Annotated in this window: 54 protein-coding genes and 3 pseudogenes (1 of these 57 running past the window's edge); 28 read left to right on the forward strand and 29 right to left on the reverse strand. The window is 64.5% G+C overall.

From position 1 onward, the window contains the following. From X741_RS140625 to X741_RS140610, 4 genes are all read right to left on the reverse strand, one after another. A partial coding sequence (locus X741_RS140625) for a sigma-70 family RNA polymerase sigma factor (RefSeq protein WP_032928327.1) occupies positions 1–397 on the reverse strand: 397 nt, incomplete at its 3' end. A 52-nt stretch (positions 398–449) separates the two neighbouring features. After that, positions 450–1,196, reverse strand: a complete 747-nt coding sequence (locus X741_RS140620; RefSeq protein WP_023780209.1) for an SDR family NAD(P)-dependent oxidoreductase — start codon at positions 1,194–1,196, stop codon at positions 450–452. A 313-nt stretch (positions 1,197–1,509) separates the two neighbouring features. Further along, entirely contained in the window at positions 1,510–2,289 is a 780-nt protein-coding gene (locus X741_RS140615; RefSeq protein WP_031250548.1) for a pseudouridine synthase, read from the reverse strand. Between the two features lie 79 nt (positions 2,290–2,368). Then, entirely contained in the window at positions 2,369–3,250 is an 882-nt protein-coding gene (locus X741_RS140610; RefSeq protein ID WP_023780211.1) for an aldo/keto reductase family oxidoreductase, read from the reverse strand. A 93-nt stretch (positions 3,251–3,343) separates the two neighbouring features. On the opposite strand from X741_RS140610, the pseudogene X741_RS01000000167215 reads away from it, so the two are divergent. The 3 genes and pseudogenes from X741_RS01000000167215 (at position 3,344) to X741_RS140600 (ending at position 7,483) form a co-directional block, all read left to right on the forward strand. Continuing rightward, positions 3,344–4,326, forward strand: a pseudogene (locus tag X741_RS01000000167215) (LysR family transcriptional regulator). Positions 4,327–4,635: 309 nt separating this feature from the next. Beyond that, positions 4,636–5,241 carry a hypothetical protein gene (locus tag X741_RS140605; RefSeq protein WP_023780214.1) on the forward strand — a complete coding sequence of 202 codons (606 nt, stop codon included), beginning with the start codon at positions 4,636–4,638 and terminating at the stop codon, positions 5,239–5,241. 325 nt (positions 5,242–5,566) lie between these two features. Further along, positions 5,567–7,483, forward strand: a complete 1,917-nt coding sequence (locus X741_RS140600; protein WP_023780215.1) for a diguanylate cyclase — start codon at positions 5,567–5,569, stop codon at positions 7,481–7,483. Between the two features lie 13 nt (positions 7,484–7,496). On the opposite strand, the gene X741_RS140595 is transcribed toward X741_RS140600, so the two are convergent. Then, positions 7,497–8,351 carry a helix-turn-helix transcriptional regulator gene (locus tag X741_RS140595; protein WP_023780216.1) on the reverse strand — a complete coding sequence of 285 codons (855 nt, stop codon included), beginning with the start codon at positions 8,349–8,351 and terminating at the stop codon, positions 7,497–7,499. A 97-nt stretch (positions 8,352–8,448) separates the two neighbouring features. On the opposite strand from X741_RS140595, the gene X741_RS140590 reads away from it, so the two are divergent. Continuing rightward, complete coding sequence (locus X741_RS140590; protein WP_023780217.1) at positions 8,449–9,333, forward strand: SDR family oxidoreductase; 885 nt, start codon at positions 8,449–8,451, stop codon at positions 9,331–9,333. Positions 9,334–9,343: 10 nt separating this feature from the next. On the opposite strand, the gene X741_RS140585 is transcribed toward X741_RS140590, so the two are convergent. The 3 genes and pseudogenes from X741_RS140585 to X741_RS1000000170075 form a co-directional block, all read right to left on the reverse strand. Beyond that, the gene (locus X741_RS140585) at positions 9,344–10,042 is read right to left on the reverse strand and encodes a RibD family protein (protein WP_023780218.1); all 699 of its coding nucleotides are present in this window, start codon (positions 10,040–10,042) and stop codon (positions 9,344–9,346) included. Between the two features lie 85 nt (positions 10,043–10,127). Next, on the reverse strand, positions 10,128–10,529 hold the full coding sequence (locus X741_RS140580; protein ID WP_023780219.1) for a type II toxin-antitoxin system HicB family antitoxin: 402 nt from the start codon (positions 10,527–10,529) through the stop codon (positions 10,128–10,130). Between the two features lie 5 nt (positions 10,530–10,534). After that, positions 10,535–10,661: pseudogene (locus X741_RS1000000170075) on the reverse strand (type II toxin-antitoxin system HicA family toxin). 366 nt (positions 10,662–11,027) lie between these two features. Between X741_RS1000000170075 and X741_RS140575 the strand changes: the two are divergent. The 4 genes from X741_RS140575 to X741_RS140560 all read left to right on the forward strand — a co-directional run bounded on the left by X741_RS140575 (position 11,028) and on the right by X741_RS140560 (position 16,255). Further along, complete coding sequence (locus X741_RS140575; RefSeq protein WP_023767148.1) at positions 11,028–11,975, forward strand: substrate-binding domain-containing protein; 948 nt, start codon at positions 11,028–11,030, stop codon at positions 11,973–11,975. 234 nt (positions 11,976–12,209) lie between these two features. Then, complete coding sequence (locus X741_RS140570; protein WP_023780220.1) at positions 12,210–13,799, forward strand: sugar ABC transporter ATP-binding protein; 1,590 nt, start codon at positions 12,210–12,212, stop codon at positions 13,797–13,799. Then, positions 13,796–14,809 (forward strand): ABC transporter permease, encoded by a 1,014-nt coding sequence (locus X741_RS140565; RefSeq protein WP_023780221.1) that lies wholly within the window; start codon positions 13,796–13,798, stop codon positions 14,807–14,809. Before X741_RS140570 ends, X741_RS140565 begins: the two co-directional genes overlap by 4 nt. Before the next feature lie 147 nt (positions 14,810–14,956). Further along, complete coding sequence (locus X741_RS140560; protein WP_023780222.1) at positions 14,957–16,255, forward strand: hypothetical protein; 1,299 nt, start codon at positions 14,957–14,959, stop codon at positions 16,253–16,255. A gap of 206 nt (positions 16,256–16,461) precedes the next feature. Here the strand turns inward: X741_RS140560 and X741_RS140555 are convergent, their stop codons facing one another. The 4 genes from X741_RS140555 to X741_RS140540 all read right to left on the reverse strand — a co-directional run bounded on the left by X741_RS140555 (position 16,462) and on the right by X741_RS140540 (position 18,685). Continuing rightward, complete coding sequence (locus X741_RS140555; protein ID WP_023780223.1) at positions 16,462–17,043, reverse strand: hypothetical protein; 582 nt, start codon at positions 17,041–17,043, stop codon at positions 16,462–16,464. After that, on the reverse strand, positions 17,040–17,630 hold the full coding sequence (locus X741_RS140550) for a hypothetical protein (protein ID WP_023780224.1): 591 nt from the start codon (positions 17,628–17,630) through the stop codon (positions 17,040–17,042). Before X741_RS140550 ends, X741_RS140555 begins: the two co-directional genes overlap by 4 nt. Continuing rightward, the gene (locus X741_RS140545) at positions 17,627–18,223 is read right to left on the reverse strand and encodes a hypothetical protein (RefSeq protein WP_023780225.1); all 597 of its coding nucleotides are present in this window, start codon (positions 18,221–18,223) and stop codon (positions 17,627–17,629) included. The genes X741_RS140550 and X741_RS140545 overlap by 4 nt, the downstream gene beginning before the upstream one ends. 99 nt (positions 18,224–18,322) lie before the next feature. Continuing rightward, on the reverse strand, positions 18,323–18,685 hold the full coding sequence (locus tag X741_RS140540) for a hypothetical protein (protein ID WP_031250551.1): 363 nt from the start codon (positions 18,683–18,685) through the stop codon (positions 18,323–18,325). A 180-nt stretch (positions 18,686–18,865) separates the two neighbouring features. Between X741_RS140540 and X741_RS140535 the strand changes: the two genes are divergently transcribed. Next, the gene (locus tag X741_RS140535) at positions 18,866–19,168 is read left to right on the forward strand and encodes a hypothetical protein (RefSeq protein ID WP_031250553.1); all 303 of its coding nucleotides are present in this window, start codon (positions 18,866–18,868) and stop codon (positions 19,166–19,168) included. A 250-nt stretch (positions 19,169–19,418) separates the two neighbouring features. Here the strand turns inward: X741_RS140535 and X741_RS140530 are convergent, their stop codons facing one another. After that, positions 19,419–20,123, reverse strand: a complete 705-nt coding sequence (locus tag X741_RS140530; RefSeq protein WP_023780227.1) for a helix-turn-helix transcriptional regulator — start codon at positions 20,121–20,123, stop codon at positions 19,419–19,421. A 314-nt stretch (positions 20,124–20,437) separates the two neighbouring features. Here X741_RS140530 and X741_RS1000000171235 point away from each other — a divergent pair, with 314 nt between their 5' ends. Both X741_RS1000000171235 and X741_RS140525 read left to right on the forward strand, forming a co-directional pair. Beyond that, positions 20,438–20,584: a hypothetical protein gene (locus X741_RS1000000171235; protein WP_023780228.1), complete on the forward strand. Its 147-nt coding sequence runs from the start codon at positions 20,438–20,440 to the stop codon at positions 20,582–20,584. A 129-nt stretch (positions 20,585–20,713) separates the two neighbouring features. Further along, positions 20,714–21,382, forward strand: coding sequence for a GcrA family cell cycle regulator (locus tag X741_RS140525; RefSeq protein WP_023780229.1), 669 nt, complete (start codon positions 20,714–20,716; stop codon positions 21,380–21,382). Positions 21,383–21,492: 110 nt separating this feature from the next. On the opposite strand, the gene X741_RS140520 is transcribed toward X741_RS140525, so the two are convergent. Both X741_RS140520 and X741_RS140515 read right to left on the reverse strand, forming a co-directional pair. Further along, positions 21,493–21,849 (reverse strand): DUF982 domain-containing protein, encoded by a 357-nt coding sequence (locus tag X741_RS140520; RefSeq protein ID WP_224731716.1) that lies wholly within the window; start codon positions 21,847–21,849, stop codon positions 21,493–21,495. A gap of 57 nt (positions 21,850–21,906) precedes the next feature. Next, positions 21,907–22,188 (reverse strand): DUF982 domain-containing protein, encoded by a 282-nt coding sequence (locus X741_RS140515; protein WP_023767160.1) that lies wholly within the window; start codon positions 22,186–22,188, stop codon positions 21,907–21,909. 266 nt (positions 22,189–22,454) lie between these two features. Between X741_RS140515 and X741_RS140510 the strand changes: the two genes are divergently transcribed. Then, positions 22,455–23,048 (forward strand): DUF6456 domain-containing protein, encoded by a 594-nt coding sequence (locus tag X741_RS140510; RefSeq protein ID WP_023780230.1) that lies wholly within the window; start codon positions 22,455–22,457, stop codon positions 23,046–23,048. A gap of 65 nt (positions 23,049–23,113) precedes the next feature. Here the strand turns inward: X741_RS140510 and X741_RS140505 are convergent, their stop codons facing one another. From X741_RS140505 to X741_RS140495, 4 genes and pseudogenes are all read right to left on the reverse strand, one after another. After that, complete coding sequence (locus tag X741_RS140505) at positions 23,114–23,425, reverse strand: hypothetical protein (protein WP_023767162.1); 312 nt, start codon at positions 23,423–23,425, stop codon at positions 23,114–23,116. A gap of 393 nt (positions 23,426–23,818) precedes the next feature. Continuing rightward, positions 23,819–25,767: pseudogene (locus X741_RS01000000167220) on the reverse strand (acyltransferase family protein). A gap of 237 nt (positions 25,768–26,004) precedes the next feature. Beyond that, positions 26,005–26,310 (reverse strand): hypothetical protein, encoded by a 306-nt coding sequence (locus tag X741_RS140500; protein ID WP_023767165.1) that lies wholly within the window; start codon positions 26,308–26,310, stop codon positions 26,005–26,007. 223 nt (positions 26,311–26,533) lie between these two features. Next, a complete protein-coding gene (locus tag X741_RS140495; protein WP_023780233.1) occupies positions 26,534–27,121 on the reverse strand; it encodes a TetR/AcrR family transcriptional regulator in 588 nt (195 codons plus the stop codon). A gap of 107 nt (positions 27,122–27,228) precedes the next feature. Here X741_RS140495 and X741_RS140490 point away from each other — a divergent pair, with 107 nt between their 5' ends. Continuing rightward, positions 27,229–28,044, forward strand: a complete 816-nt coding sequence (locus X741_RS140490) for an oxidoreductase (protein ID WP_023780234.1) — start codon at positions 27,229–27,231, stop codon at positions 28,042–28,044. 87 nt (positions 28,045–28,131) lie between these two features. Continuing rightward, entirely contained in the window at positions 28,132–29,133 is a 1,002-nt protein-coding gene (locus X741_RS140485; RefSeq protein WP_031250559.1) for an NADP-dependent oxidoreductase, read from the forward strand. Positions 29,134–29,199: 66 nt separating this feature from the next. On the opposite strand, the gene X741_RS140480 is transcribed toward X741_RS140485, so the two are convergent. The 3 genes from X741_RS140480 to X741_RS140470 all read right to left on the reverse strand — a co-directional run bounded on the left by X741_RS140480 (position 29,200) and on the right by X741_RS140470 (position 32,620). Next, positions 29,200–29,865, reverse strand: a complete 666-nt coding sequence (locus tag X741_RS140480; RefSeq protein WP_023767173.1) for a GntR family transcriptional regulator — start codon at positions 29,863–29,865, stop codon at positions 29,200–29,202. 59 nt (positions 29,866–29,924) lie between these two features. Next, positions 29,925–30,668, reverse strand: coding sequence for a helix-turn-helix transcriptional regulator (locus tag X741_RS140475; protein WP_023780236.1), 744 nt, complete (start codon positions 30,666–30,668; stop codon positions 29,925–29,927). 920 nt (positions 30,669–31,588) lie between these two features. Beyond that, a complete protein-coding gene (locus tag X741_RS140470; protein ID WP_031250560.1) occupies positions 31,589–32,620 on the reverse strand; it encodes a hydroxyacid dehydrogenase in 1,032 nt (343 codons plus the stop codon). 138 nt (positions 32,621–32,758) lie between these two features. On the opposite strand from X741_RS140470, the gene X741_RS140465 reads away from it, so the two are divergent. Together X741_RS140465 and X741_RS140460 are read left to right on the forward strand one after the other, a co-directional pair. Next, the gene (locus X741_RS140465) at positions 32,759–33,796 is read left to right on the forward strand and encodes a LacI family DNA-binding transcriptional regulator (RefSeq protein WP_023780238.1); all 1,038 of its coding nucleotides are present in this window, start codon (positions 32,759–32,761) and stop codon (positions 33,794–33,796) included. 7 nt (positions 33,797–33,803) lie between these two features. Beyond that, complete coding sequence (locus X741_RS140460; RefSeq protein ID WP_023780239.1) at positions 33,804–34,658, forward strand: sugar phosphate isomerase/epimerase family protein; 855 nt, start codon at positions 33,804–33,806, stop codon at positions 34,656–34,658. Positions 34,659–34,735: 77 nt separating this feature from the next. Here the strand turns inward: X741_RS140460 and X741_RS1000000171590 are convergent, their stop codons facing one another. The 3 genes from X741_RS1000000171590 to X741_RS140445 form a co-directional block, all read right to left on the reverse strand. Next, positions 34,736–34,870: a hypothetical protein gene (locus X741_RS1000000171590; protein WP_280940356.1), complete on the reverse strand. Its 135-nt coding sequence runs from the start codon at positions 34,868–34,870 to the stop codon at positions 34,736–34,738. A gap of 152 nt (positions 34,871–35,022) precedes the next feature. Then, entirely contained in the window at positions 35,023–36,231 is a 1,209-nt protein-coding gene (locus X741_RS140450; protein WP_023780241.1) for an NAD(P)/FAD-dependent oxidoreductase, read from the reverse strand. Positions 36,232–36,325: 94 nt separating this feature from the next. Beyond that, positions 36,326–37,828: a formyl transferase gene (locus X741_RS140445; RefSeq protein ID WP_023780242.1), complete on the reverse strand. Its 1,503-nt coding sequence runs from the start codon at positions 37,826–37,828 to the stop codon at positions 36,326–36,328. A 284-nt stretch (positions 37,829–38,112) separates the two neighbouring features. Between X741_RS140445 and X741_RS140440 the strand changes: the two genes are divergently transcribed. Then, positions 38,113–40,242: a Wzz/FepE/Etk N-terminal domain-containing protein gene (locus X741_RS140440; RefSeq protein WP_031250561.1), complete on the forward strand. Its 2,130-nt coding sequence runs from the start codon at positions 38,113–38,115 to the stop codon at positions 40,240–40,242. Between the two features lies 1 nt (position 40,243). Continuing rightward, positions 40,244–41,575 (forward strand): VpsF family polysaccharide biosynthesis protein, encoded by a 1,332-nt coding sequence (locus X741_RS140435; protein ID WP_023780244.1) that lies wholly within the window; start codon positions 40,244–40,246, stop codon positions 41,573–41,575. Between the two features lie 199 nt (positions 41,576–41,774). Here the strand turns inward: X741_RS140435 and X741_RS140430 are convergent, their stop codons facing one another. Then, the gene (locus X741_RS140430; protein WP_023780245.1) at positions 41,775–43,046 is read right to left on the reverse strand and encodes a cellulase family glycosylhydrolase; all 1,272 of its coding nucleotides are present in this window, start codon (positions 43,044–43,046) and stop codon (positions 41,775–41,777) included. Further along, positions 43,043–44,212 carry a DUF1972 domain-containing protein gene (locus X741_RS140425; RefSeq protein WP_023780246.1) on the reverse strand — a complete coding sequence of 390 codons (1,170 nt, stop codon included), beginning with the start codon at positions 44,210–44,212 and terminating at the stop codon, positions 43,043–43,045. The genes X741_RS140430 and X741_RS140425 overlap by 4 nt, the downstream gene beginning before the upstream one ends. Before the next feature lie 315 nt (positions 44,213–44,527). Here X741_RS140425 and X741_RS140420 point away from each other — a divergent pair, with 315 nt between their 5' ends. The 4 genes from X741_RS140420 to X741_RS140405 are packed head-to-tail and all read left to right on the forward strand — an operon-like array spanning position 44,528 to position 49,479. Continuing rightward, positions 44,528–45,697: a glycosyltransferase family 4 protein gene (locus X741_RS140420; RefSeq protein WP_032928332.1), complete on the forward strand. Its 1,170-nt coding sequence runs from the start codon at positions 44,528–44,530 to the stop codon at positions 45,695–45,697. After that, complete coding sequence (locus X741_RS140415; RefSeq protein ID WP_031250563.1) at positions 45,694–46,995, forward strand: hypothetical protein; 1,302 nt, start codon at positions 45,694–45,696, stop codon at positions 46,993–46,995. Before X741_RS140420 ends, X741_RS140415 begins: the two co-directional genes overlap by 4 nt. Before the next feature lie 3 nt (positions 46,996–46,998). After that, positions 46,999–48,243, forward strand: coding sequence for a GNAT family N-acetyltransferase (locus X741_RS140410; protein ID WP_023780249.1), 1,245 nt, complete (start codon positions 46,999–47,001; stop codon positions 48,241–48,243). A gap of 12 nt (positions 48,244–48,255) precedes the next feature. After that, positions 48,256–49,479, forward strand: coding sequence for a GNAT family N-acetyltransferase (locus tag X741_RS140405; protein ID WP_031250564.1), 1,224 nt, complete (start codon positions 48,256–48,258; stop codon positions 49,477–49,479). 7 nt (positions 49,480–49,486) lie between these two features. On the opposite strand, the gene X741_RS140400 is transcribed toward X741_RS140405, so the two are convergent. Beyond that, positions 49,487–49,801: an EthD family reductase gene (locus X741_RS140400; RefSeq protein ID WP_031250565.1), complete on the reverse strand. Its 315-nt coding sequence runs from the start codon at positions 49,799–49,801 to the stop codon at positions 49,487–49,489. Here X741_RS140400 and X741_RS1000000170080 point away from each other — a divergent pair. From X741_RS1000000170080 to ligD, 3 genes are all read left to right on the forward strand, one after another. Further along, positions 49,791–49,997, forward strand: coding sequence for a hypothetical protein (locus X741_RS1000000170080; RefSeq protein ID WP_156937953.1), 207 nt, complete (start codon positions 49,791–49,793; stop codon positions 49,995–49,997). The genes X741_RS140400 and X741_RS1000000170080 overlap by 11 nt on opposite strands. 61 nt (positions 49,998–50,058) lie before the next feature. Next, entirely contained in the window at positions 50,059–50,283 is a 225-nt protein-coding gene (locus tag X741_RS140395) for a hypothetical protein (RefSeq protein ID WP_031250567.1), read from the forward strand. Positions 50,284–50,529: 246 nt separating this feature from the next. Next, positions 50,530–53,031, forward strand: coding sequence for a DNA ligase D (gene ligD, locus X741_RS140390; RefSeq protein ID WP_023780253.1), 2,502 nt, complete (start codon positions 50,530–50,532; stop codon positions 53,029–53,031). Positions 53,032–53,040: 9 nt separating this feature from the next. On the opposite strand, the gene X741_RS1000000171595 is transcribed toward ligD, so the two are convergent. Continuing rightward, complete coding sequence (locus X741_RS1000000171595; protein WP_280940357.1) at positions 53,041–53,175, reverse strand: hypothetical protein; 135 nt, start codon at positions 53,173–53,175, stop codon at positions 53,041–53,043. Positions 53,176–53,449: 274 nt separating this feature from the next. Between X741_RS1000000171595 and X741_RS140385 the strand changes: the two genes are divergently transcribed. The 3 genes from X741_RS140385 to X741_RS140375 form a co-directional block, all read left to right on the forward strand. Continuing rightward, positions 53,450–54,355, forward strand: coding sequence for a Ku protein (locus X741_RS140385; RefSeq protein ID WP_023767194.1), 906 nt, complete (start codon positions 53,450–53,452; stop codon positions 54,353–54,355). Continuing rightward, positions 54,352–55,476, forward strand: coding sequence for a tetratricopeptide repeat protein (locus X741_RS140380; protein WP_023780255.1), 1,125 nt, complete (start codon positions 54,352–54,354; stop codon positions 55,474–55,476). Before X741_RS140385 ends, X741_RS140380 begins: the two co-directional genes overlap by 4 nt. A gap of 87 nt (positions 55,477–55,563) precedes the next feature. Next, positions 55,564–55,577, forward strand: partial view of an alpha/beta fold hydrolase gene (locus X741_RS140375; RefSeq protein WP_023780256.1) — the beginning only. 631 nt of this gene lie beyond the right edge of the window; the window shows 14 of its 645 coding nt (coding positions 1–14); the start codon lies at positions 55,564–55,566; its stop codon lies beyond the right edge, outside the window.

The raw sequence follows: 55,577 nt of genomic DNA on the forward strand, positions 1-55,577 counted from the left end.
GGTCCGGCAGCTCGGCGTCGGGGTAGGGCTCCAGCCAGGAAAGCTCGGCCGCCGGCCCGGCAGCGGCACGCCCCTCGGTCGGCGGCCGTGCGGGCTCTTCGAGAATGCGATGCGCCGTGGCCCGCGCCTTGATGGCATTGAGGCAGGCGTTGGTCGCGATCGTATAGAGCCAGCCGCGCGGCGAGCCGCGCCCGTCGAATTGCGCGCGGCCGCGCCATGCCTTGAGGAACGTCTCCTGGACGAGATCGTCGGCCTCGTGCAGCGAGCCCATCATCCGGTAGCAATGCAGCTTCAGCTCGCGGCGGTGGGCCATGGTCAGGCGCTCGAAGACCGGCCGATCGAGGATCGGCCGGTCTGTCGGGCCCAACGGCTCAAGCGGACCGGGAGCGTCTGTCATGTCGAGCCTGCCGTGCGGAATTTGCGGGAATTCGCTTGGCATCCTGCGCGCGTCATGCCGCCTCTGCAAGGCCGCTGCCGCTCACCGTGAAGGCGGTGCCTTGCCGCTTGCCGCCGGCGAGCGCGACCACGGCGCGTCCGACGTCGGCCGGTGTCTGCATATCGCTCAGGCTGGCCAGGAAATCCGCCGGGCTGATGCCGAGATAGGCCGAGATGCTGGATATTCCGCGCTCGCCGACGCCGGTGCCGGCCATGATGCGCATCGGCGCCAGCGCCATGAAGCGCAGGCCAAGGCCGAGCCGATCCGCTTCCTTCTGGCTGTGCGCGGCCAGGAACATCTGCATGCACTTGGCGCCGGAATAGCCGCCCGAGTTCGGCGGGCCGCCGCTGAATGCGGCGCCGCTGGAGATCAGCACGACGCGGCAGCCCGGCTTCAGCCCGCCCCGCAGCGCTGCCCTGCAGAACAGGAACGATGCCTTGACGTCCGTCTCCCAATTCGCCGAGAAGTCACTCCAGCTCTGGTCCTGGATGGATGCCGACGCAGCGAAGGCACCGGCCGAGATCACCAGCACGTCCGGCTGCATGGCGGCGAACACCGCGTCGGGCGCGGTGTCCTGCGTGGCGTCGGTCGCAAGCGTCTTGACGCCCGACGCTTCCCAGGAGAGTTCCTTCAGGGCGGCCAGCCCGCGGGCGACGGCGAGGACGGTCGCTCCTTCAACGAGCGCAGCTTCCACGATCGAGCGGCCGACACCCCGGCTGCCTCCGACCACGACGACATTTTGACCTTTCAACGATCCCATGGATCACCTCGCTTCTACCGGCCCGGAGGATTCCGGCGCCTGTAGGTGAAGACAGCGCGGAGGGGTGGGAATCATCGGGGGGACGAAATTTTTTCTGAGAATCCGGTACGCGCCGTCGAGCTCTATGGCGCCCCTCTCTGTCCTGCCGGACATCTCCCCCACGAGGGGGGAGATTGGATGTCATCGGGGCCGTCGCTAATCTTCGACGTTGCAGGAGGAGAGCCGGCGATCGAGCTGCCGATCTCCCCCCAAATGGGGGAGATGTCCGGCAGGACAGAGGGGGGCCACAGGGCGTTGCCTCCGGCCCGTTCGCTCACCCACCCAGCAACGCCAACTCCTCCGCCGTCAAATGCCGTGCCGTAGCCTTGGCAAGGTCGCCCAGTGGTAAGCGGCCGATGGCGATGCGGATGAGGCGCAGAACCTCGATGCCGTGGGCGGCGAGCAGGCGGCGGATGTGGCGGTTGCGGCCTTCGTCGAGCACGATCTCCAGCCAGGCGGTGCGGCCGCCGCTGCGCAGAAGGTCGATCGAATTGGCGGTCAGGATCTCGCCGTCGACAGTGGCGCCGGCACGCAACGTCTCCAGCATCGCCGCGTCGGGCACCGTGGCGACCTGCACGTGATAGGTCTTGGGCAGATGCGAGGCCGGGTCCATCAGCCGGTTGGCGAAGCGCGTGTCGTTGGTCATCAACAGCAGCCCCTCGCTCGCCTTGTCGAGGCGGCCGACCGGCGAGACGAAGGGCAGGTCTAGCCCTTCCAGGCAAGCATAGACGGTGTCGCGCTGTTGCGGATCGTCACGGGTGGTGACCAAGCCGCGCGGCTTGTTGAGCATGACGTAGACCTTACGCTCGGCGATCACCTTTTCACCGTCCACGACGATGCTATCGCGATTCAGGTCGACGCGCGCGGAAGTATCGCGCACCACCCTGCCGCCGACGCGCACGCGGCCCTCCGTGATCAGCAGCTCGGCCTGTGTGCGCGAGCACAGGCCGAGTTTTGAAAGCGCACGGTTGAGGCTGACACCCAACGGTTTACCGGTGGGCGGTTTGGGCAGCTTGCCCGGGTTGGTGGGCTGTGGTGGTCGTCGTGAAGCCATGCTGGTGTGGATCGTCCGTTGTGCCGGACAGATGCCACGGGCAGCGGCGGCTTCGCAAGGTGGCGCGGGTCGAACCGCCTCAGGCGGCTGCCTTCTCGCCGGCGATGCCGTTCAGCACGGCAAGCGCGTCGGCCGGCAGCTCCAGTTCGGCGGCCGCGAGGTTCTCGCGGAGATGGCCGACTGAGGACGTGCCGGGGATGAGCAGGATGTTGGGCGCGCGGCGCAGCAGCCAAGCGAGCGCTACCTGCATGGGGGTCGCACCGAATTTCCTGGCGACATTGGCCAGCGTGTCCGACTGCAGCGGGGTGAAGCCGCCCAAGGGGAAGAACGGCACATAGGCGATGCCGGCAGCGGCTAGCTCATCGATCAGCGCATCATCCTCGCGGTGCGCGATGTTGTACTGGTTCTGCACGCAGACGATGTCGATCATGCTGCGTCCCTGTGCGATCTGGGCCGATGTGACGTTGCTCATGCCGATATGGCGTATCAAGCCTTGACGCTGCAGTTCGGCGAGTGTGTTCAGCTGGGGTTCGAGCGACCCTTCCGCCGGTCCGTGAATGCCATGCATGGAGCGCAGGTTCACGACGTCGAGAATTTCCAGCCCGAGATTGCGCAGATTGTCGTGCACGGCCTGCGTCAGCTCCTGCGGTGACATTGCGGGGATCCACGATGCATCGGCGCCGCGCCGGGCACTGACCTTGGTGACGATGGTGAGGTTGGCCGGGTAGGGGTGCAGCGCCTCGCGGATAATCTGGTTGGTGACGTGCGGGCCGTAGAAATCCGATGTATCGATATGGTCGACGCCGCTGGCGATCGCCTCGCGCAGCACGGCGACTGCCGCATCGCGATCCTTCGGCGGGCCGAAGACGCCGGGTCCGGCCAGTTGCATGGCGCCATAGCCGAGGCGCTTCACGGTGCGGTCGCCGAGCTTGAAGGTTCCGGCCTTGCTGATATCGGTCATGGTCTCATCTCCTTTGGATCGGCCCAATGTAGACAGAGCGCACCTGCACGATAATATGGTGCAATCGGCACAGCCTGTACGGAGAAGCGAACAATGGCGGCGGATCTGGGTGATCTCCAGGCGTTCATGGCGGTGGCGCGCGCCGGCGGATTTCGCGAGGCTGCGAGGGTGAGCGGCGTCAGTGCTTCCAGCCTCTCCGAGACGGTGCGGCGGCTGGAGACCGGGCTTGGCGTCCGGCTCCTCAACCGCAGCACGCGCAGCGTCGCCCCCACCGAGGCCGGCGCGCGCCTGCTGGAGCGGCTAGGCCCGGCGCTGGGCGAAGTCGAGGCGGCGCTCGACGTGGTCAACGGATTTCGCGGCCGCCCGGCCGGCACGCTGCGGCTCAACGTGCCGGTCGTCGCGGCGAAACTGGTGCTGCCGCGCCTGTTGCCGCCTTTCCTTGCGGCCTATCCCGACATCCGCATGGAAGTGACCGCCGAGGACAGTTTCGTCGACATACTGGCCAGCGGCTGCGACGCCGGCATCCGCTATGACGAGCGGCTGGAGCAGGACATGATCGCNCCGATCTCGACATACTGGCCAGCGGCTGCGACGCCGGCATCCGCTATGACGAGCGGCTGGAGCAGGACATGATCGCCGTGCCGATTGGCCCGCGCCGGCAGCGCTTCGCCACCGGCGCCGCTTCGACCTATCTCGATCGTCGCGGCCGGCCCGGCCATCCGCGCGACCTGCTCGCCCACGCCTGCCTGCGCGGACGCTTCGCCAGCGGCCTGACGCCGGCCTGGGAGTTCGAACGCGACGGCGAGGTGGTGAGCGTCGAACCGACCGGCCCGCTTTTGGTCAGCACCGGCACGGCAATGGCCCTTGCGCTCGAGGTGGCGGTCGCCGGCGGCGGCATCGTCTCGCTGTTCGAGGACTGGCTGCGGCCCTATTTCGACGACGGCCGGCTGGAGCCGGTGCTGGAGCCCTGGTGGCAGGAATTTTCCGGCCCGTTCCTCTACTATCCCGGCCGCCGCCTGACGCCGGCGCCGCTGCGGGCGTTCATCGACTTTGTCGGAACGATGCGGTGGGGGTGATCTGGGGATGACGCCCAGAGGCTAAGTGACACCGGCCGAGGCGCGCTCAGGTGCATATTGGTCGAACCGGTGGGCATCGCTGACACATTGCATAAAATTAATAGAAATACCGACTGTTCTGAACGCATCAAGTGTCTTGACGGAATTCTATCTTGTAATCTCCATTTTTTCTGTCCAGTATGAAAATACAATTCGTAGTTCAGGCAATTATCTTAGTCTAAATTAGTGTTGTGCGCGGTTTGCGCCGGAACTCGGATTTGGCATGGCGCTCGAAAGGCATGGCGTGCAGGATCAGCCACGGGCCAGCGAATGAAATCATATGCGGCTATCTTCGCGGTCTATGTGCTGGTCGGTGGGATGAGCGGTGTTGTCCTGCCCGGGGCCGCGGCGGCCGAAGATCTTACTTCGACCGCGGGCGCGGTAACCATCGATCACATTTCGTATCTTCTTTTAGATCAAGGCGGGATAGGCGCATATGTAAAGAAGTGCCCAGAATACGACCTGGGGGACGATCGGACCCATTGTCTTGAAATACACCGGGAAATGATAGCGATTCTCGAAAAACTCAGCGTCAGCCGGCAGGTGGACGCTCGTGATTTTGTCCAGAGATACTTCACCGGGTATTTCGATAGACTTCTGTATTGCCTCAAGACGACATGCGACGGGTTCTTTGTCTTGAAAGGGTATGCGGGCGACGACATGGCCCAGAAATGGGCGCGCATGATTGCTTTCCAGGCGTGTGTGCACGCCGCCCCCGCCACCTGGACGGCCACATCGGAAAAAAGCGAAGCCTTCGTCCCGCGATATCGATTCAGGGATGCGTCGAAGGGGCTGATCCCTGATTGCGACGCATCCCTTCTATCGGAAGCGGATTTGGCTATCCTCAGTATGTTCAATCTTAGCGGACAGTATTGATGGCAGATTATGTTATGCCCGAGCGCGGCAAGACACAAAGGGTCGAGCAGGCCGTCACCCAGCTCTCCGAAACCCGCACCTCGCTTGCCACGTGGAGGAGCAAGCCCTCGCGGCTGAAGCCATCCTGCGCCGCACCACAGTGGAATCTCCGTCTCGGCCGATCGGTTGATGGATGAGAAACAGCGCAGCTTGATGTCGGCGTAAAATCGAAAGCGACGATTTGTTCGCAGACCACAGGTCCAATGCCCACCGTAACACTTTGTTGTCATTGAGGGCCTATCGAAGAGGCGGTACGGCGAAAGCCTGGTGACAGGAAAGGCGCGCAATGGGTTCGCCCTGGTCCGAATTGCTGGCCAATCTCGCGATCGTTGCGATGTTCGTTTCGGTCTGGATCCACACGCATGTGTGGCTGGACCGCAGGCCGGCCGCGGCGAAGGCCGCGGCTTTCGGCCTCTTGATGGGCACTGGCACCATCATCCTTATGCTGACTCCCATGCAGCTGCAGCCGGGTATCCTGGTCGATCTCAGGGCGACGATGATTGCCGTTGCCGGCTTTTTCGGCGGTCCTATAGCCGGCATCGTCGCCGGCGTCATGGCCGGTGCGTTCCGGACCTTCGAGGGCGGCATCGGCGCCTTTGCCGGCGCGGTGGGGATCGCGGCCACCATGCTGATCGGCGTTGCCGGCAACCTTGCCCTGAAGGGGCGTTCGCCCGGCATGGCCGATATCATGATCCTGGGTGCCGCGACGGCGTGCGGATCGCTGCTTGGCCTCAGCATGCTGCCGCAGTCCGTCATACAGGCGGTCCTGCCGAAGGTGGTTTTCCCCTCGACCCTTCTCATCTTCGTCTCGGTGGCGTTGTCGGGGCTTACGCTCTACCAGGAGCGGCGTCGCATCGAAGCGCTGCAATCCCGGCGCATCTTCAAGGCCGTGGTCGAGACACTGCCCGATTGCCTCAATGTGAAGGATCTCGACGGACGGTTCATCGTCGCCAATCCGGCAACGGCCGAACTGATGCATGCGACGGACGCCAAGGCGCTGATCGGCAAGACCGATTTCGACTTCTACCCACGCGAGACGGCGCAGGGATTCCGCGAGGACGAGCTTGCCGTCCTGGCCGCGGGCGTCTCGTCCACGATCGAACAGCGCCTTCACCATGAGGACGGCACCGATGGCTGGCTGGCGACCTTGAAAGCGCCGTTTCGCGACAAGGCTGGAGCGATCGTCGGCCTGATCACGCACAACCGCGACATCACCGCGCGCAAGCAGCTCGAGAACGAACTGGCGGCGAGCCAGGCGAGGCTCGGAGACGCCCTGACGCACATGGCCGATGGGCTGGTGATGTTCGATCCGGATGGCAGGCTGCTGCTTTGCAACGCCCGCTACCGCTCCATGTTTCCGAAGACGGCCGACATACGGATGCCCGGTGCCGACTACCGCGATATTTTGCGCGCCTCGGCGGCGCGCGGCGAGGCGATCACGCCGCCGGACGCGGTCGAGGACTGGGTCGCCGCCGTCATGGCCTCGCAGAAGCTGGACAGCCACCGCCAGATCCGGCTCGCCGACGGGCGCTGGCTCGATGTGCGGACCCGGCCGACCGGCGATGGCGGAAGCCTCAGCGTGTTTTCCGACATCACCGAGGCCAAGCAGGTCGAAGCCGCGTTGCTGTCGGCCAACGAGAAGCTGAACCTGCTGGCGCATCGCGACGGCCTGACCGAACTCATGACGCGGCGCGCCTTCGACGAGGCGCTGGCGCGCGAGTTCGCACGCTGCAGGCGCAACGCGACGCCGCTCAGCCTGCTTCTCGTCGACGTCGACTGGTTCAAGCGGTTCAACGACCATTATGGCCATCCGGCCGGTGATGATTGCCTGCGCGCCGTCAGCCGCTGCATCGAAGCGGCGGCGCGGCGGCCGGCCGACGCTGCGGCTCGCTACGGTGGCGAGGAGTTCGCACTCATCCTGCCCGAGACCGACGCGCGAGGCGCCTTCGTCATCGCCGAGAACCTCAGGACCAAGGTGCGCGATCTCGGGCTGGCGCATGCCGGCAGCGAAAAGGGCATCGTTACCGTCAGCATCGGGGTCGGCACCTTCGACGCGGGCAGTGCTTCGATCGAGATCGCCGATCTTGTCAGGCGCGCCGACGAGGCGCTCTATGGCGTCAAGGCCGCGGGACGGGACCGGGTGCATGGCTGGCGCCCGCATCTCAGCCAGCCACGCTCGACCGGTTCCCAGCGCAAAGCGTGAGCCTTCCGCCGCGTCATCGTGGCGGGCGATCGCCCAGCTTTTGCCCCGGGAGGCGCCTCGCCAGGTCGCGGATGCGGTCGGCGACCTTGCTGTCGATCGGGTTGTAGACGGTCAGGCTCAGATCCGGCCGGCCGTCGACCGCGAACCCCGAATATTCCAGTTCGATGTCGCCGAGTAACGGGTGCTTCAGGCGCTTTGTCCCGTCGCCATGGCTGAGCACGTCGTTTTCCCGCCACAGGGCGGCAAACTCCGGGCTGGTGCTGCAAAGTTCGTCGACGAGTTCGCGCACCTCGGACACCGCGCCGGCGCGTGCCGCATCGGCCCGGAACGATCCGACCACGAAACGGGCGAGGTTCTCCCGATCGTGCTGCTTTTCGCGGATGGCGGGGCTGCGGAACATGAAGCGCAGGATGTTGCGCTGGCCGGCGGGCAGGGCGCTGTAGTCTGTCAGCACGATCTGCGCGGCGCGGTTCCAGGCAACGACGTCCCACGTGGCGGTCTTGATCAGGGCCGGGCTTGCGTCGAGCGTGTCGATGAGGCGCTGCAGGCGCGGGCTGACGCCCTCGACGCCGTTATAGCGGACCTCGGGCGGACGCCCCAGCCCGAGCATGAAAAGATGCTCGCGCTCGGCCTCGGTCAGCATTAGCCCCTTGGCGATGCGATTCAGCACATCGGCCGAAGGCGCGCCGCCGCGACCCTGTTCCAGCCATGTGTACCAGGTCGGGCTGATGTTGGCGCGCTGGGCAACTTCTTCGCGGCGCAGCCCGGGCGTGCGCCGGCGCCCGGAAAACCCGAACGACGCCGGGTCGAGCCGGGTGCGCCGGTCCTTCAGGAAGGCTGCGAGCGTGCCGGCGGAATTGATGGGCATGGTCGATCCTGTTAGCAATTATAATAGGATAAAGTCACTCCTTTAATGGAATAATAGACCGGCGATACTGCGCGGGCAACTGTGCAGGAGATTTTGCATGCGTATCTTTTTGACCGGCGCGACCGGCTTCATCGGTTCGGCGCTGGTTCCCGAACTCATCGGCGCGGGCCATCAGGTGGTCGGCGTCACCCGCTCCGATGCCGGTGCCGAGGCGCTGGCCGCCGCTGGCGCCGAAGTGCATCGCGGAACCCTCGAGGAGCCCGAGGGGCTGCGCGACGGCGCGGCGAAGGCGGACGCCGTGATCCACACCGCCTTCGACCATGATTTCTCGCGGTTTGTCGAGAATTGCGAAAAGGACAGGCGCGTCATCGCGGCCCTAGGCCAGGCCCTTGCCGGATCCGACCGGCCGCTGGTGATCACCTCAGGGGTCGGCGTGGGCAGCCCGGGACATGGCCAACTGGCGGTCGAGGATGTCTTCAACCCGAGCCATCCCAATCCCCGCATCGCCTCCGAACTCGCCGGCAATGCCTTGCTGGAGGCCGGGATCAACGTGTCGGTGGTGCGCCTGCCGCAGGTCCACAACCCGGTCAAGCAGGGGCTGATCTCGCCGCTAATCGAGATGGCGCGTCAGAAGGGCGTCTCGGCCTATGTCGGCGAGGGCCGCAATCGCTACTCCGCCGGCCATCTGCTCGACGCGGCGCGCCTTTACCGGCTCGCCGTTGAAAAGCGCCAGCCCGGCGCACGCTATCACGCGGTCGGCGAAGAAGGTGTCGAGGTGCGCGCGATCGCCGAGGCGCTTGGCCGGGGCCTCAACCTGCCTGTCGTTTCGATCGCGCCGGAAAAGGCGGCGGAGCATTTCGGCTGGATGGCGATGTTCGCCCCCATGGACCTGCCGGCCTCCAGCGCGCTGACCCAGGCACGGCTCGGCTGGCACCCGACCGGCCCGACGCTGATCGCCGATCTCGACGCGATGCGATACTGAGGAAACGGCTTCAGCCAGGCCTGACGGCGTAGCGCAGGTGGACGAGCCCGTGCACCAGCGCTTCGCAGCTTGTGAGCGACAATTGCATCTTGCCCGCCAGGCCGCCTTCGCCGAACTCGACAAACCCCTGGTTTGCCGCTCGCCCGTCAATGGCAGGGGCAACGAGAAGGCTGAGCTCATCGACAAGCCCGGCCGCGAAGAAGGAACCGTTGATGCCGGCGCCGCCTTCCAGCAATAGCCGGCGGATGCCGAGTTCGCGACCGAGAACCTCGAGCATGGCTGCAAGATCGATGTCGGGCGTTTCCGACACGATGTAGGACACGCCATCGGCGGCGAGTTCGGCGAGATGGCTGTCGGCGACGTCGCGCCCGAGCAGCACCACGACATGGTCGCCGCCGATGTCGGGCTTGGCAAAGTGCAGCTTGCCGGAAGCATCGAGCGCCACGGCATAGGTAGCCGCGTGGCCTTGCGCGAAATGATAGGGCCGGTCGACCTTGCCGGCATTAGCCGGCGGGTGCGCGGCGGCCTTGCTCATCTCGGCCATCGTGATGCGGCCGACGATCCAGGCGTCGCCCGCCATGTCGTTGTGGATGTGCTCGTAGAGGCTCGACCACTCGGCCCGGGTGCCATCGGGGCTGGTGGTGTAGCGGCTCGGATGGAGGCTGCCGTCGAGCGACGCCAGCATGTGGCAGATGATTTGCGGCTTCATGCGGTTCTCCGGAGATGGACTTTGAATGTTCAGACCTTGTTGTTGTGCATGTCGTTCCCCAAAACGCCGTCATTTTGGGAATGCATCAGGCCATTTCAAGCTCCATCACCTTTTCAGCCGCCTTTGCGAGAAACCCGGATCGAGTATAGCCGTGGGCTTCGGCAAAGGCATCGATCCGTTGCAGAACGTCGTCCGGCAGCGTCACGTTGATACGCACTGTTTTCCTGGCCTCGGTCTTCACCGCGACCAGGATTGCAACACCGTCACGGTTATCGGCGTCCGCCATCACAGCCTCCAAACTGGAAGGCTCTGGAATGGCATCACCATCCTCGACCAACCCTTCGATATGCAGGGCCAGCGCCTCTTCAGCCATGGATCGCGCGTCATCCAAATCCTTGCCGGCGGTGATCACGCCGGGGAAATCAGGGAAAGACACACCGAAGTCGCTGCCGGCATCCTTACGGATAAGTCCGATATACTGCTTCATGTCCGTCACCTCAGTTTCAGTCCAGATTGCTTTTCGATGCTGCGCAAAGTGCCTATCGGGATATCGCGCCTTGGGTGAGGCACGGTGACCTCGAGCAACCTCGAACCAGCCCTCAGCTTCCAGCAGTCGGATGGTGTCGGCCTATTGATGTGTATTTATACACATTGAAAGGCCATCTTTCAACAAAGGATGTGAAACCGCGCTCTCGCTCCCCCGGCTCGAGCCACCAAGGAGCAGGATGCCGACAATCCAAAATTCCGACAATTCCGATAATAGCTCAGCCAACTCTGTTATATCGATGTTGCACAAATGGTTGACCCTGGGTTAGCATCCCGATGCTGATGCCGATGGGAGGCAGTTTTTGCAACGGCGATCAGCTGGAGCGGCATGCGTTCTCGGGCGCAAGGAGGATGCTCCAACACTTTGAACCGACGCATGATCCTTCCTGAAACCGGCCCGGTTTCCGGGGCCGTGCGTTCTTGTGGAGGAGGATCAATCATGAACAGACGTGAATTCCTGCTGTCATCCGCGGCTTTCGGCGCCATGATGGTGGCGGCGCCCTCGGTGTTCGCCGAGGACAAGCTGACCATCCTCGGCTCGGTGCCCAGTCTCGGCTTTCCGTTCTTCGTGCACATGCTGAACGAGATCAAGGCGGAAGCCGCCACGCAAGGCGTCAACCTGACCGAGAGCGACGGCCAGAACTCGGCCACCAAGCAGACCGCCGACATCGAGGCGGCACTGGTGCAGAAGGTCAACGCCATCGTCATCTCGCCGCTCGACGTCAACGCACTGGCGCCGGCGATCGAGGAAGCCGTCAAGGCCGGCGTTCCCGTGGTGACGATCGACCGCCGCGTCGACGGCGTCGAGGGCATCCTCGCCCATGTCGGCGCCGACAACGTCAAGGGTGGCGAGGCGGAAGCCAGCGCCATGGTGGCGGCGTTCCCGAATGGCGCCAAGCTGTTCCATCTGCAGGGCCAGCCAGGTGCCGGCCCGGCGATCGACCGCAACAAGGGCGTGCACAACATCCTCGATCCGTTGAAGGACAAGTACCAGATCGTCTTCGAGCAGACCGCCAACTTCGCCCGCGCCGAGGCGCTGTCGGTGACGGAAGCCGGGCTTGCCGCCAACGGCAAGCCCGACGCCATCGTCTGCGCCAATGACGACATGGCGCTCGGCGCGCTCGAGGCGTGCGCGGCGCGCAACTTCACCGACGTCAAGATCTACGGCTTCGACGCGCTTCCGGAAGCGCTGGTCGCTGTGCGCGACGGCAAGCTCGCCGGCACGGTCGAACAGTTCCCGGGCAAGCAATCGCGCACCGCCGTGCAGATCGCGGTCGCCTACGCCAAGGACAAGACCGAGCCGAAGGAGAAGCTGGTGCTCTTGACGCCCATCGTCATAGGCAAGGACAATCTCGACAAGGCCGAGAGGCTGAGCGAGACGAAGTAGGCTCTCAGGCTAGGGTAAGCCGGTGGGACAGCACCCCCCTCTGTCCTGCCGGACATCTCCCCCGCAAGGGGGGAGATCGGCAGTATCGATGTCCGCCTTCTCCTTGCGGCGTTGAAAATTGGCGAAAGCGGAATGGACAGCCGATCTCCCCCCTTGCGGGGGAGATGTCCGGCAGGACAGAGGGGGGTGTTCAAGCGCTGACGTCGAGAGGAACTTTTGTCGAGAGAGCCACCCTTGCCAGCTGAAGCCGCACCACCCGTCCTGCTCGCCGTCCAAGGCGTCACCAAGCATTTTTCCGGGGTCACCGCGTTGAGCGATGTCTCGCTCGACATCCGCCCCGGCGAAATCCTCGGCCTGCTTGGCGAGAACGGCGCCGGCAAATCGACGCTGCTCAAAATCCTGTCGGGTGTCATGCCGCCGTCGAGCGGGCACATCAGTTTCGATGGCGCCGACTACCAGCCGTCGAGCCCGCAGGATGCCAAGCGGCTCGGCATCGTCACCATCTACCAGGAACTCAGCCTGATCCCGACGCTGACGGTGGCGGAAAACATTTTCATTGGCCGCGCGCCTACCGGCGCGCTCGGGCTGGTGAGTTGGAAGCGCATGGAGCGGGATTCCCGCGACATCATCGCCCGCGTCGGCCTTTCCATCGATCCGATGACGCCGGTGTCGGCGCTGTCGGTGGCCGAGCAGCAGCTGGTCGAGATCGCGCGGGCGCTGTCGCTGAAAAGCCGGTTGATCATCATGGACGAGCCGACCTCGGCGCTGACCGAGACCGAGGTGCAGCGGCTGTTGTCGATCATGGACCGGCTGCGCCAGGACAAGGTCGCCATCATGTTCGTCACCCACCGGCTGGAAGAAGCATCCGCCATTTGCGACCGCATGACCGTGCTGCGCGACGGCAGGCTGGCCGGGCATCTCGACCGCCAGGGCGGGCCGATCGCACTGCCAAGGATCATCGAGAAGATGGTCGGCCGCGCGGCCTCCGAGCTCTATGCGCGGCCGGCGCAGCGCGCGGTGGCCGGCGATGTCGTGCTGTCGGTGCGCGGTTTGCGCACCGTGCGCGACCCCGAGGCGCCGCACGCCATCGTGCTCGACGATGTCGACATCGACCTCAAGGCCGGCGAGATCCTTGGCGTTGCCGGCCTTGTCGGCTCCGGCCGTACCGAGCTGGCGCGCGCCATTTTCGGCGCCGACCGGATCGCTGCGGGAACCATCACGCTCGACGGCAGACAAATCGCGCCGGCCTCGCCGGCGGATGCCATCGCGCTCGGTATCGGCCTGGTGCCGGAGGACCGCAAGCACCAGGCGATCTTTGCGGCACTCGGCATCCTGCCGAATTTCTCCGTCGCCTCGCTCGGCCGCTTCAGCAACGGTTTCGGCTTCATGGCCGAGCGGCGTGAGCGCGACGCGCTGTCGGGTTTCAGGAAGATGCTGTCGATCCGCATGGCATCGGCCGAGCAGGCGATCGAGGGCCTGTCGGGCGGCAACCAGCAGAAGGTGATCCTGGCGCGCTGGCTGGCGCGCGATCCGAAAGTGCTGATCGTCGACGAACCGACGCGTGGCGTCGATGTCGGCGCCAAGGCCGAGGTGCACCAGATCCTGGTGCAATTGGCGGCGCGCGGCATCGCGGTGATGATGATCTCGTCCGAATTGCCCGAAGTGCTGGCGGTGTCGGACCGCATCGTCACCATGCGCCGGGGCCGCATCACCGGGCAGATGCCGGGCGTCGAGGCGAATGAGGAAAAACTGATGGAATTGATGGCGCTCGATAAGCAAGGGCAGGACGAGGGGCAGATGCGGGACGAGGGGCGGGCACGATGAGCGTGACGGAACAGAACGAGCGCGGCGGCATCAACTTCGCGCGGCTGCTGATGAGCTTCGGGCCGCTGCTGTTCCTGGCGGCACTCGTGGTCGTCTTCACGGTGCTGAAGCCGAGCTTCATCGACCCGATCAACCTGTTCAACATCACGCGCCAGATCTCGATCACCGGGCTGATCGCGCTCGGCATGACCTTCGTCATCCTCACCGCCGGCATCGATCTCTCGGTCGGCTCGCTGCTCGCCTTTTGCGGCATGGTCGCCGCGGTGGTCGCCAAGGGCGGCACCGCCAACACGCTGTCGCTGTCGACCTCGGGCACGCAAGGGTTTGGCTGGTTTGCCGCCCTGCTCGCCGCCGTCGTGGTGGGCGCGGCCGCCGGCGGCGTGCAGGGCCTGGCCATCACCCGGCTGAAAGTGCCGCCCTTCGTCGTCACGTTGGGCGGGCTGACGGTGTTTCGCGGGCTGACGCTGACCATTTCCAATGGCGGCCCGATATCAGGCTTCGACGCCTCGATCCGCTGGTTCGGCACCGGGCTTATCGGCCCGGTGCCGGTGCCGGCGCTGATCTTCGCGTCGGCCGCGATCCTGTGCCACATCGTGCTGCGCTACACGCGCTACGGCCGCGCCGTCTATGCCGTCGGCGGCAATGCCGAGGCGGCACGGCTGTCCGGCCTGCGCGTCGACCGCATCCTGGTCTCGGTCTATGTCATCGTCGGCTTCTTCGCCGGGCTCGCCGCCTTCGTGCTGTCGGCCAGGCTGAACTCCTCGGAAGCGGTCGCCGGCATCGGCTACGAGCTGACGGTGATCTCGGCCGTCGTCATCGGCGGCACCTCGCTGTTCGGCGGCATCGGCTCGGTCGGCGGCACGGTGGTCGGCGCGGCGCTGATCGGGGTGCTGCAGAACGGGCTGCAGTTCAACAACGTCTCGTCCTACACGCAAAGCATCGTGATCGGGCTGATCCTCATCCTGGCGGTGGCGTTCGACAGGTGGCTGAAGTCGCGGGTGAGGCGGTGAGGAGAGGTTTGCGCCTGGGCCTCTGTCCGGCAGGTCAGAGGGGGGCGTCTCGCCATGCAGTTTGCCAGGAGGCTCCTTCGCATTCCTTGCAATAAAGCCGTCCTTTGCTAGAAAGAATTGGGGCGGGTGGCATCGTGAGAGAACCTCATGTTTGCCGACATCATCGGACCGATCAGCTTGAGTTTTACGCTGCTGCGGCGGTTTTGGCCGCAGCTCGTCGCGCTGGTGCTGGCAGGTGTGCTGGCCGGCGATATCTTGCTGCAACTGGCGGCGAAGGTGGCGCTTGCCAATCATTTCGCCGGGCTCGCCATGCTGACGCTGGTGGCGCTGGCGCAATTGGTGGTGACGGTGGCGATGTTCCACGTGCTGCGGCCGGGCCTGCCCAATGTGCTTGCAGCGCAGCGCAGCGCGGACAAGGCTGCGACCGCCGACAGTCATAACAATGCCGCGGACCGGCGCGGCTCGCGGCTGGTGCGCATGCTCACCATCGCGTTGTTGCCGTTCTTCGCCTACTACGCCGCATGGGGATTCCTTGGCGACATCGTGCGGCAATATTCGCGCGAAACGCTCGACCAGGCCGATTTCGGCCAGAGCGCCAATGTGCTCGACGTGCTCGATTCGGGCTGGCTGCTGGTCTCGGTGGCGGTGTCCTGGCTGATCCGCCGGCTGGCCAAATTCATGCAGGGCAAGACCACGGCCCTCTCATTCTGGCAGATCGTGGTGGTGATCTGCGAGACCAACTGGATCTTCGTCGGCCTCTACGTCATCAGCCGCTGGAAGGACTCGGCGCTGCAATGGCTGATCAGCCGCAATTTCTGGTCGGCCGTGCAGGCGTCGATAGATGGACTGGCGAGCCCGGTGCCGATGGCGACGGCGGCACCCATGGTGCCGGTCGAGATCACCTCGATCGCGCCGTCGACGGTCGCGGTGAACCTGTTCTTCTACATGCTGCTGCCGCTGATCTGGCTGGTCATGGCGGCGCTGATCTATGGCTATGATGTGCGCGACGACGCCGCTCTGATGCGCGTGCACGGCCGGCTGGAGCGGTTCGGCCAGCGCTATGCCGGCTTGCCGAAATTCCTGCGCGACTTCGTCGAGCATTTCGTCAAGGGCTACCGCTCGCGCTACCTGCCGATCGCCAATGGCGTGCGGCTGACGGTGAGTTCGAGCCTGGTGCTTCTGTGCACGCTGGTTGTCGGCTACCGCTTGCTCGACTGGGGTGCTGCGTGGCTGTGGCTGGGCGCGACGCGGCTGATCGGCCCGCACGAGCTCGATGTCTGGCAGATCTTCTCGCGCGGCGTGACGCTGCTGTTCGGCAGTCCGTTCCAGGATTCCTCCACCGGCATCCTGATCGAGCCGCTGCGGATTTGCTTTCTCGCCGCCGTGCTGGAGACGGCGTTTTCGCTGTCGAAGGGGGCGGGGACGGTAAAGGCTGACGCGGCGTAGAAGAGCGTTCTTCTCCCCGTCGCTATACGGGGAGAAGGTGCCGGCAGGCGGATGAGGGGCGGCGCCGACGCGAAAGAATTGAGCTTGGATATGCAAGCCGGCGCTGACAGCGACATTTGGCAAATCAGCCGCTTACCGAAGCGTTGGCGCTGCCCCTCATTGCCCTGCCGGGCATTTCTCCCCGTACAGTGACGGGGAGAAAGTAGCTACTTCGGCGGTCGCTGAAAACGGAGATACCAGGGTCGCTCACTGCTCAGCCCGACGGCGGGGCGGATGGTCTTGATGGCGTCCTCGGGCACGATGAAGATGTCGCCGATAGTGATGACGTCGCCCTCCTTGGCGCCGGAGAAGATCGCCGAGGTGCAGTTCATGACGCCGTCCGGCAGGTTGACGCCCGAGATGAAGTCGGGCAGCCAGCGGCGCCCGGCGGCATCGGTCAGCATCAGCTTGCAGCCCAGCCACTGCTTCTGCAGGTCGGGGTCGCCGATGGTCACGGAGAAGGTGGCGATGACGGCGAAGGCATGGTCGGGCAAGCGGCCGGCCTTGCCGCCGCGCAGGTCGGCCAGCCGCCAGTCGCTGCCGCCGAACGGCGCGAATTGGCCAAAGTCGACATCCTTGGCGACGAGATCCTCGCCGCGCAGCCATGCGCGCGCGCTGTCGTAGCTGGTCTCGGCCAGCGTCAGCGGCAGCAGGACGGCAAGTGCCGCCAGGCTGAGCCGGCGCCATTTTTTCTCGGCCTGCGCGTCGGTGGCGGTGGCTGGCTCCTCATTGGCGGAAACGGCGGTCATGTTCCACCCGGCTGCGCGTCCAGATCGAATTCCGGCACGATGTCGGCCGGCTCACCGTCGGCGCCGGTCTGCACGGCGTCGAGACCGATGCGGGCCTGGGCGTCGAGCGGGCCGAACCGGCGCGAGGCGATCAGCAGCCTGGCGCCGCGGATCTGGTCTGATGGCACTTCGAAGACGAACAGGCCGCGTTTTTCGAGGCCCGGATCGACACCATGCGGCGGCATGTCCTGGCGATAGCCGAGCCGCTCCGTCTGGTGATAGCGCAGCCCGGTCGGGCCTTGCCAGGTGCCGTCGGCGATCGTGGTGGAGGAGCCGGTGGCGGCGAGGTTTGTCGTCACCACCGCCCACAGGCCGCCCGTCGTCAAAAGCCTCTCCTGGCCGAACTGGTTGGTCTTGAGCTTGCGGGCAAAGACGATCTTGTCCAGGCGGACCTCGAAGCTGCGTGCCCGCACCGTGTCGTGCATGGCGCCATCGACCGGGATCGGCGCGGTGAGGTCGGGATAGTGCGGCTTGGAGCCCTGCATGCCATAGCTCAGCGCGACTGTGGCGGCGAGAATCACGAGATTGCCGAGGACGCGGATTCTCATGATCCGCTCCCGGGCGTCTCTGTCGCCGGCACATCGGCGACCGGCAAGGTGACGGTGCCGAGACGATAAGGATTGTACCAGCCAGGCGTGCCGTAGAGATTGTCGCGCGGCTTGAAGATCTCGGCGGTAATGCCGAAGGCGAGCGTTGGTGGGACGGTCGCGTCGCCGGCCAGCGGCCAGACATAGGCCATGCGCTCGGTCATGCCGGGGTGCAGTTCCGGCGTCAGCGTCGCATCACGGGTCAGCGCGATCATCGGCTGAACGTCGGGCAGATCGATCCCGTCCGGCCTGAAGACATCGAAATAGGCCTTGTCGGATTGGGCGGTGCGGTTGGTCATGTCGGCTTCCAGCACCAGCGCCTTCTGGCCGGGCTTCAAGGGCACGCCATGGACCCTGGCATGGCTGACATAGGCGCGCACCGGCTGCACGCGCCAGCGCCCGGCATCGATGGCGGTGTCCGGCGGCAATTGCGGCGGTGCGTGAGCGGGCAGGGCGCCGAAGGCTTCCATCAGGCCGGCGACGAACAGGGCGGCAATGGTTCCCGCGCCGGCCGTTATCCAGGTCTGAACTCTTGAGCGGGCAGTCTTCAACATTCCAAACTATGCACGTAGAACGAACAGCCACCCGCAGGCAATGTAGAAAGAAAAGGCCGCTGATGGAACCCGCAAATGGCTGGTCCAGGCGTGCCTGCCTCAGGCTGCTTCGAGCGCCCACAGACGGTGTGCGTAGCGGCGGAAGAAGCGCGCCACGAGCCGCTGCTGCCTGGCCCGGACCAGATCGGGCAGGCGACGCTCCTGGCGCCAGCGCGGCATGTTGCGCCAGCAGGCGATGAAATGGGCGGTGTCCTCGATGGCTTCTTGCGCCGTCAGCGCAGGGCCGATCGCGGCCAGGAACAGGAGTTCCGCCTGCTTCAGTTCGTCGATGACGGCCTTGCGCCTGAAATGGTCGTGGCGGGCGTGAGCGATGCCGTTGCGGCGGATCGCCTCGAAGGCTTGGAGCAAAGCGGGGCTGTCGCCGGTGTAACCGCAGGCGCGGGCGAAATCGGCGTCATCCATCATGGCTCCCCGGTCTGGCGCGGCGATCGCCGGCCGACTCACATTTGTGAGTGAATATAAGCATAACTCAAAAATACGGAGAAGAGAAACTTTTGGGAAAGTCTTGAAAGTGCGACTCGACTCTCCGTGCAAAACGCGGGAATATAAGAACAAATCACGAACAAAAGGCGAGGAGGGGCGATGGCGCTGCCGGGCAGGGAAGCAGTAATGGCGCAGGTCGCCTCGATCTCCGTCGAGTGCGCCGATTGCGGCCGCAACAGGTGGTGGCGGCCCGATCAGCTGAAGCGGTTCGGGGTGAATGGCAAGACGCCGCTGGCTGTACTTTCGGGCCGCATCGTGTGTTCCGCCTGCCGCGCCGACGGGCTGCCGGGTACGGCGGTGTCGATCCAGGCCGCGTTCATCGACGAGCGCCAGCGCGTCCGCAGCGAAGCGCAAATGCTGAGCGACCGCGAGGTGCCGCTGGAGGAATCGAGGCGGGCTTGATGGGGGCGGTGGCGCTGGTTCTTCCTTCTCCCCTTGTGGGAGAAGGTGGATTGGCGCGTAGCGCCAAGACGGATGAGGGGTGTGTTCCAGGGAACGCCGACGTCTCGTCGCTATCGATCTCAAGAATGGTCTAATGGGGTGAAGAGTGCAAGATCTTCTGCGTCTCATTCCGTCACGCACCCCTCATCCGTCTCGGCGCTGGCGCGCCGATCCTCCTTCTCCCACAAGGGGAGAAGGAAAGGGCGCTCCTCTAATACCCCAGCAGTTCCTTCAGCGGGATAACCCGCCAGACGTGTTTGATGGCGTAGCGGTTGAAGGTCAGTGTCTTCGGCGGATTGTACTGTTCGACCACCAGTTCGCCCGCGGTGCGCTTGACCAGCTTCTTGATGAAGGCCTTGCCGTTGCGCTCGTTCTCTTCCGGGAAGGTCTCGATCACCACATGGTCGCCAGGGACGGCATCGCGGCCGCCGCAATAGAGCATTTCGCCGGGCTCGTAGCGCGGCACCATGGAATCCGAAAGCACGTGCAGTGCAAACACCTTGCGCAGATGCGCGATACCGGGCGGGCGCTGGACATAGCCGGCAACCTCGCCGTTGAATGTGAAGTCGCCATCGTCGCCGCCAACGGCCGCGCCCAGCAGCTCGATATCCATCGGTCCGGCGGGCAGGGGTGCGGCATCGGTGACGATCTCGGCGTCGGCCACCGGACCGGCATCGTCGAGGAAGACGACCTGCCCTTGGCCAAGCGCTACCGGGTCGATGCGCAGGAAGGCGGCGGTCTTCAACAGGTTCTCGGTCTTGGGCAGATTGCGGCCGGTTTCCCAATTGCCGACGGCGGCGACATCGGTGTCGTTGTGCTCGGCGATGTGGCGCATGACCAGGCCGCGTTGCTTGCGCGCCTGGCGGATCGCCGCCCCGACCTTGATCGACAGTTCCGTTTTTGCCATGGCACCCATGTGAGCGATGAAAGCTGCTCTCGTCTATGAAAGAATGGCTTGCATCTGTTTTTGAGTTATGCTTATATCTGGTCATGCAAAACCTGTCCAGCTTCGATGGCGCGGTAGCGCCGGCCTCTTGCGAGGCGCATCCGGCGGCTGAAGTCGCCAGCCATTCCCTTCCGCTCCGGCCGTCCTCCTCCCCGGCCGGAGCGAAGCCCGAGGCTCCGTGCTTGACTGCACCAGCCTCGGGTCCGGTCCGCCCTTCAGCGGCGACCGGAACGGCCGGAGCCGCCGCTCCCCTCGGCTCCGGCCCCCAATTCGACGCGTGTGTCTTGCCCGGGCGATCCTGCATCCGCACGCAGGACGGCACCGTCATCCTGCTGGAGCCCGCAACGGGCAGGGCGGTGTCCGCCTCCGATAGAAAGACGGCCGAGGCGCGGCTTGCGCGCCTCGCCGGGCAATCGATCCGCTCCGGCTGATCGCCGGCGAGAAGCCGGCGCTCGCATCGAACACCCTGACCGCGGCCCAGACCGGGCCCGAACCCGACGCCTGGACAGCGGCGCGCTTTGAAGCGTGGCCGAAGGCGAACCTTTGGATGGAGCCTGGAAATGGCAAGCTATACAGACGCCGAACTGCAGGAGATCGCCCGCTGGCTAAAGGAGGGGCTTTCGGCCTCGAGGATCGCCGCCGCGTTCAGTGCGCTGCGCGGCAGCCCGGTTTCGCGCAACGCCATCATCGGCATCGTCCACCGCAACGCCATGCTGGGTGCGGTCGGCTTTGCCAACCGCGGGGGACCGCCGGCCAGCGTCAAGCGGGTTGCGGTGAAGAGCAGGCGACAAGACCGAACGCGGGCAAAGAGCAGGGCCAACGGCAAGGTTGCCGCTGAAAAATTGCCCGACGCACAAATTGCCGGGGGCGGCGCCACTCGCAAAATCCAGACCAGGCCTGATCCTTCGCCGGCCTGGCTGCCGACGCGTCGGTTGGTGCGCGAGGTGGGTGTGCTGATCGCCGATGGCGAGGCCTATCGCCTGGAGGTGCCGGCGCCGCAGCGCGCACCCATCGGCCGGCAGCCGCATGGCGTGGCGATGCGGTTCATCGACTGCCTGTTTTCCCGCTGCCGCGCGCCGCTGGACATGGCGCTGCAGGAAGACCCCGAGAAGGATGCGCCGGGCGGCCGGCCGGGCGCCGACATGCTGTGCTGCGGCATGCGCACCAAGGCGCTGAAAAGCTATTGCAGCTATCACCAGGCGCGATTCCAGCGACGGGTTGCCGGGTAACGCCGGGATGAGTGAATGGACGCTAACGCAAATCGTGCAGGTATCCGCCAGCCGGCGAATTCTGAGGATTTCAAATGAAACAGGCCCGGCACGAACGAACTCTCGCGGCCCTATTTCGGCATCTGCCGTCCCTGCTTGGGCAGGCGGCTTTGCGCTGTCCGGGCCTCGAGCGTCATCGCCGGACCGTTGTCTCCAACCAAAATGCCGGCGACACGGGCAAAGCCGGTGAACACTTTTATCGCATCGGATTCCGAGATCTGCGCGGCAATGGCCGCGCTGCAGGCGTTGAGCGCGCTGCGGTAGACGTGGCCGCGCCGCTCGATCGGCCAGCGTTGCAGGAAATCGGCGGCGTCGGCCACGTTGTCGATCTCCTCGACATGGCCGTCCAGGCATACTTTAAGCGGCACTCCGGTTTTCATCGTACCCACGGCGTTCACCTTCGGTCGTGCAGTGCGCGCGGCTTTCAAGCCGACGCTCATAAACGCGCGAGACCAGCAGGCGGTTGCATGGCGGTCGGACCTGCCTCACGGGCGGGCGGCGGCGTCCAGCCAGTCATGCGCACGGCTTCTGCGCCTGGCCACCAATATGCCCTGCTGCCCGGCGGCGCGGATGAATGCTTCGAAGGCGGTGCGCGGGCAGCAACTGCCCTCGACCGCCAGCCGCACCAGCCGTGCGGCGTCGAGATAGCCGGGCGAGGTTTTGTCGGGCCATTGCTGCCGAAGCGCCGTCGCGGCATCGGCCACCGAGCCGACCAACATGGTCTTGTTGTCGCAGAAGCGCAGCGTCACGGGCATGAAGGCCGTCATCGGCAATTCTCTCCTTGGAAACGACGCGACACAACGTGCGGGCTGGAGGCTGGTTCCATCAAACCCGACCATGAGCGCGGCGCGGAGGCGGGCATCAGCGAACGGCCGTTCATGCCGCTCCCCGTCTCCGATTTCGTCGGCGACACGATGTCCTTCTCCACCGCACGAACGGTGGCGAGGCGCGGGGCGCAAGCGCTCGCGAAGCTGGCGGGATGATCATCCCGCCAGCCTCTCCAACCACCCCAAGAACCCCAAGGACCCAACCAATGCCCAAGAAAGCCAAAACCGCCAAACCGCAGGCGCCGAAACTGCCGAAGGGCGAGGCCGAGCAGGTGCGTATCCGCCGCGAGGTCGGCCATGATTTCGCGCTAAGGGATGACGCCTTCGGCCGCAAGCGGCTGAACGCCGGAACGCACGAGGCACGGCGCGTCTACGAGGTGTCGAATGACGGTTTCACCTCCACCGGCGGCATCGTGCGGGTGCGCAATGTCGATCCGCTTCTGGGTATCACCTCGCTGTCGCGCCAGCAGCGCGAGGCCGGCCAGCGTTACCGCGAGGACTTCCAGTGCAGCCAGCAGGCGAGCGTCAAGCCCATGCGCTGGACGGAACGCGTCGACGGCGGTCGCCAGGGCGGCGGCATTGCCGACAGCGTGCTGGACGCCGGCCGCGCCAATGCCGCCGCCACAAGGGCGCTCGGCCACTGGGAGGTCGCCGCCGTGGTGCAAAAGGTCTGCTGTGCGGGCGGGTCGGTCAAAAGCCTGGCCGAACAGACCGGCGAGGGCAGGGATGTGGTGACGAAGCTGTTGAAGGTGGGGCTGGATCTGCTGGCGGTGCACTATGGGATGATGATGGGGCGGTGAGGGTGAGATAATGGCGCAAAAACCCGACCGGCAGATGCCGGCCGGGTCAGTTGCAGAAGGTCAGGTCATCGGCAGACGCGGATTTCCTCAACGATCCTGTGGTGGTGGCGCCAGTGTCTGACCAGTTCGATGTGGCAACGGTGGTGCCGATAGTAATAACCCCGGTGGTGCCGGTACGGTCTATAGCCGCTATCGTAGTCGTCGTCGTAGGGGCTATAGACGTAGCGACTGCCATAGCCACCGTAATAATCATTGCCGTAATAATCGTTATAGCCGCCGCCGATGCCGATAAAAACGTGACTGCGCGCATCCGCGGGGGCGATCATCGCCGCCGCCGAAGCAATGGCGATAACCGAGACGAGTAGGAGCTTCTTCATGGCTGCCTCCTTTTCAAGGTTTGCCTAATATAAACTCCCGAGATGCAGCCTCGTTCCGAAAATTCGCCAGCTGTGACGAACCAGGTGTTCACCAGGGAGCCCGATGCAATGGGGCGGTGAGGGGGCGGGGGAGCAAAGGTTTGTCGCGCTTCCAATCCCTTGGAAGACGGCTTCGCTCAAGACGTCAGAAAACGTGTCTTGGCTACCGAGCCCAATCCACGTCGATTTCGGTTGGCTTTGGCGGCCGAAATCGACGCAGCACGACGAGGCCGACTGTGAAGGTTATGATGTGGATCAGGAGGCCAACATGCCTCCAAGGTTTGGCTGCCTCCAGATTCCCATCCGCGTAACGCTCGACCACAGGGGAGAAGGAAAGAGCGTTCTTCCATCTCCCTAAAACAGCGCCTTCTCCAGCGGCCCTTCCAGCGTTTTTGCGAACGCTGTCGCCAGATGGTGCCGGTCGCGGAAGGCGAGTTTGCCGTTGATGAAGACATGGCATTCGGTGGCGCCGCAGAAGCGGTCGGTGAGGTCGACGTAGAGAGTGCCGGGCACGCTTTTCACCACGGCGCGCTCGGCAGCCGCGACGCCGTCATTGGCGGCTTCGGTCCTTGGCGTGTCGCAGCGCGAGGGCGCCTCGCGCCACCACAAGGCGCGGGCCACGCAGGAGTCGGCGAAGCTGTCGCTGATCGGCGTGTCGCGGATGACGGCGGTCTCGACGCCGGCCTGGCTGAAGGCCTGCAAGGTGGAGCGCAGGCCGGCCTGCCAGCGCGCGGTCTCGGCTTCGCGGCTGGCGTCGGGCATGTCGCGGGTCAGATTGCCGAAAGAGAATTCCGAGATCACCACCAAGCGCGGCTTGCGGCGGATGATTTCTCCAATCGCCTGTTCGCGCCAGGCGTCGCATTCGGTGTAGTAGCGCTTCAGCACCGCGTTGAAGGTCGAAAGCCGCGAGGCCCGGCACGACGATTTGAGGTAGGTGACCACTTTGGTGTTGTTGCGTTTGGCCGCCTCTACCAACGGCGTCGACCAGTGGTCGGCATGCGAATCGCCGAACAGCACGATGGTGTGGGCCGCATCGGCTGGGCCGAATGCACAGGGTTTCGGCTTCACCGTGTTGAAATCCAGCAGGCAGCTCTTGTCGAGGGCGCGCGCGGTTGAGGGCTGCTCGGCCGCCTGCTCGATGCCGCGCTGCGCGGGGTCGATGTTGCGGGTGGCCAGATGCGCGTTGGCATAGGCCACCGCCACGCCGGCACCCGTCAGCGCCAGCGCGGGTGCCAACGCCCGGGCGCCGGCCGTCAGCCAGCCGAAACGCCGTCCCGGGTTCTCGATCAGGTGATAGCTGAACACCGACAGCGCCAGCGCCAGCGCGCCGCATCCGAGGCGTTGCGGCGCATTGAGATCCGGCACCAGCATTTGCGCATAGACGATCACCGGCCAGTGCCAGAGATAGAGCGAATAGGAGAGCGCGCCGATCCATTGCAGCGGCGGCAGCGACAGTGCGGCGGCGGGCGCCCGCCAGCCTGTCAGTTCCCGCTCGCCAGCGCCGCTCAGCAGCACCAGCACCGTGCCGGCAACCGGCAACAGAGCGTACCAGCCGGGGAAGGGCAGGTCTTCGCTCAAGCAAAGGTAGGCCGCCGCGATCAGCGCCAGGCCGAGCCAGCCCTGCGCAGCCCGCAGTTGCGGCCGGCACGAGGCCGTCGGCGCCAGCGTTGCCAGGCCGCCCGCGGCGAACTCCCAGGCGCGCAGCGGCGAGAAATAGAAGGCCCAGGCCGGCGAGAGGCTGGTCAGCCACAAGCAAGCGGCGAAAGAGGCGAGGCCGGCCACGCCGATCACCGCCACGGCGGNGTTCGCCGGCCAGGGCGCAGCCAGGCGGCGAGCAGAAGCAGCGTCGGCCAGACGAGGTAGAATTGTTCCTCCACCGACAGCGACCAGAAGTGGATGAAGGGGTTGCTCAAGGCATCGGCGGCGAAATAGTCGAATGACCAGCGCAGCAGCCAAAGATTGATTGCGTAGGCGCTGGCATACATGGCGCCGCGCGAATAGAGCGCCTGTTCCTGCGGCGCCAGGATGAAGTAGCCGACAGCCAGCGTGACCAGGATGACGAACAGGGCGGCGGGCAGAAGGCGCCGGGCGCGGCGGGCATAGAAGCGCCAGAGGTCGAGCCTGCCGGTCTCCGTGATCTCCTGCATCAGATGCGTGGTGATCAGCCAGCCGGAAATGACGAAGAAGATATCGACGCCGGCGAAGCCGCCGGGCAGCGCCGTAAGGCCGAAATGATAGGCAACGACGCCGCCGACGGCGAGCGCGCGCAACCCTTGTATGTCTGGCCGGAACGATGCCGACACGAGGCCTCCTTCGTGCAAGCCCAGCCCGCTAGCCCAGCTCGATTGCAATGTCGGCCGGGCCGGACGATATCGCAATGCAACAAAGTTATCGCAATGCAACATGGCCAGAAAAAGGAGGCCAGCGCCACAGGGCAGCGGAGCGGCAAAGGCGTACGGCGGCGGACGAGCACCAATGCCCGACAGTCACAAAAACAGCCCCGCGAACGGGGCTGTTTGCCTGTTAAGGCGACCGGCGGGTTACTTGCTGCCGCCGTTCTGCTTCACGCTGCTGCAGAATTCAGGATGGGTGTTGGTGGGGTTGGCGTTCTTGGCCTCGTCGGCGCAGGCCGTCATCATCGCGGTCTGGTCTTCCGGCGTCAGGGCCTTCCAGGCTTTGACGAAGTCGTCGTTGCTGCGCAGCGTCTTCATGCTGGAGTCGGTGTAGAAGGGCTGCATCTTGGCCGGGTCGTCGAGAGCGGACGTGCCGGTATTGCCTGCGGCAAGAGCCGAGCCAGCGACCATAGAAAGCGTCATCGCGCCAAAACAGATCATCTTGATGTTCATGGTAGGATCCTTCCCTGTTGCCTTATGACCGCATAAGCAACGGTCAGGCCCGGAACGGGGTCGGGATAGGGAAAGTTCCGATGACACGCCGGAAGCGGTGGGGATTTATCGAAATATATTTTTGGAAACCTTTCGACGATTTTTTCGTTCTTTTGCAAGTGATCGCCGTGGCACCAGCGCGCGGGATGTTGTCGCCTGACGCAAGGTAGTCACCGGTCCAAGTCTAGGATGCTTCGACCTTCTTCCGCGGTTGAGCCAGCGTGCGCGCGGCATCCGCTCCCGCCGCTAGAATGCGGTCCGACAATTCCGTTCCTTCCACCGCGCGAGACAATTGAAGGGCGCCGATGAGCGAGGCGAAGACGCCCAGCGCCGCACCTTCCGGATCACGGATGCCCGGCGGCAGGTCCTTCGCCAACTGGCGCACCAGGGTCAGCAGCCTTTCGGTGTAGAAAGCGCGTGTCTCCGGCGGCTGACGCGCGATTTCCGGCAGCAGCGCGGCGGAGGCACAGCCGGTCTGCGGATGATCGCGGTGCTCGGGCGACAGATACATCGCCAGGGCCAGTTCCAGGCCACCAGAGGCAAGCACATCCTGCAATTGCTGCGACTGAGCCTCCAGGGCCGAGGCCACGCTCTCGCGTACGAGGTCGGCCTTGGACTGGAAGTGCGGATAAAAGGCGCCGTTCGTCATCCCGGCGTCGCTCATGATGCTGGCCAAGCCGGAGGCGGCGATGCCGTCGCCTCGGAAGCGGTGGGAAGCGACCTCCATGATCCGGCTCCGTGATGCATCCTTCCGGCCTTTGTCATAGCGCATGATCGTTCCTTCCCGTTTTCCTATTGCATTATGATCATAATGTGATATTACGATCATAATTCAATTGCCGATCACAGGCAAGACCTCTTACGTTTGGAGCCTTTAGAATGAATCGGAATTCGGGAAAGACCGCTGTTGTGACCGGCGCCTCCTCAGGAATTGGCCGTGCCAGCGCCGAGATTTTGGCACGCGCCGGCTTCACTGTCTTCGGCACCAGCCGCAAGGCGTCCAGCCAGAGGTCGAACGGGATATCGATGCTGGTTTGCGACGTGACCGACGACGCGTCTGTCGCGTCCCTGGTCTCAACTGTCCTCGGCAAGACCGGCCGTATAGATCTCTTGGTCAACAATGCCGGCGTCGGGCTGCTGGGAGGCGCGGAAGAATCCTCGGTCGCGCAGTCGCAGGCCCTGTTCGACGTCAACCTGTTCGGCGTCATGCGCATGACCCACGCGGTGCTGCCGTCGATGCGCCGGCTGGGCGAAGGGCGCATCATCAATATCGGCTCGATCCTGGGACTGGTCCCGGCACCGTATTCGGCCCATTATTCAGCCGTCAAGCACGCGCTCGAAGGCTATTCGGAATCGCTCGACCATGAGGTTCGCGCCTTCAACATACGCGTTTCGGTCATCGAACCTGCATTCGTGCGCACCGTGTTCGACCAGAACGGATTCGAGCCCGATTCCGTCCTGCAGGACTATGATGAGGCGCGCGCAGGGTTCGAGGCATTGCTTCGCGACGTGATGCCCAAGGCGGATCCGCCGGACGTCGTGGCGAAGGTGGTTCTCCGGGCCGCGACCGACAGGCATCCACGGCGGCGCTACACCGCCGGCCAGGCAGCGCGACAGGTCAGCATGCTGCGCCGGTTCGCGCCGGCCGCGATGTTCGACAAAATCCTGCGCAAGCAATTTCGCCTGCCTGTCTGAACGAAGCGAGCGACTTAACGCATAGGCGATATGCAAATCCGGTCTGTTTAGTGCCGGCCATCGAAATCATTTTAGAAAGAAAACATGATGAAAGCCTCTGTTGTCGACAAGTATCAAAAGAAGGGTGCCCTGCGGCTCGCCGAAATGCCGGAGCCCGAGTTGCGGGACAATGATGTCCTGGTCGAAATTCACGCCGCCGGTATAAACCTTCTCGATTCCAAGCTCCGGGATGGTGAGTTCAAGCTGATTTTGCCCTATCGCCCGCCCTTCGTCCTGGGCCATGACGTGGCCGGGATCGTCGTTCGGGTCGGATCGAAAGTCCGCAAATTCAAGCCCGGTGACGAGGTCTATGCGCGGCCACGCGACGGCCGGATCGGCGCGTTTGCCGAATTTATCGCGATGGATGAAGCCGACGTGGCGCTGAAGCCCAAAAACCTCAGCATGGAAGAAGCCGCCTCGATTCCGCTCGTGGGCCTGACCGCTTGGCAGGTTCTGGTCGAAACAGCCGGGCTGAAGAAAGGCCAGAAGGTGTTTATCCAGGCCGGTTCCGGTGGCGTGGGAACCTTCGCCATCCAGCTGGCGAAGCATCTCGGTGCGATCGTCGCGACGACGGCGAGCGCGGCGAGTACAGATCTGGTGAAAGGCCTCGGAGCCGATATCGTCATCGACTACAAGAAAGACGATTTCGAGAACGTCCTGCAAGGCTACGACGTCGTCCTGAACAGCCAGGACGCCAAGACGCTCGAAAAATCCCTGCATGTGCTGAAGCCGGGCGGCAAACTCATCTCCATTTCCGGTCCGCCGGATCCCGGATTTGCAGCCAAGCAGGGCTTGAACATGGTTCTGAAGCTGGTCCTGCGCCTGCTGAGCCGCGGTATACGCAGCAAGGCCAGGCGCGCGGGTGTCGGGTATTCGTTCCTGTTCATGCGGGCGCAGGGCGATCAGCTGGGTAAAATCACGTCGCTCATCGAATCCGGCATCATACGGCCCGTCATGGACCGGACTTTTCCGTTCGAGAACACCAACGAGGCATTGGCCTATGTCGAAACCGGGCGAGCCAAGGGCAAGGTCGTCGTCAAGATCAGATAAAGAGAGCGTTCGGCGAACCGCTCTGCCTCCTTGTCTTTGCGCAGTTGCGGGCACGAAAGCGTTGCTTCAGCCGGCCGGCGCGGTCTCGATCTCCTGGAGATAAAACGTCTTGCTCGGCTGCAGATGGTCGACGCAGAGCTGCGCCAGCACCCAATTGTCCCGGCGCTTCATCGCCTCGATCATCATCCAGTGGTGTTTTCGCGAGACGTCCAGCTTTTCCCTGTCGGCCAGCGAATTGGCTCGCACCGGCAGGCTAAGGCGCATGTAGTGCTCGATCGAAGAGACGAGATAGGCGTTGCCGCAGGCCGAGAGCATGGTGAGGTGGAAGCGGTCATTGGCCTCGTGGATGCCGCGCAGATAGCCGTTATCGATATGGCCGCCATAGATATCGTGGATCTCCATCAGCTCCGCGATCAGCGCATCGCTGGCCGGCAAGCGGATCATCAGCGCGGCCTGGCGCTGCAGCATTTCGCGCACCTCGTAGATCTGCCGCACCTCGTCGGGTGAAAGCCGGCGCACCATGGCGCCCTTGTTGCGCTCACGCGTGACGATGCCGAGTTTTTCCAGCTGGTAAAGCGCCTGGCGGATGGTGTGGCGAGACACAGGGAAACGGGCGAGCAGCACGTCCTCGACCAGCCGCTCGCCCGGCGCCAGCCGGCCGAAGATGATGTCCTCCTCCAGCGCATGCACTGTATCGGCTTCCTTGCCGCCATAGTCGAAGGCGTTGAGCATCGCGAACCCTTGTGTTCTCATTGGCCCAGGCCAACCTCTCATTGGCCAGCAATGCTACTCTAGCGCTCACGCACAAGGCTTACCACAAGCTGGTCGACGCCCGGGTCATCGAGGCTGACAACTCTGGACATCTGCAGCGCCTGCCTCAGGCTGATCCTGCCAACCTGCTGGCGCATGATGACCGGTACGCAGACCGGGCCCACCGCGGTCAGAATGAAGGCGTTGCCGACCAGGACCGGTTCAGAGAAGGGCGCCCACTGGACGGCGACGATCGACGGTTCGCCGGTTTGGCGGCGGTTGATGCCGGCGAAGTAGATCCAGTTCAGGCGCGAGATCGCCACGCCATAGTGCCAGCCCGGCGCCCGCGCTCCGTCCTGGCGATGGCCTTCGGCCCACCGGGTCACGCGCCTGAAGGTCACCAGCTCGGCCTCGCGCCGCACGAAGGTGACCGACCGCATCAGAAGGTCGGGACGGTCGGGAACCGAAAAATAGGTGAAGTAGGTGCCGCCGGCGATGGCGGGAGAAGGGCCTTGCACCATGTTCTCGTAGAGCTTCTGGTGGAGCGGCGGCAGGGCAGGGTGTCCGGGCGCTGCAACGTCCGGCGCCCGGTACAGTTCATCCTCCTCGATGCGGAAATAGTCGCAGATCAGTCGCGCCGTGGCCCGATTGGGCACGCTCTTGCCTTGCAGGTAGCGCTCGAACTGCGAGCGGTTCATGTTCAATCCGCGGCACACGGCGGCGATCGACGCATGGCCGCTGACCAAGCGTCTGAGATTCGCGGCAAGATTCTTGCGGATTGGCACGACACCGCCCCGACAGACGTCCGAACCATTATTCAGTAAGTGCTTATATTCCGCCAATCTCGCACAGGATCGTGCTGCCGCGAATGGGACCTTCGACCAATACCGCACGACGGGCGGGCCAATACGAAAAGGCCCGCCACCGACGCGACTCGTGGCGGGCCTTCTGGAGTAGACCGGGCTCGCCTTCGCCCGGCTGTTTTAAGAAACCGCGCAGCGGGACGATCGTTCCATCAGAAGAAGCCCGCTACTTTGGGGGAAGTGGGCTTTCTCCATTCTGGCCAGGGCCAGGTCTTCGATGTGCCAAGTCTTCGATGTGCCAAGTCTTCGATTCAGTGCGGGCATACCGAGATCGGACAGGCGACCGCGGTGACCGCCGACAGCCTGTCGCGCTTCACCAGAAGCGGCTTCTGGTAGGTCTTTTTCATTTGAATCCCCCATGCCCCGATGCGCCTGACGTAAGCCCCCGCGTCCGGTTGTTGTCAAGTTGCCTCTAAAATAAAGAGACGCCCGCCAGGCGAAGCCTGGCGGGGTGTTGATTGGAGGAGTGACGGATCGAATGGGAGACGATCCGACTGAAAAACGCAAAGGCCGGATAAAGGTTCCAACGATCCGGGCCGCGCGCGCAGGTCAGTCTCCGCACTGGGAGATCGGACAGACAAGCGCCGTCACCGAGGACAGTTTTTGGCGCTTCAGAAGCGTCGGCTTTGCATAGCTTTTCTTCATTTTGTTCCCCTTTGCCCAAGTTTACCAGCTGGACTTGACGCTCAGGAAAGGGCCGATGTCAAAACGTTTCGTCTCCTGCAGCCCCGCACTCGTCGGAATTTCAGTTCTTGCTGATGCTAAAATCACGCACAGCAGCCGCAAAGCCGGTGGTCGTGGCCGTGATCTCGTTCTCGTCGGTCTGCTTGCCGCGTCTCGGCCTAGTTCCTGTCCGCCGGCTTCGAGCGCATCCTCGACACGGTCTCGCGCTCGGCGCGCTTGGAGCGCAGCGGCGGCAGGCCGCGGTCGATCAGGTCCATGTCCTCCAGCACCATGTCGCCCATGCGCTTGAAGGCGATGTCGAGCGCGCCGGCGCGGTGGGCGGAGCGCAGGAAGCCGGGGATGGCGCGGACGGGATGATCCTGCGCCAGTGGTTCCTCGGGGAAGACATCGCTGGCGGCGACGATGTGGCCGCTCTTGACCGCCGCCATCAGCGCTGGGAAGTCGACCACGCCGGCGCGGCTCAGCAGGATGAAGGCGGCGCCCTTGCGCATGCTGGCGAAGGCCTGGCTGCCCAGAAAGCCCTGGTTCTCGGAGGTCACCGAGGCGACGACGAAGACGAAGTCGCTCTGCGACAGCACGTCGTCGAGCGAGGCCGGCTCGACGCCGTTGTCGATCAGGATCGACGGCGGCAGCCAGGGATCGAACACTTTGGTGCGGGTACGAAATCCCGAGAGCAGGCGGTTCAGCGCGCGGCCGAGATCGCCGAAGCCGATGATGCCGACATCGGCGCCTGAAAGCAGCCGCGCCGTCAGGTTGCCGTCGCCGCCCCATAGCTCCTTGCCCTGTCGGAAGGCGAGGTCGGCATCGACGATGTTGCGGGCAAGGTTGAGCGCCATGGCAAGGCCAAGCTCGGCTACCGGCTCGGCGAAGACGAGACCGGTGGTGACGACATGGATGCCGCGGGCAAACAGCGTCTCGTAGGGCATGTTGTTGATGAGGTTGGTCTCGACATTGAAGACGCAGCGCAGCGCCTTCATCTGCGCCAATGTTTCTTCCGAGATCGGCGGCTGGCCGATGATGTAGCGTGCCCCGGCCAAAACATCGGCCGGCAGTTTGGCGACACCGTCGGCGGTCGTCTCGACGACGCGGTAGTTCGCCTTGAGACGTGCCAACTGCGGTGGCGTGAAGATCAGCTCGAGCGTGCGTGGTTCCGGCGCGCTGATGACCAGCGGCAAATCCTTGCTTGACATGACGATTCCTCCCGGCGCGATCCTCGTCGCGTTCTCGGCGAGCAAAATACCGCCAGTGAAACGATTTACAACCACGAAAAATCGATTTACTTATTTCGGCAGCAGGTAAATGCGGGGCCTGCCCTCGGAGGAGGAGCAATGGCGCACAAGCAGGCCCAGCAGCGGCGTCCGTCGATCCACGACGTGGCAAGCCGCGCCGGCGTGTCCGCGGCCACCGTTTCCAAGGTCATGGCCGGCGTCACCACGGTGAAGCCGGAAAATGCGCAGCGTGTCTTCGATGCCGTCGAACAATTGGGCTACCGCGTCGATCCGCTGGCCTCCGACATGCGCCGGGCCAAGCGCCGCATCATCGGCGCCATCATGCCTGAATTCGAAAGCGAATTCTTCGGCCAGATGCTCACCCAACTCGAAAGCCTGGCAGAGCAGCGTGGCTACACGCTGGTGGCGGCGTCGAGCCGCGAATCCGAGGCGCGCGAAACGGAAATTCTCGCCCGCATGCATGACTGGCGGGTCGCCGGCGTCGTGCTGGCGCCGGTGCGCAACGAGCATGGCCCGGCAGCTGCGTTCATGAAGGCCAATGGCATGACCGGCGTGCTGATCGACCGTGTGCTCTCCGACGACGCCTTCGATACGGTCTCCGCCGACAGTGCCGCGGCCAGTGCCGAGGTGGCGCGCGACCTTCTCGGCAAGGGTCATCGTCACATATTGGTGGTCGGCCTCGGCGAACAGGCGGCGACGGTGCGCGCGCGCCTCGACGGCTTTCGCGCCACGGCGCTCGGACTGGCGCCGGATGTGCGCATCGATGTCGTGCTCGCCGAGACGGACGTCGAACCGCTGCGGGCACAATTGCGCGACTATTTTGCAAAAGGCGAGCGCCCGACGGCCGTATACTCGCTGTTCCTCAAGGGCACGCTGGTTGCGCTGTCCGAATTCCGCCGCCGTGGCTGGCATTGCCCCAACGACATTTCGCTGATCGGCTTCGACGACGCCGAATGGATGCAGGTGACATGGCCGGCCATCGCCGCCGTCGTGCAGCCGGTGCGCCAGATCGCCGGCCATGCGATGGATGCGCTGTTCGCCCGGATCGAAGGCAAGGAGGGGCCGCCGACGGCGCGGCTCGAGCCTTGCCGGGTCTTGATGCGGGAATCCGTTGGCAACGTCCCGCGTTCCGGGTGAGGCTGAGATGAACGTTTTTGGACTGCACACATTTGCCATTGCGCCGGTCTGGGACCTGGACCTGATCGAGCCGCAGATGGAGCGGCTGAAGAGGCTCGGCATCGGCCTTTTGGAAATCCCGCTGCTGCGCCCTGAAGAGATCGACACTCTGCGCACGCGCGCCTTTGCCGAACGGTGGAATGTCGAGCTTATTCCTTCGCTTGGCCTGCCTGCTTCACTCGACGTGGTGGCGCGGCCTGACGAGGCGCTGGCCTTCCTCGAACCGGCCTTTGGCGTCTGCGAGGCGGTGGGCAGCGGAGCCCTTGGCGGCGTCACCTACGGCACGATCGGCAAGACCACGGGCCGCGCGCCGACGGCTGGCGAAATCGACGGCATGTGCCGCTTCCTGGTGCGCGCGGCCAAGGCCGCCAAGGGGCATGGGCTGAAGCTCGGCATCGAGCCCTGCAACCGTTACGAGACGCATCTGATCAACCGCGGCATCGACGCGGCGCGGATTATCGAGCGCGTCGGCGCCGACAACATCTTCATCCATCTCGACACCTATCACATGCATATCGAGGAGGAGAGTTTCGAGGCCGGCTTCCGCGCGGCGGCGCCCTATCTCGGCTATGTCCATGTCTCGGAAGCCAATCGAGGCGTGCCGGGGCGCGGCATGCTCAACTGGGCGGCCTGCATGAAGGCCATATCAGAGATCGGCTACAGCGGCGCCATCACGCTCGAAAGCATGAACAATGTCGATGTCGACATTGCCGGCGGGCTCGCCGTGTGGCGGCCGGTGGCGGAAAATCCCGACGATGTGATTGGCGTGGGGCTGCCGTTCCTACGCGAGGAAGCGAGGAAGGCTGGGCTGCAGTTGGGGTGAGGACACCGATCGAAGCTGTGAGAGTCGTCCTTGCACAATTGACACAGCGCCGCGAAGCGGTTCTTCTGGTGCAGCATTCAACGCGGAGGGCACCATCCGGTGAAGAAATACGAGAAGCCAAGCTGGCAGAAGCGGGAAAGGCTTTCGGCCGTGTCGGCCGCGCCGGCGACGTCACCCGGTTCGAAGCCGCCGCCCTGAGCGGCCTGGCGCATTGGCCTTTCGAAATGCGAGGCGCGATCGGTCGATCGCGCCTTTTGCTTTTGGTGATGGCGTGACGCATCCTGAGACACCAAGGGCTTCCTTTTCCACAGGGACGGGAGAAGGAAAGACACCTCGCTGCCTTCCACGGCGAGACAGGAATCCCTCACGCCATGCCGGGCTGCGGCCGCGATCCCAGATGGCGCACCTTGCGGCCGATGATCATCAACTGGCGCGCGGTGTTGTTGCGCAGGCGCCGGACACGCCATTCCAGCCCGGTTTCGGTGGTGATCCGCTTGGCGTAGAAGCTCACACGCATGCCTTTCTCATCGGAAGTCACTTTCACCGGGTCGTCATAGAAGGCGTCGATCTTGTCAGCCGCCATGCCTGGTGTTTCCAGCCAGCGTGGAATGTGAACCGAGTGAAGCTGATCGACATCGATCATCACCCGCCCGATGCCGACGCCCGGCGTCGGGCATGTCGTGCAGAATGCGTCGCCGATGAAGACGACCCCGTCGCGGCGGTGGCCTTGCGTCGTGGTCAGATTGACCTGCCTGACCTCGACGGGGCTTGCTACTTCGAAGTTGCCGCACTGCGCCGAAATCTCGGGCATCAGTTCGCGTAGCATCTTCTGCGGATCGGCGCGAAAGTCCCTTGTCCATTGTTCGGCGACGGTGCGGTAGACGAACATGTTCGCCCGCATCTTGTTGCCGATCGGAAAGATGGTGAGGTAGGCGACACGGTCCTCGGCCCGCCTGCCGTAGCAGGTAAGTGCCTGATAGGTGCAATCACGCGGCGAGATGGCGAGGTCGAATCCCATCGAGAGCGAGTGGGCCTTGGATTCTTCGATGCGCTCGACGCCTATGGCGCGCCGCACCGCTTCGCTGTAGCCGGTGGCCACTACCAGCAGGCGGGCATTGATGACGGAGCCGTCGGCCAGCACAAGCCGCTGCCGGTCCGGTCCGGTCGAGACCTCGGTTACCTTGCCGACCGTCAATGGCACTTGGGGCGGCAAGGCATCACGCAGGCCGTTGATCAGCGAGCCATAGGAAAATGCGTATTCCCACTTCTTTTCACGTGCGAAGAATTGGCCGAGCCGGAAGACATAAAGATCGGAAAACGGGGTGACGAGCGGCATGACGGTCTTGTCGAGGCCGAGCTTCTCGAACAGCTGCATCTGATCCGCGCCGATCTTCTCGGCCCGGAACTCATCGTGATGAACGCGGTGCGGATCGATCAGCGCCACCTTGCGTCCGGCTTTTCCCAACAGCGTTGCCAGGCTGGTGCCGGCCATTCCGGCGCCTACGATCGCCACGTCGACTTCGGCCGCGCCAGCCTTAGCGATCGTCATTTCATTGCCCTTTCCGCTGGTCATCTTCCGTCTCCACAATCTGTGGTGGGAATATCTTCCCGAGCCAAATCAACCTCAAGCAACCACCGCGAGCGGCTGGTAGTAACCAATGTTCAGGTTAATGACCGCCGCCTCTTTGTTTCCAGCGCGGCGCGATCGCCGAGCCATCGATGAATTCCAGGCCGCCCGCCTCGTTGAGCGTGTGCAACTTGCGGCCACTCCATAGCGCACCAGGGGTTAAGATCGTCTCGACAACCTGCTCCATGCCGGTCAAATCGAGGTGAGCGATGCGTGCGATACCAAGGGCCGCGCCATAACTCCTGCGGCAGTCCTGCACAGGACGCAGCAGGTCGTTGCCGCGTTTGACCATGCGGCCCGCCGGGCGCGCCGAGGCGATGTCGATCAGCACCGGGTTCTTGGGGTGCGGTGTCCACGGCCCGCGAAAGTCGGGCGCCGACCACAGATGCAGCGCGTCGGAGAACGCGCCGCCGCCATCTCGGACGGTGGCGAACAGCCACCAGCGCCCGCCATGCTCGACCAGGGTGGCATCGCTGGCCACGATGTCGGACAGCAGCGTCGCTTCCTTGACCCATCCGCCGGGGAAGGCGGTGGCGCGGTAGAGATCGACCGTGCGGTTGGCGCAGCTTTCCGGCACCATCCAGACCTCGCCGTCGCGCTCGAAGATGAAGGGGTAGGATAGGTGGTAAGGCAGGTCGAGCACGGGCTCCGGTCGGCCAACCGGGCCTGACGGGCCGAACGGCACGGCGGAGATGATGGCCTTGCCGAGACGATGGATATAGTCCTCGACGAAAAGGGTCACCTTTCCCTGGTAGAGGATCGGGAACGGATCGGCGTAGAAGCGGCTGCCGTCGTCGGGCAACACTTGCCAGCCGGTTGCCGGATGTGCGCGCAGGTCGAACAAATCCCGCCCGCCGGTCTCGCGCCAACCGACCTTCCAGTGCGGGGCGTTGTAGCAGAGGTGGTAGATTTTCTGGACGATGCGCCGCGCCAGCGCCTTGCCCGCCCTGACACCGAGCTTGGTGGTAGAGGGTATTTGCGGCGGGACGCCAGCCTGCGCTGGCTCGGGCAGGACGGGTAGGGCGACATGCGCCGCGCCGGTCATTGTTGCGACGATCAGGCTTGCCGTGCGTGCCAGCATATCCTGGAAGGTGGCCAGTGCGATGCCGCCATATTCGGTGCCCAGACGTCCTTCGGCGATAGTGGTGTCATTCTCCTCGATGCGGGCAAGCGGCGTGCGTCCGTCGAGGATCAGCGCCAGCAAGGCTGCTTCGCCGCAAGCGCCGTCATAGGTTACGCGCCAGACGCGGGCTGCTTCCAGCTTCGCGTCGCCACAAAGGTCGATCACCAGGTCCGGTGACGCGGAGGGCTGCGTCGCCTGGTAGGGCGCGAGCGCCGACAGCGGCAAGCGTTTGGCCAGCCCGTTGGCGGGCAGGCCATGAATGGCCGTCTCAAGCTGAAACAGCGCCGCGGCGCTGCCCGGAATGCCGCTTTCGGCCGGCCTGACGTCGACGGAAACCTGCGCCAGCGCCGCCAGGCGCTCCAGCAGGTTCAGGTGAAAGGCACGCAGGCCCTCGCTGTCCAAGCGCAGGCTCACCTGCATGTTGTCGCACCCTTAGCATTCTGACGTTCGGTATCTGGCTGGTCGAAAATTGGGCATTGGAAATTGCCGGACGGGCGGGGTCGGGTGAAAATCTGGCCCATTTCCATTCGCTTCCCGCTCGCCCGCGCCGTGTCAACACACCCGTGCCTTTACTACGCAAACTTCGTGCCAAAAATCTTAAGACTTCCCAATATAATTAACAGTGTTTTAACAGTTCGAGGAATAGCTAGAACCACGCCGCAATTTGATCTTTGCAGGCAGATGGAGTGTTGTCGGAGCGACCCTTGCAATCATCCCTGCTCTCGATGCCGCAACAACACCCTCCCGAGGTGATGCAATACGCTCCGGAGGCAGTGCCGGCGCCGTCTTACGCACCCTCGACCGTCGAACTTGGTGACGTGAAGCGCATATTGGTGCGCCGCCGTTTCCTGATCTTGGCGACCGCCGCGCTGTTGACCCTCGTGACGCTGCTCTATGGGTTGTTTACGCCAGCGCTCTATAGCTCGGTGGCGGAAATCATCATCGATCCGCAAGACCTGCAGGTGGTCAACAACGACGTCAATCCGAGCCGGGTTCCGCCCGATGGCGGCATCACGATCGTGGAAAGCCAGGTCAGCGTCGTCCAGTCGACGGGCGTGTTGCTCAGGGCGATCCAGGCGACCAACCTGACCGAGGATCCCGAATTCAACGGGCAGGGCGGGTTACTGAGCCGTTTGCTCGGCGGCTTGCTAGGTTCAGGATCGGCCGAAACCGACAAGACGGGGAAGACGCTCGATGCGCTGCACCGGGTGCTGGCGGTGAAGCGGGCCGACAAGGTGCTGGTCCTCGACGTGATCGTCACGGCCAAGAGCGCCGACAAGGCGGCAAAGCTCGCCAATGCCATCGCGCAGGCCTACCTGGCCGATCAGGCCGCCGCGCGCGCGAAGATGGCCACGGATGCTTCCGATTCCATCGGCGCGCGGCTGGAGGAACAACGCAAGCGCGTCCAGAAGGCGGAGAATGCCGTCGAGGCCTACAAGTCCGCCAACAACATGGTGATGGCGGCGGGCAATCTGGTCAGCGACCAGGAACTGACCGAGATCAATACGCAGCTTTCGGCGGCACAGAGCCGCACCGCGACGCTGAAGGCGCAGGTCGACCAGCTGCGCAGGTCCGGCGGTGCGCCGGAGGCGACCTCCGAGGCCATGCGTTCCTCGGTGATTTCGAGCCTGCGGACGCAGGAGGCAACGCTTGTCGACCAGGTTTCGCAGCTCGGCACGGAACTCGGGCCGCGCCACCCTTCAATGATCGCGGCGCAGCAGCAGCTGCGCGATACGCGTGCGCTCATCGCGCGTGAACTCGGCCGCATCAGCGCCGCCGCCGAAACCGACTACGAGCGGGCGCTGGCCAACCAGCAGGCGCTCGAAGCCAAGGTCGCCGGCATGAAGAGCAAGTCGCTCGATACCGACCAGGCCTCGGTCAAGCTGCGCGAATTGCAGCGCGATCTCGAGGCGCTGCGCTCCGTCTACGCCACCTATCTGCAGCGGGCGCAGGAAACGCGCGAGCAGGTCAATGTCGACAGCACCAATGCGCGCATCATCTCCAAGGCCATGCCCGCCCTGAAGAAGAGCTGGCCGCCTCTCGCGCTGTTGCTTGTCGGCGCGATCTTCGGCGGTCTGGGCCTGGGCACCGGCCTGGCGCTGATCGCGGAATATTCCTCGCCGACGGTGCTTTCCAGCAATCAGATGCAATCGGCCATCGAAGCCCCCGTGCTGGGCGTGCTGCCGGCAAAGTCGGGCGGCCGCCGCTGGTGGCCTTTCGGCGGCTCGGCCGCACCGGCCAGCCAGAAGATGGATGCGGTCGCGGGGCTGGCGCTCCGGCGCATGTTCTCTTCCGGCCGGCGTCCGCCGAACTGGCCACTGGTGCCTTCGATCCTGGTGACGTCGCCGCCCGAGGACGCCGCGCAGCGCGGCAGGGTGGCGCGCCTGCTCGCCAATGCAGCCGCTGCCCGGGGCAGCCGTGTCCTGTTCATCGACGTCAATGCCGGCAGCCGCCAGAAGGACCCGCAACCCGGCCTGCTCGACGTGCTGCGCGGCGAATACGCCTTCGAGGCGCTGAGCCAATACAGGCCCGGCAGCAATGTCGCGGTGTTGGGCAGGGGCCGGCCGACCGCGGTCTTCCAGGAGGCGCAGGGCGCCTATTTCGCGCAGCACATGCTGGCCCAGGCGAGCCGCAGCTTCGAGCTCGTCGTCATCGATGGCGGTGCGCTGGCCGACAACCTCAACGCCTCGCCGCTGGTGTCCATGGTCGACGAGATCCTGCTCGTCGCCACACTGAATTCGACACCAATGCGCGATGTCACGGCAGCTACGCAGGCCATTTCGGTCATGGGACGGCTGCCGACAGGCGCGATGCTGGTCGACGAGGCGGCCTGACATGGCTGCCGTCCGGGCCACCAACCCGGCAGCCAGCTGGACAGAAGCTGGTCGAGCCGCCGCGCCCCGCGCCGGCAGCTCCGTCGACTTGGTGACCCGCTTCGGATTGGTCGCGACGGTGGCTTTGCTGTTCGCCGTCTCGGGCGGCATGCTATGGCTGGTGGGCTACAATTATGACGGCCTGATCGGCAATCCGGCGACCAAGATCCACCCGTCCACCTATGTATTGGTGCTGGCGTTTGTCTGGCGCTCATGCACGTTCGGCAATCCGGTCGGCTACACTATCCATGTCGCCGACAGGCGGCCGGCCAGTGCATTGCTGGCAGTCATTTCGATCTTTTTGCTGCTCATCGTCATCGTCAGGCAACGCCCCGGCATGGCCGGTATGATCGACACGTTCGTGACACCGGCGCTGCTGGTGATGATGCTGAGCGAGAACGACGAACGGACCTTCGCCCGGCTGCAGACGGTCGTCCATGCGGTCATGACGGCGAATGCACTGCTGGCGCTGTTCGAATTCGCGACCAAGACGCTGATCTTCCCCTACCGGCTCGACGGCGTGATGTTCGTCTCCGACCTGCGCTCGACCGCCCTTCAGGGGCATCCGCTGGCCAATGCCACGATCACCTCGATCTATGTGCTGGCGCTGCTTTCGGGCTCACGATCGCTGTCGATGCCGATGAGGCTCGGGCTGGTCGGGTTGCAATTCGCCGCGCTGGTCGCGTTCGGCGGGCGCTCGGCGATGGTGACGACGATTGTTCTCGGTGGCATCTATTTGCTTATCAGGGGCGTGGCTTACTTGCGGCGAGGACGCATCAGCCTGCCGGGCGCCGCCCTTGCGGTCATGCTCGCCTCGCTGCTGCCGGTCGTGTTCGCCATGCTGTTCTCCTACGGCTTCTTCGATGCACTGCTCGAGCGCTTCGTGTCGGACAGCGGCAGCGCCAATGCCCGCGTCGAAATGTTCGAGCTCTTCAAGCATCTGGAACTGCGCGACCTGATCGTCGGGCCCGATATCGATCTCCTCGAAAGCATGCGCCGCATCAGCGGCCTCGAGCAGGGCATCGAGAATCCGATCATCCGCCTGGTCCTCTACCAGGGCGCGTTCTTCACCTTGCTGATGCTGCTCGGCTTCACCCTGTTCATGCACGAGGTCGCGCGCCGCTGCCATCCCGGCATCTGGCTGCCGATGCTGGGTTGGCTGATCCTGCTCAACACCTCCGAGAGCTTGGCGTCCAAGACAACGCTCATGACCAAATTCGTGGCGATCGCGCTGGTGCTGTACAGGCCGGCGCGGGTTGCGGTGGGGCGGAGCGCACCGGGGTTGCGAAGGTAGCGCCCTACGGCGCCCCCCTCTGTCCTGCCGGACATCTCCCCCTCAAGTGGGGAGATCGGATGTTGCACCGGCTTTTGCCAATCGCCTATGTTGCAAGCAACGAGCCGGCGCCAAAACTGCCAATCTCCCCACTTGAGGGGGAGATGTCCGGCGGGACAGAGGGGGGCGCCAAGGAACTCAACCGTATTTAGAAAGACGCCTACTCCGGCATCCTCAATCCAAGCGCCTCCACCATCGCCGGGTCCAGAGCGCGGGTGGTGTCGTCCATCATGCCCATGCCATCGAAGAGGTCCCAGAAGGCCCAGGGGAAGCCGAACGACTCGGCACTCTGCCTGACATCGGCGATGTAGCGGGCGCGGTCGGGATTGGGCGCTGCTACATAACGCGCGTCGGTGCGCAGCGCGCCGAATTCGCCCAGGACGACACGGTCCGGTGCAATGCCATGGCTGTCGGCCCAGTCGCGCGCCTGGCTGAGATATTTGTCGATGAACCAGCGGTCGGGCCGGGCGTCGAAATAGACCTTCAGCACGCGCTCGGTTTCCGCGTAGGCGGCTTTCTTGTCCGCTTCAGAGGTCTCGGTATCCTTGGCCATGCGTGCCCTGACGGAGGCCAGCGTCGCGTCGAGCGAACCGGCTGAGGCCGGCCATGGCACATTGTTCAGCGCGCGGTAGACGGGCTCGCGCATCCACGGCGCGCCCTGGTGGCTGAACAGATAGGGCTCGTAAAAATGAAAGGTGAACAGGATCGGCTCGAAGGCAACCAGCGGTTCGGGATCGAGCGCAGTCAACCCGCTCACCATCGAGCCGCAGCCGCCGGTGACGACCATCGGCAAGGTCGCGGACGATGCCCTGGCCGCCGTCAGAAGGGCAAGCTGGACCTGCGACCAGACGTTGGAATCGCAGGATTGCGGCGGTTCGTTGACCGGCTCCAGCGCCACCATGCCCGGCGTGAACCGCTCCAGCCTGCCCGCAAGCTCGCCGACCAGCGCCCGATAGGCCGCGAATTCGGGCGCCGCGGTGCTGGAGACCATGCGGTCGGGGTTCCAGTAGTGGGTGGCGCCATTGGCCTGGACGTTGACGATGATGCCGAGACCGGCGTCGATTGTGGCGGTGACGGCCGCGTCGAGCATGTCCAGCAACTTGCCGCGCGTGGCGGCGTCGGCTGCCAGGAACGGGCCGGGATCGACGGGCAGGCGGATGAAATCGAGCCCGGTCTTGCGCAGCCGGCGAAGATCCTCTGGTGTCGGCACCGGCCGCTGCGATTGGAACGGCGGCCAGGCATAGTCGGTTCGCGGTGCCGGAAATTCACGCGTCAGCGCAAACCAGGGCCAGGCGTTGACGCCGCGGCGAAAGCGCCATTCGGCACGGGCGGCGAGGGCGGGCGTTGCCGACGGAAGCGGTGCCAGGGCCACTGCCGCCGGCGCCAGCGACAGCGCCGTCCTGAGAAGCCGCCGTCGGGACCAGCCCGTCATACCGCGCCGGCCGAGGGACGGTCGATCGCGACCCTCTCGGCAGCGGTTACGCCGAGAAGCCGGTAGGCTTCATTCTCGTAGGCGACCAGGACATCCTCCCAGCGGAAGGCTTCGCGGGCGCGGGTCCTCGCTGCCTCACCGCAGGCCTTGACCAGGACATCGTCCTCCAGCGCCTGCTGCATCCGCTCGGCGCAGCCCTGCGTATCCTTGAAGAAGATGGCGGCGGCACCCGCGGTCCACCTGTTGTACGGATTGTCGTGGGCGATCACCATGTTGCCGGCGGCCAGTGCCTCGACCAGCGAAGGGTTGGTGCCGCCGACCGTGTGGCCATGCAGGTAGGCGCGCGCGTGATACCGCAGCGCCTTCACCGTTGCCTGGTCGTAGATGGCGCCCGGCAGGACCACAGAGGCGTTCGCCGCCTTGCGGATGGCGACATGATAGGGGATTTCGTCGGAGAGCGTGCCCAGCACCACCAGCTTCATGTCGCGCTTTTGGCTGCAGAAGGCCTCGACGATCGGCAGGATGTTGTTGTCGGGCTCGATGCGCGCGATGGAGACCAGGTATTTGCCGGGCTCGAGGCCGAGCGCACGAACCGGCGCCTCCGGTGCCGCCGTCACCGGGTCGGCGCCATAGGCGATGGTGGTGATGGCACTGCGCGGCCGGCGCGTCGCCAGATGGTCTGCGATGACAGGATGGTCGGCGACCAGGCGGTGCGAGGCCCAGGCGCCGATCCACTCGTTGAGCCAGAACCATGTGCGTGCCGCCGGTCCCCATTTTGGGCGGCGCCATTCGATGCCGTCCATGTTGGTGATAATCTTGCGTCGCATCAGCCTGAGCCAGGTCAGGAAGACCGCGCCATTGTAACCGAGCACCAGGCATACGCCGGGCCGCCGGGCGGCGTCGAGCACGCATTGCCAATCGAACTCCAGCGTCGCGCGCGGTCCTTTCGACGCGACCTGTATGTGAATGAGTTCGATGCCGCGCCAGGTTTCGGTGCGCATCCTCCGGTCGACCCGCTCGACCTCCTCCTGGCAGTAGACGCCGACCTTCCAGCCGCGCCCGGCGAGGAAAAGCGCTAGCTTCTCGGCGAAGGTTTCAAAGCCGCCATGGGCCGCGGGGATGCCGCGGGTCCCCAGGATCAGGATGGAAGGCTTTTCCGATTTCATGGCTGTTGGCGCTTTCAGAGAGGTTCTTTATATTAGCAATTGCTGCATTAATAATTAGAGACCGGCAACTTCCGTGCCATCCCACAATCTTCGCGTTTGGGCAGGTGATCATCGCTCCGGGTTGTAAAAAAACAGTGTTGGACCGGTGATTGTTTCATTCTCGGTCAACCCTTCTGTGCGTAGCTGCATCGAAACGAGGCAGTGCAATGGTTGGTTGGCCGGCGGCCGGGCAGATCAAGCCAGGCATGATTTTTGCGTGGCGGTTTCTGCACGCCGTCAGTCAATGCGATGGTGCAGCACCTGGCGGATACAAAGATGCGGATTGCCTGCGTTCATCAGGGATATGAACTCTATGGTTCAGACCGCAGCTTCGCGGAGAGCGTCGCTGCGTTGCGCGCGGCGTTTCCGTCCGCCGACATCGAAGTCGTGCTGCCGCGCAGCGGCCCGATCGTAGGGATCCTCGAACCGCATGCCAGCCGCATCGTCTTCGAGCCGCTGTGGGTGCTGAGGCGCCAGGCCATCGCGCGCCTTGCCACTGTCGAGATGGCGCGACTGCCGATTGCCGTGCTGAGAGCATGGCGGCGGCTCAGGAATTGCGATCTCACCTACGTCAACACCTCGATCGTCGCCGATTACGCGTTGGCTGCTCGCTTCCTGCCCAGCAAGGCGGTGCTGCACATCCATGAAATTCCCGAAGGCGCCATGCGCCGGATCCTCGTCGGCCTGATGCACTGGAGCCATGCCGATCTCATCTTCAACTCGCGCGCAACCCGCGCCGCATTCGGTGAGCCCAAATCCGCGCGCTCGCATGTAGTCTATAACGGCGTTGCCGGCCCGCCGGCGGTTGAAGCGATGACCTATGACGGCAAGCGCCCGCTGCGGGTGCTGCTGCTTGGCCGCATCAACCGGATCAAGGGCCAGGAAGTGCTGCTCGAGGCGATCGCCTCGATGCCGGCGGAACTCAAGTCGAGGATCGAGGTGCGGCTGGTCGGCGGCGCCTTCGAAAGCGTCGAGCGCGAGCGCGCCTTGGCCGAACTGGTCGGCAGAATGGGCCTGACCGGGCGTGTCAGCGTCCTGCCTTTCATACCCGACCCTTCGGAGCACTACCGCTGGGCCGACATCGTCACGGTGCCGTCGCGACGCCCCGAATCGCTGGGCCGTGTCGCCATCGAGGCGATGGCCTATGGCCGGCCGCCGCTGGTGTCGGCGATCGGTGGACTGGTCGAGGTGGTCAGCGACGGCGAGACCGGCTGGCATGTGCCGCCGGGCGACGCAGCGGCGCTGTCGAGGAAATTGCAGGAGATCATCCTCACTCCCGAGGCCTGGCGCGGTTTTGTCGCCGCAGGCCGCGCGCGCTACGATGCGGTCTTCAGCGAACCGGTCGCGGCGGCCGCGATCGCAGCGATCGCCGCCGACAAGCTGAAGGCGACCATGGCAAGGCCGGGCAGGGCGGCAAGCAGCCGCCAGGCGGAGACACGATCGTGAGATTCCCGGGCCATCTGGTGCGGCGCCTCGTGCTGATGGTCGGCGGCGAAGCGATGCAGAGCGGCTTTCACTTTGCCCTCAACCTGACGCTGCTGCACATGCTGTCGGCACAAGGCTACGGCCTGTTCGCCATTGGCATGGTGATGGGAGGCGTCGGCCTGTCCTACATCAGATCGCTCACCGCCGTTCCCGCCTCGATCTGGATGAGCAAGAGCACCAACAGCGCCGGCGTCGACGCCCATGATGTCGCCTTCGGGACGGCGGCGGTGGTGGTGGCGCTGCTGATGGCCGTTGGCACCGCGATCCTGATGCGCGTCCTGGGCGATCCGAGCGGCATCGCCGCCGGCTGCTTTGTCGGCGCATGGTCGTTGCGCAGCCACATGCGCACGGCATTCTTCGCCCGTCGCCAGCAGGTGGTCGTCTCCATCAGCGACGCCGCCTTCACCATCGCCGGCACCGTCCTGACCGGGTTCACCATCTGGTTCGCCCAGGGCGCGCTGCAGACGGTGTTCTATGCTCTCGCCGCGGCGAATGTGTTTGGCATCGTCGTCCTGGTTCGGCTGGCGCGCCGCACGATCCGCATCAGCTTCCGCATGCCGACGCGGCGGCGCTATGCAAGGCTCTGGCCCCAACTGCGGTGGTCGGGTTTCAGCGCCACCACCACCAACATCCAAGGCCAATGCCTGGCGCTGTTGGTCGCCGGCATTGCCGGGCCTGCCGCCTATGCTCCGCTGGCGGCGGTGCTGGTGCTGTTTGCCCCGCTGCGCATCATCAGTCTTGCCTTCGTGAACATGACGCAGCCGGAGCTGGCGAAGCTGATGCGGAACAACGAAACGGCCCGTGTCTGGGCGCAGGCAAAAATCTGGTCGCTCGTCATGGGGCTCGGCGGCCTGGTCTATGGGTGCGCCATCATGGCGGTCTTGCCGATGATAAAATCCCAAGCCCTACAGGATGCCTCGGTGGGCTTCATCGGAGTGTTCGTGATCGCGAATTTTGTCCCGATCATGCTCTACATCATGCCCCGCATCGTGCTCGAGATCCTCGGCGATTTCCGCATCGTCGCGTTCATCACGACGGGCGGCGCGATCGTCGGGCTGGCGCTGATCGCGATCCTGCTGGCCATAGCCTCTCCACCTTGGTCGCTGGCGGGTTCCGCGATCTCGGAGATCTTCGTGCTCGTGGCATCATGGTATTTCGTGCGTCATCGCATGTGGAACATCGAGCACCCGGACCAGCAGCGCAACAGCCGGCCGGGCACGTGGCGGCGAGCGGTCCCGTTCGCCGCGGCAAAGCGGTAGGAGATGGATTTGACAGGCGAGGCAGTGCAAATTGCTGCGGTGGACGGCCTGCCCGGCGGGCAGGTCTCCCAACCTGCCGCTGTCCCTGCGAACGACGCCTACACGGCGCGATTGCACACAAGCCTCGAGGCGGTCAGGCCGCTCTGGCTGCGCTTCCAGGCGGATGGTGTCTGCACCGCCCACCAGCATTTTGCCTGGGTCGAGGGGATCGTGGCGCGGCTGATGCCGGCCGGCGCGGAGGCGCTCATCGTCGAAGTGAACAATGCGGTGACCGGCGCGCCCCTGATGCTGGTGCCGCTGATGCTGCGGCCAGCCTTCCGCCATCGGGTGATCGAGTGGCTGAGCTGCGGCGTCTGCGACTATTCGGCGCCGCTGCTGGCCGACGCGAGCGCGTGGACCGCACAATCCGCGCAGGCCGCGTGGGCGGCGGTGCGCTCCGTGCTGCCGCCGGCGGACCGCGTCCACATCACCGGAATTCCGCGGCGGATCGACGGCGTCGCCAATCCACTGGCCTTGCTCGCGGCCACGCGCGATTCCATGCAGACCACTTATGGGCTCGCCATCGACGGCGATCCGGAAACCGTCCTCAAGCGTCTGTGCAGGCCATCCTTCGTCAAGGAATTCGGCAAGGACTGGCGCCGGCTCGAACGGCTCGGCGGCCTGGAGTTTGTCGAGGCCGACACACCCGCCCTGGTCGAGCTCATCTTCGACGGTCTGGTCCGGATGCGGCTCAACCGCTTTCGCGAAATGGGCCGTTTCGACCTGCTGACGCAAGAGCCGGTTGTCGATTTCTATCGCAAAGCCGCCCTGCGGGGCCTGTCGGACGGATCGGTGCGGCTCTTCGGGCTGCGCGTTGGCGAGGCTCTGATCGCCGCTCAATATCTGGTCGTCCATCAAGGCACTGTTCACGCTTTGCTGATAGCGATAGACCAGAATGCGGTTCCCAACGTCTCACCTGGCCTTTTGATCATGGGCAGGCTGATAGGCTGGGCGCGCGAGCGGCGGTTCGATTATTTCGATCTGTCGGTCGGCAACCAGGGCTATAAGGGACATATGGGCGCCAAGGGTTCGGTGCTGGCCGAGCTTCGCCAGGGGGTTACGATGCGTGGCAGTGTCGCGGGCGCTGCTATCGAGTTCCGCAACCGGGCCGAGGCCTTCGTGCGCTCCAACCCAAGGCTGCTCAAGGCGGCCCAGGGACTGATGCGAGGCTTGCGGCGTTTGCGTGGGGGATCCAGCGAGCCGCAATGACAGGAGAAGCATGTGGCAAGCTACGCGATGCGAACGACTCCGACAGCGGATTTGCCCGATGGCTCGCCTTCTCCGACTGTCGCCGGTGCTGCTGCAACCCAGCGCTTTACGGCCCGGCTGCACACCAGCTTCGACACGGCAAGGCTGCTATGGCTGCTCGTTGAGGCGCATGGCCTGTGTACTGGCCACCAGAGCCTTGCCTGGGTGGACGGGATCGCCAAACGGCTGATGCCCAAAGGCGCCGACCTGCTCGTCGTCGAAGTCAATGACGCCGCCACCGGCGCGCCTGTCATGTTGCTGCCGCTGATGCGACGTCGGGCACTCGGCCACACTGTGATCGAATGGCTGAGCTGCGGCGTATGCGATTATTCGGCACCGCTGCTGGCGGATAAGAGACAATGGACCACGCAAAGTGCCGACGCAGCCTGGACCACTATCCGCTCGGTTCTGCCACCGGCGGACCGCATCCACATCGCGGGCATCCCGCAGCAGATCCACGGCGTCGCCAATCCGCTGGGGCTGCTTTCGGTGGCGCGCGACTCGATCCAGATCGCCTCGGGCCTCGTGCTGCACGGCGAACCGGAGACGCTGATCAAGCGCATCTGCAAATCGTCCTTCGCCAAGAATTTCCACAAGCATTGCCGCCGCTTCGAACAAATGGGCGGGCTCGTCCTAGTCGAGGCCGACACGCCGGCGCTGACGCAGGAACTCTTCGACAAGCTCCTCGAACTGCGGCTGAAACGGTTTCGCGAGCTCGGGCGTTTCGACCTCCTGACCCAGGCGCCGGTCGTCGACTTCTACCGCGACGCGGCCATGCGGGGCCTGACCGACGGATCGGTGCGGGTCTTCGGGCTGCGTGTCGGTCAAGACTATCTCGCCGTCATGTACGTGCTGATCATGAAGGGCACCATGCACGCCCTTCTGCTCGGGATCGATCAGGACGCGGTCGCCAACGCCGCGCCGGGCCTGACGATGATCGGCAAGCTGATGATGTGGGGACGTGCGCGAGGGCTCGACTATTTCGACCTGTCGGTCGGCGGCCAAGGCTACAAGCAGCATATCGGCGCGTCGAGTTCGGCGCTGGCCGAGCTGTGCATACCGATAACGCTGCGGGGCAGGGGCTCGACCGCCTATATCAGGCTGCGCGGGAAGACCGAGCTTTTCATTCGCTCCCGGCCAGGGCTGTTCAAGGCCGTGCAGGGCGCGATGCGCCGTTTGCGGCGGTTGAAGGACTGAAGCCAGTTTACAGCGGTTCGGTATCGAAAAGCAGCATTGTCATCAGGTCGTCATCGCCGGCGAATTTGCGCCGGTCCACCGCACAGGCCTTGCCGGTCTCGCTGGCAAAGGCGCTGCGGATAGCCTCCAGGCTGTCGAAATAAAGCGTCGCCACGATGTAGGGCACCTCACCCTGCAGGACATTCACGATCGGCCGCCGGCTGATCTCGTAGCGTTGCAGGCCGGGAAGCTGCTTGGCCAGCGGCACGTGGATGTCGAAATAATGCCGGTCGAAGGCAGCCGGATCGGCGGGGGTTTTGTAGATGACAAGCATGTTGGCCATTGTGGTGCTCCCATTGTCTGGCGTGATCGGCGCCGCGATGTTCATCGCCGCCGCACCAATGTCGTTCCAGGAGAACGGATTTCGACAGCGGTCTCATGTTTTGATTCAGGCCGAGGCCCAAACCTTTTCAAAAGCCTGGCAGAATTTGACTGAGGTGCGCGAAATTGACAGGACCGTGCGTCTCCGTCATCCTTGAGGCCAGTCGCCGGGCCGCGGGAGCGGCCGTGTTGTTTGTCAGGGCGACCGAGGGCAGCGTCATGTTCAGTCCCGTCTCCGGCCAGAATGCCAAGCGCGCCGCGGTGCGCAAGGCGCTCGATCGCCACAAGGTCTACATCACCGCGCAGAGCTTTTCAGACGGCGCCTACCAGGCGCGCGTGCTGGTCGACGGCGAGGCCTATTGGGTGGATGAGTTCCGGCTGAGCCAGCTGCAGCAAGGATTGACCCCGGCCGAGCTCGAGCTGACGCCGGTTGCTGACGATTGAGCGCGTGATCCCCACTCCTTCCGGAACGCTGGAGGGACAGCACCCCCCTCTGGCCTGCCGGCCATCTCCCCCGCAAGGGGGGAGATCGGCAGCTTCGAGCTTGGCGTCTCTTCTTCGCCATCGGAGATTGGCGAAAGCATTCGCGACATCCAATCTCCCCCCTTGCGGGGGAGATGTCCGGCAGGACAGACGGGGGTGTGACGGAACGAGACGCTGGTACTTGGTTGCCATACTTCGCTCCATGCCATGACCACGTCTCCGAAACTGAAAACCTATCGCGCCAAGCGCGAGTTCTCCAAGACGCCGGAGCCGGCGGGCGGGCTGACCACCGCTCACGGCAACCGCTTCGTCGTCCACAAGCATCACGCCACCGCTGACCATTACGATCTCAGGCTCCAGGTCGGCGATGTGCTGAAGAGCTGGGCGGTGCCGCGCGGACCCTCGCTCAACCCCGCCGACAAAAGGCTGGCGGTCGAGACCGAGGATCATCCGCTAGAATATATCGACTTCGAGGGCGTCATTCCCGAAGGCGAGTATGGCGGCGGGCCGATGATCGTCTGGGATACCGGCACCTGGGCGCCGATGGATGATGTCGAGAAGAGCCTCGGGACAGGCGCCTTCAAGTTCCGGCTGGCCGGCGAAAAGCTCAATGGCGGCTGGATGCTGACCAGGCTGAAGCTCAAACCCGGCGAGGATGAGAACAAGAAAAACTGGCTGCTGTTCAAAGAGCGCGACCTTGCCTCCGATACCGCACTCGACATCCTGGAAGCGCGGCCGGAAAGCGTGAAATCCGGATTGCGCATCGAGGAACTGGCGGCGTCCGCGAAACCGGCGGCCAGATCCGCGCCCAAGCCCGGGTCGCTGAAGCCGGGCACGCTGCCCGGCGCGGTCAAGGCGCGGGCGCTGAGCCGCATCGAGCCGCAATTGGCGACACAGGTGCCGAAGCCGCCGGGCGGCGAAAGCCTTGCCGAGAACACAAACGAGCTCTGGCTGCACGAGATCAAGTTCGACGGCTATCGCACCATGGCGCATCTCACAGACGGAGCGGTGAGATTGATGACCCGCGCGGGCATCGATTGGACGAAGCGCTATGGCGATCTTCCGCATGCCTTTGCCAAACTGCCGTGCCGTGAGGCCATCATCGACGGCGAGATCGTCGTGCTCGATGGCCGAGGTATCAGCCGCTTCGCGCTGCTGCAGGATGCGCTGGCCGAGGGCGCCGGCAGCAAGCTGCATTTCTATGCCTTCGATCTCCTGCATCTCGACGGTTGGGACCTGACGAAGGCGCCGCTCCTTCGGCGCAAGGCGCTGCTGGCCGAATTGCTTGGCGGGCTGGGCGCCAACTCCGCCATCCAGTTCTCCGACCATGTCGAAGGTTCGGGGCAGGGGCTATACGACCAGGCTTCGGAGCTCGGGCTGGAAGGCGTGGTCTCCAAGCGGGCGACCGCGACCTATCAGAGCGGCCGCACCAAGAGCTGGACCAAGACGAAGGCGCGGCAGACCGGCGATTTCGTCATCGCCGGCTTCACCATATCCGACGCGGCCGAGGGGCTCGCCGCGCTCGGCCTTGCCGAGTTCGAGGACGGAGAGCTGCATTATCGCGGCAAGGTCGGTACCGGTTTCGATGCCGAAACCGCCGCCGACCTGCTCGCCCGGCTGGAGACGCTGACATTGGGCGCGACCGCGCCGGAAGGCGTGCCGCGCGAGATCATGCGCGAGATGAACTGGGTGAAGCCGTTGTTCTCGGCCCACATCCACTATGCCAACCGCACATCAGACAATGCGCTGCGCCACGCGGTGTTCCGGGGCCTGCGGGATGTCGGCTTGTCGACGCCGGTTTCGGCCAAGCGCAAAAGGCTGATCTCGGAGGCGGACCTCGCCACCATCTGGGTAACCAACCCGACCCGGCGGCTGTTCGGCAAGACCGGGCCGACCAAGCTCGATATCGCCGTCTACTACGCGCTGGTCGGCGACTTCATGCTGCCGCATATTCTCGGCCGTCCCGTGTCGCTGGTGCGCTGCCCGACCGGCCTGCCCAAGGACTGTTTCTTCCAGCGCCACGCCTTCACCGGCATGCCGCCTTCGGTCGCGACCTTCGCGGCGACCAATTCCGAAGGCGAGACCAAATCCTACCTCTCGGTGGAAGGCGCCAAGGGCTACCTCGCGCTGGCGCAGTTCGGCGTCGTCGAGTTCCACACCTGGGGCACGCATCGCGCTAACCTCGACAAGCCCGACCAGATCGTCTTCGACCTCGACCCGGGCGAGGGGATTTCATGGCGCGAGGTGGTCGAGGCCGCCGTCCACATCAGAGGCGAGCTGGAGCGGCTGGGATTGGTGCCCTTCGCCAAGACTTCGGGCGGCAACGGCATCCACATCACGGTTCCCGTGACGCGCAAGCAGAATTGGAAGAAGCTGCACCAGGCAACCAGCGCCATCTCGACCCATCTGGCGGCGACGGCGCCCGACACTTTCACCACCACAATGGGCAAGGAGAACCGCAAGAAGCGCATCTTCATCGACTATCACCGCAACGCGCGCGGCCATACCTCCGCTGCCCCCTATTCGCTGCGGGCGCGCACCAACCTGCCGGCCTCGACGCCGGTGAGCTGGGGCGATCTGGAGACGATCGATGCGCCGCAGGACCTGAACTATTCGTCGCTGCCGGGGTTGTTGGAAACATCGGGGGATCCCTGGGCGGAGATCGAGGAGTTCGCGCGGGATTTGCCGGTGATCCAGCCGGTAAGGTAGTGCTGCTGGCTAGGAGCGCAGGTCAGAAGCGTCGCGATCCTTCACACCCCCCTCTGGCCTGCCGGCCATCTCCCCCGCAAGGAGGGAGATCGGCAGCGTCGCCGATAGTGCCAGTTTTTCGATGTTGGAGATTGGCGAAGGCATTCCCGACATCCAATCTCCCCCCTTGCGGGGGAGATGCCCGGCAGGGCAGAAGGGGGTGCTGTCCCTCCAGCAGAGCATGGTTTCGCCCAATCCATCGACGGTTCCGACAATTTGAATTATTCTCTCCCCAACGACCTCAAAGACGTCCCGGAAGGTTTCGTCAGGGATTTGCCGGTATTGTGCGGGGTCGGTGTAGGATTTCCACGGCGCCAATCGTCCTTCGGACGAAAGCGCTGCAGTTCTTTGTCAGTGCATGGCCGCGTAGGAGTGTAGCATGGCGCCCAGGGCAAGTTGGAAGGGTTATCTCAAGCTCAGTCTGGTGAGCTGTCCGGTGCGGCTGTATCCCGCCACCAGCGCCAGCGAACGCATCTCGTTCAATCAGCTGCACAAGAAGACCCACAACCGCATCAACATGAAGCCGGTCGATCCGGAACTCGGGCTCGTCGAGCGCTCGGACCTGGTCAAGGGTTACGAGTACGAGGACAAGCAGTACATCATCATCGACGATACCGACCTCGATGCGGTGAGGATCGAATCCAACCATACGATGAACATCGAGGCCTTTGTCGACGAGGATGAGGTCGACGTCATCTACCAGGACGCACCGTACTATATGGCGCCCGATGGCGCGATGGCGGAGGAGACCTTTGCCGTGCTGCGCGAAGCCATGCGCAAATCCGGCAAGCTGGCGATTGCTCGCCTTGTGCTGTCCAGCCGCGAGCGGGTGGTGACGATCGGCGCGCGCGAGAACGGCATGTTCGTGTGCACGTTGAGGAACCCGAACGAAGTGCGCGGTACGGCTGAATATTTCGGCAACATTCCAGCCGGGAAGCCCGACCCGGAAATGCTTGAACTCGCCGAAGCGCTGATCAAGCAGAAGGAAACCACCTTCGACCCGAAGAACTACGAAGACCGCTATGAGATCGCCCTGATGGGCATGATCCGCGAGAAGCTCAAAGGGCACAAGCCGATCATCGCGGCCGCCCCTGAACGCGGCAATGTCATCAACCTGATGGATGCGCTGAAGGCCAGCCTTTCGCAGTCGAAGCCGCCGGCCAAGTCGAAGAGCAAGGCCGATGAAGTCGCCAAGCCGGCTGCCAAGAAGGCGGCAGCGGGCGGTGCGGCTGAAAATCCGCTGAAGGCCAATCTGCTGAAGGCGGTCGGCAAGAGCAAGAAATGACGGCACCAGCCGTTTCGGTCCCAGGCGCCGTCTTCGGCACGATCGGCGCGCTGGCGGCGTTTCCGCTCAGGCTCGCCGCGCGCGAGGTCGAGCGCCTGCACGGCCAGCTCAGGCGTGGCATCACCCGGCGCACCACGCATGTCGTGTTTGGCCGCACACTTCTTGCCAGGGCCGGATTGACGAAAGGCGGCGATGCCGAGATCGAGCGCCGTGTCGCCGCCGAGCGCGTGGCTGGGCGCATGCTTCTCAGCGAGAACGGTTTCCTGCGCCGGCTCGGGCTGATGAAGGCGCCGGAGGCATCTTCCCTGTCGCGGCAATCGCTGATCGAGCAATCGCGGCTGTCCGGCACCAATCTTGACCTGCTCGCGCTGTTCGATGCCTTCGAGCATGATGCGGAACCCTATTCCTTCCGCGACCTGATCCTGGCGCGCAAATATGCCGGGCTGGTGGCCGGCGGCGCGGCCTGGGGGGCGATCGCGCGCTCCGTGCACCGCTCCGGCCCGGTCGCCTCGCTGACCGCCAAGTCGCTCAATGTCGGCTCGCAGCACGGTCGGCCCGACGCGATCTATCTCGAAGGCGGCCAGAGCGAACTCGACGGGCAGTTGCTGTTCGATCTCGGTGCTGCCGCCAGTGGCGAGGACACGCTGGAGGAACTGTTCACCGAGGCCGAGGCGGCGGAGGAGGGCGGCGACCATGACGGGGCCGCCATACTCTACCAGCGCTGCCTCGCCATCGACCCGACCGATGCCATTGCCGCCTTCAACCGCGCCAACTGCCTGCGCGCCGGCGGCCACGCGGCGGAGGCCGCGCATGATTACGCCCGCGCCATAAAACTCGACCCGGCCTTCGTCGAAGCTTGGTTCAACCTCGCCGGGCTGATGAGCGAGCAGGGCCGCGAGGCCTCGGCGCGAAGGCATTTGCAGAAGGCGATCGCGCTCGACAAGACCTATGCCGATCCGGTGTTCAACCTCGCCCGGCTCGAATTCGACGCCGGCAATCTGCCGGAGGCACGCCGGCTGTGGGTGCGCTATCTGGAGCTTGATGCGGTGTCGGAATGGGCTGGGGTGGCGGCCAAGGGCGTGCAGTTCGTGGATATGCAGCTGGCGCGGACGGCGGGGTGATCATGATTGGCGAAGGCCGCGATAACAGCCGATCTCCCCCACAAGGGGCGAGATTGGCAGCGTCGCCGTCGCGCTGGACCCCACTCCATGACCAGCTTCCT

The organism is Mesorhizobium sp. LNHC221B00, from assembly GCF_000502935.1.
GTDB lineage: Bacteria > Pseudomonadota > Alphaproteobacteria > Rhizobiales > Rhizobiaceae > Mesorhizobium > Mesorhizobium opportunistum.

What these genes read in the sequence shown, in the direction of transcription:
- X741_RS140465 (WP_023780238.1), top strand. Translation starts at nt 32,759, where the DNA reads ATGGCGCACAAGCAGGCCCAGCAGCGGCGTCCGTCGATCCACGACGTG.
- X741_RS140575 (WP_023767148.1), top strand. Translation starts at nt 11,028, where the DNA reads ATGAACAGACGTGAATTCCTGCTGTCATCCGCGGCTTTCGGCGCCATG.
- X741_RS140595 (WP_023780216.1), bottom strand. Translation starts at nt 8,351, where the DNA reads ATGCCCATCAATTCCGCCGGCACGCTCGCAGCCTTCCTGAAGGACCGG.
- X741_RS140425 (WP_023780246.1), bottom strand. Translation starts at nt 44,212, where the DNA reads ATGAAATCGGAAAAGCCTTCCATCCTGATCCTGGGGACCCGCGGCATC.
- X741_RS140615 (WP_031250548.1), bottom strand. Translation starts at nt 2,289, where the DNA reads ATGGCTTCACGACGACCACCACAGCCCACCAACCCGGGCAAGCTGCCC.
- X741_RS140545 (WP_023780225.1), bottom strand. Translation starts at nt 18,223, where the DNA reads ATGTTGAAGACTGCCCGCTCAAGAGTTCAGACCTGGATAACGGCCGGC.
- X741_RS140590 (WP_023780217.1), top strand. Translation starts at nt 8,449, where the DNA reads ATGCGTATCTTTTTGACCGGCGCGACCGGCTTCATCGGTTCGGCGCTG.
- X741_RS140600 (WP_023780215.1), top strand. Translation starts at nt 5,567, where the DNA reads ATGGGTTCGCCCTGGTCCGAATTGCTGGCCAATCTCGCGATCGTTGCG.
- X741_RS140420 (WP_032928332.1), top strand. Translation starts at nt 44,528, where the DNA reads ATGCGGATTGCCTGCGTTCATCAGGGATATGAACTCTATGGTTCAGAC.
- X741_RS140380 (WP_023780255.1), top strand. Translation starts at nt 54,352, where the DNA reads ATGACGGCACCAGCCGTTTCGGTCCCAGGCGCCGTCTTCGGCACGATC.
- X741_RS140525 (WP_023780229.1), top strand. Translation starts at nt 20,714, where the DNA reads ATGGCAAGCTATACAGACGCCGAACTGCAGGAGATCGCCCGCTGGCTA.
- X741_RS140540 (WP_031250551.1), bottom strand. Translation starts at nt 18,685, where the DNA reads ATGGATGACGCCGATTTCGCCCGCGCCTGCGGTTACACCGGCGACAGC.
- X741_RS140560 (WP_023780222.1), top strand. Translation starts at nt 14,957, where the DNA reads ATGTTTGCCGACATCATCGGACCGATCAGCTTGAGTTTTACGCTGCTG.
- X741_RS140495 (WP_023780233.1), bottom strand. Translation starts at nt 27,121, where the DNA reads ATGCGCTATGACAAAGGCCGGAAGGATGCATCACGGAGCCGGATCATG.
- X741_RS1000000171590 (WP_280940356.1), bottom strand. Translation starts at nt 34,870, where the DNA reads ATGCGCCAGGCCGCTCAGGGCGGCGGCTTCGAACCGGGTGACGTCGCC.
- X741_RS140460 (WP_023780239.1), top strand. Translation starts at nt 33,804, where the DNA reads ATGAACGTTTTTGGACTGCACACATTTGCCATTGCGCCGGTCTGGGAC.
- X741_RS140535 (WP_031250553.1), top strand. Translation starts at nt 18,866, where the DNA reads ATGGCGCTGCCGGGCAGGGAAGCAGTAATGGCGCAGGTCGCCTCGATC.
- X741_RS1000000171595 (WP_280940357.1), bottom strand. Translation starts at nt 53,175, where the DNA reads ATGCCTTCGCCAATCTCCAACATCGAAAAACTGGCACTATCGGCGACG.
- X741_RS140430 (WP_023780245.1), bottom strand. Translation starts at nt 43,046, where the DNA reads ATGACGGGCTGGTCCCGACGGCGGCTTCTCAGGACGGCGCTGTCGCTG.
- X741_RS140450 (WP_023780241.1), bottom strand. Translation starts at nt 36,231, where the DNA reads ATGACCAGCGGAAAGGGCAATGAAATGACGATCGCTAAGGCTGGCGCG.
- X741_RS140435 (WP_023780244.1), top strand. Translation starts at nt 40,244, where the DNA reads ATGGCTGCCGTCCGGGCCACCAACCCGGCAGCCAGCTGGACAGAAGCT.
- X741_RS140505 (WP_023767162.1), bottom strand. Translation starts at nt 23,425, where the DNA reads ATGAAGAAGCTCCTACTCGTCTCGGTTATCGCCATTGCTTCGGCGGCG.
- X741_RS140445 (WP_023780242.1), bottom strand. Translation starts at nt 37,828, where the DNA reads ATGCAGGTGAGCCTGCGCTTGGACAGCGAGGGCCTGCGTGCCTTTCAC.
- X741_RS140580 (WP_023780219.1), bottom strand. Translation starts at nt 10,529, where the DNA reads ATGAAGCAGTATATCGGACTTATCCGTAAGGATGCCGGCAGCGACTTC.
- X741_RS140530 (WP_023780227.1), bottom strand. Translation starts at nt 20,123, where the DNA reads ATGGGTGCCATGGCAAAAACGGAACTGTCGATCAAGGTCGGGGCGGCG.
- X741_RS140385 (WP_023767194.1), top strand. Translation starts at nt 53,450, where the DNA reads ATGGCGCCCAGGGCAAGTTGGAAGGGTTATCTCAAGCTCAGTCTGGTG.
- X741_RS140490 (WP_023780234.1), top strand. Translation starts at nt 27,229, where the DNA reads ATGAATCGGAATTCGGGAAAGACCGCTGTTGTGACCGGCGCCTCCTCA.
- X741_RS1000000170080 (WP_156937953.1), top strand. Translation starts at nt 49,791, where the DNA reads ATGTTGGCCATTGTGGTGCTCCCATTGTCTGGCGTGATCGGCGCCGCG.
- X741_RS140515 (WP_023767160.1), bottom strand. Translation starts at nt 22,188, where the DNA reads ATGACGGCCTTCATGCCCGTGACGCTGCGCTTCTGCGACAACAAGACC.
- X741_RS140395 (WP_031250567.1), top strand. Translation starts at nt 50,059, where the DNA reads ATGTTCAGTCCCGTCTCCGGCCAGAATGCCAAGCGCGCCGCGGTGCGC.
- X741_RS140410 (WP_023780249.1), top strand. Translation starts at nt 46,999, where the DNA reads ATGGATTTGACAGGCGAGGCAGTGCAAATTGCTGCGGTGGACGGCCTG.
- X741_RS140400 (WP_031250565.1), bottom strand. Translation starts at nt 49,801, where the DNA reads ATGGCCAACATGCTTGTCATCTACAAAACCCCCGCCGATCCGGCTGCC.
- X741_RS140480 (WP_023767173.1), bottom strand. Translation starts at nt 29,865, where the DNA reads ATGCTCAACGCCTTCGACTATGGCGGCAAGGAAGCCGATACAGTGCAT.
- X741_RS140550 (WP_023780224.1), bottom strand. Translation starts at nt 17,630, where the DNA reads ATGAGAATCCGCGTCCTCGGCAATCTCGTGATTCTCGCCGCCACAGTC.
- X741_RS140470 (WP_031250560.1), bottom strand. Translation starts at nt 32,620, where the DNA reads ATGTCAAGCAAGGATTTGCCGCTGGTCATCAGCGCGCCGGAACCACGC.
- X741_RS140605 (WP_023780214.1), top strand. Translation starts at nt 4,636, where the DNA reads ATGAAATCATATGCGGCTATCTTCGCGGTCTATGTGCTGGTCGGTGGG.
- ligD (WP_023780253.1), top strand. Translation starts at nt 50,530, where the DNA reads ATGACCACGTCTCCGAAACTGAAAACCTATCGCGCCAAGCGCGAGTTC.
- X741_RS140500 (WP_023767165.1), bottom strand. Translation starts at nt 26,310, where the DNA reads ATGAACATCAAGATGATCTGTTTTGGCGCGATGACGCTTTCTATGGTC.
- X741_RS140585 (WP_023780218.1), bottom strand. Translation starts at nt 10,042, where the DNA reads ATGAAGCCGCAAATCATCTGCCACATGCTGGCGTCGCTCGACGGCAGC.
- X741_RS140555 (WP_023780223.1), bottom strand. Translation starts at nt 17,043, where the DNA reads ATGACCGCCGTTTCCGCCAATGAGGAGCCAGCCACCGCCACCGACGCG.
- X741_RS140565 (WP_023780221.1), top strand. Translation starts at nt 13,796, where the DNA reads ATGAGCGTGACGGAACAGAACGAGCGCGGCGGCATCAACTTCGCGCGG.
- X741_RS140510 (WP_023780230.1), top strand. Translation starts at nt 22,455, where the DNA reads ATGCCCAAGAAAGCCAAAACCGCCAAACCGCAGGCGCCGAAACTGCCG.
- X741_RS140485 (WP_031250559.1), top strand. Translation starts at nt 28,132, where the DNA reads ATGAAAGCCTCTGTTGTCGACAAGTATCAAAAGAAGGGTGCCCTGCGG.
- X741_RS140610 (WP_023780211.1), bottom strand. Translation starts at nt 3,250, where the DNA reads ATGACCGATATCAGCAAGGCCGGAACCTTCAAGCTCGGCGACCGCACC.
- X741_RS140620 (WP_023780209.1), bottom strand. Translation starts at nt 1,196, where the DNA reads ATGGGATCGTTGAAAGGTCAAAATGTCGTCGTGGTCGGAGGCAGCCGG.